The sequence below is a fragment of the Sporolactobacillus caesalpiniae genome, assembly GCF_040513385.1.
In the GTDB taxonomy this organism is placed as follows: domain Bacteria; phylum Bacillota; class Bacilli; order Bacillales; family Sporolactobacillaceae; genus Sporolactobacillus.
Genome location: NZ_JBEVCB010000007.1, coordinates 1 through 56,729, shown reverse-complemented (window position 1 = coordinate 56,729; position 56,729 = coordinate 1). Strand labels below are relative to the sequence as shown.

Sequence of the window (56,729 nt, the reverse complement as noted above, 5' to 3'; positions counted from 1 at the left end):
AAAATGGGTCACAAGTATCCTTATAAGATAAGATTGAAAACCGCCTTCCCAAGCAGGAGGCGGTTTGATTTTGCACAAAAATCGGGAGGGGTGATTCTCCTTAAAAATTGTTATTGACAAATCACCTACTTAGTGTAACTATATAGTGGTAGTAAGTAATACTACATACTAGTCGCAATGAATAGCGGGGAAGGGATTATGCTGGAAAACTTAACTGAAATGCTGAAGGGCGTGCTTGAAGGCTGTGTCCTCGAAATAATAAGTCGCGGAGAAACCTATGGCTATGAAATTACGCGGCGCCTGAATGCTCTCGGTTTCACCGATGTTGTGGAGGGCACTGTGTACACCATTTTGGTACGACTTGAGAAAAATGGACTCGTGGATATGGAGAAAAAGCCATCCGATATGGGCCCTCCGCGCAAGTTTTTCGTACTCAACGATGCAGGTCACGAGAAACTGCGGAAGTTCTGGGAAAAATGGGCATTTGTATCATCAAAAATGAATGAGTTAAAGGAGCGAAACCAATGAACTTTTGGGAAAAGGTCACCGGCAGTGACATGACTAAAGAAATGAAAGCTTTTGAATTGCGAGCCAAAAAGCTTCCGACTGATTATCAAGCGGCATGGGACGAAATTAAGACTAATCTTTGGTCACATTCAAATTTCACTGGTCGCAACCTCATGCCCATTCTTGATGGTGCGCTGGGTCTTCTCGAAGAATCGGCAGTGGATGGACAGAGTATCCAAGCGGTTTTGGGTGACGATATCAAAGGCTTCTGTTCAGCGCTTGCCGGCGAAGAAGGAGCAAGATCTTTTCGCGACAAATGGCGTGAACAACTCAATAATACTATCGCCAAAAAATTAAGAAAGTAGGAGGATAAAATGAGCATACAGGACATTATCGAAGGTAAAAAAGAGTGGCTGGCGCACATGGCACGTGTCAAAGCACTCCCGAAGGATTATCAGATTGTTTATAAAGAAGTTCAAAAGTATCTCTTTAAGGTCGGCCCGGTTGAACTAACCGATGGTACGGGTTTGCTCTCGGGAATCGTCGATCTTTTTGAGGAAGGTGCGTCCGTGGGAAAAGGAGTGCTCGAAGTGACTGGAAGAGATGTAGCGACTTTTTGCGATGATTTAATCAAAGATTCAAAAACGTACGCTGATATCTATCAAGAATCTGTTAATCAAGCGATTAACAAGGCGATGAAAAAGGTTACGAATAAAACAAAATAAAAAGAAGGATATCGGAATGGGAACAGCGATTCAAGTGCAAGGGCTGCAAAAGTCTTTCAAGCAGCATCAGGTTCTGAAAGGTGTAGATTTTGACGCGGAAAAAATCTGCCGCGTATAGCGAGGATGCCCGGACTGGGTCGATTAAATTGGACAAAAGTCTTGCCATCCCTCTTTATAGGCGGCGATCACACCGTTGAGTCCAGAATGGGAATAGAGATCAGCCCAGAGGAACATGCCGGCAACGCAAGCAAATTTATTCCAATAGGGACCGGAGCAGGCATTAATGAGTAATGAATGTTGTCGATCTGGGTCTTGTTCGTGTAACGCTTGTCGATACGAATGGAGTGCGTCTTCTTTACGGTCAAGCAACTCAGGATTGCTCAACTGTCTAGTTGTAGCCAGAGTGTGGGCGAGTCCTTCATCGAAAAGCATGTAGCTCAATTTTTCTATGGAGGTCTTTGCATAGGTTGTTGGATAGTCCTGATGCAATAAAAGATGGGCACACTCATGTGTCATCATCGCTTGAATGATCTCTTAGGCGCGATCAATGCCGTAGTGGCTCAGCCAAATTAACCTCCTGGTGTTCGGAGTTTTCTCGAACCATGGCTTCATATGGTGCAGGACAACCAACTACCAACTGAATGGTACAATCGATCAGACGTTCTCGATACTGAGGAAACAGCGCATTTCACAATTGCTTATGGCAGGGAACAAAATGTTGTACCGTATCTCGCATATCATGATAAAGCTCGAGAACTTGTGGTTTCATTGCCTCAACCGGTTTTTCGAACAAATAGTCATTTTCTTCGATGTGGTGAAAAATCCATGCGTCATCATAGTCTTTTGAAGGAGAACCGTTTAAGTATTTTTGGACGATCGCATCGTCAATGTTCACTGCCCATCCCTTCAACTTATTATCTAATAAAAGTGTAACGCATATTTTTTGCCTAAACCTCAATCTCTAGACGGAATTTCAGTCCATAGGAACATAAAATTGCTATAATAAACAAAAAAGTTTTAATAATTGGAAGTGATGCTTAATGTGGACGGTACGACATGTCGTAACAAAAAGTGATGAGGTCAATTATAAAGTCAGGGAATCCGGTGATCCAACTGCATCGGAAACCGTAGTGCTTATTCATGGGCAGGCATGGACCGGTGAAGTTTGGCAAATGGTTGCCAAACGATTGCAAAACCTACATATTGTTGCTCCGGATATGGCGGGGTGCGGAGACAACGGGTTAAGTAAAAGCTATGATTTCGATACATTGTCAAAACAGCTCATAGATGTACTTGATCAAATGCATGTGCAAAAATTTTGGCTAGTCGGTCATTCATGGGGCGCTTCTCTAGCTCTTCATTTCGCCACTCACTATTCTGAACGAGTAAAGGGACTTATGCTTGTTGATGCGGGCTATCTCAAGTATCAAGAGTGGCCGGGCATCAGCTGGGAGGCATTCACTGATTTTTCGTATCCTGAAGACTTTTTAAGCAGCATAGATCATTATCTTCATCTTCAAAAACAAGACACGCCATTTTGGAATGAGGATGTTCAGAGGTCGGTCATGGATCAGGTCAACGAGATGGAAGATGGAACGCTTCGCTTTAAATGTTTGCCGGCAACTGAACTGGCCTACTCCCATGCATTATGGGACTTTGATCCGGATGAACATGCTGTACATTTAAAGATGCCCGTTTTCCTTACTATCGCAGAATCTCAATCACAAAAAAATGATCCAATCATCGCATACAAGAAAAGATCTCGAGAACATTTCTGTTCAATCGCTAAACAGTCACACTGTGTCATTATGAAGGATACGACTCACATGGTGATGCTCGAACGGCCTAAAGAATTGGCACAGGAAATTCGAGAGATGATTAAAGCATCATGAGGCATTATCAGTGACAATAAAGCTCTTTACTCAAAAGAGAACAAAACCGTGCCTTACGATGAAATGTGAAGTCATCAAAGATAACAAAAAAGTTCTTACCGTTTTATTAGAGAAGTATACTGTTACGCAGTTCGCGAATATTGCGTAGGAACTAGTTAACACCTGTAATCCTATAATTGAAAGGAAGGGAATCAAATGACAATACTATTGACTCTGTTTATTCTGATCTTATTATTGTTGAACTACCTACAGTCAAGAGAGATAAATAAGCTTAAAGCGGTCGTCACGTTTGATGAAGACGTATTAAGACAGGAAGCAAAGGATCTATTAAAAACCAAAGATAAAGTGTCAGCAATAAGAAAACTTCGTGAAAATAACTATCCGCTTGGTCTGGTTCGAGCGAAAAAGATAGTTGATCAAGCAGAGCCTGAGTGAAAATTATCTGTGCACTATGTCTTTATATGCACTAGAAAAAGCCACGATTTATTCCAATTCCTGCATAAAAACTGTTTTTCTGAGATGCCTCTATGCCCGGTTTTTTTCTATCTTCACTATATAGGCTGCAGCTGGGAAGATAAGAAAAAAGGATTAATCAACGTACATAATAAGATTGACTATACAGAAACGTATTCGGAAGAAGTATGTGTTCGGCTCATTCACAATAATCGCCGCTTTACCTGCACTGGTCTGGAATGACGCGGGTGCCCGGAAATAAACCAAAAGATTTTAGAAAATCGTGACTATCAGATTTTTATAAGGAGTACAATGAAATCAGATATTGGAATGGGGGCATAACAATGAAAAAATGGAAAATAACATTGCTAATTATTGAAGCAGTTATCTTGGTTGTCCAAGTGAATTATTTCTGACGGAGAGGTAAGCAACTGCAAAATAGGTGAGGTGGAGTGAAAGCGATGAACCTTCTTGAGACCGAACGGCTAATGATACGTGAATTAGAAATAAATGATGCTTCGTTGATCTACAAATATAGTATAGAAAAATCCATGCAGGAAGAATTACCTGATCAAGTTTATGAGAATTTAAATGAAGCTAGGGAAGTCATCAAATTCCTAACAACCAACTATAAATCGACTCCACAGTCTTATCCACTTGTTTACGGAGTTGCCTTGAAAGAAACTAACACCTTGATTGGTCATGTTGGGTTAAGTGAAACATCGAGTGGCATCGAGATTGGCTATGCCATTGCCATGGACGATCAGGGAAAAGGGTATGCAACTGAAGCGGTAGGCGCTTTTTCAAAATGGGCAAAATGTAACCTTAATTTAAATGCTATTTACGGAATATTGAAAGCGAGTAATAAGCGCTCACAAAAAGTTTTAAGTAATAGTCATTTCGTCTTTTGTGAAGAAGTAGTGATGAAAAGTTTTGGCGGAAAGTATTTGAACAAAATTTATGTTTATAAGTATTCAAAGATTCAAAGCAGGTGAAAATTTAAACAATAAAGATATCAAACAAATGGCCATGACGCAGTCAGCTTTTTCTAGATAATATCAAAGACAGCCAGGTTTGTTCTGAAACAAAGAAGTAACATCTAATTTGTTTTAGTGTTTCAATCTCAATGATTTCATCGATTGCTTCAACTGTAATAAGTTCACATATCAATAAAAGCTTGGGATTATAAACAACAGTTATCTTTTTAAGCAAAATAAAAGCACTCTATAATTAGAATGCTTCCCACTTTTTTTTCAATTTCTCATTTTTTTCTTTTAATTTTTGTTCGTTTTTTTTCTCACGTTCTAAAAATTTTTTACAACTAGAACCACTTAATTTAGATTTTTTATTCCCTCCAAATGCCATATAATTCACCTCAAAATTACTTATGAGGTATCAAACATTTGTAGAACAATTAATTATTCATCGTAATGTTTCTCAATCATATCTTGGTCATATAAATCCATCAACATATATATTGTAGTCTCATTATTTGTTACTTGATCCTCAGATGCTACTTCAAATCCTCGCTTATGATACCATTTCCAGTATTCATAAATTGCGTCTAAAGTGATATACCTTTTATTTACCGTCTTTGCAAGAGTGACAATATATTTCATAATTGAACTGCCAATACCACTGTTTTTAAATTTATTATCGACAGCAAGTCTATAAATATCTAGAGAGTGTCTTTCTAAATTCTCTGATGCTGAATCTTCTTCATCTTCAGTATCAGTTGTATCTAATTCAATTTTAGATTCTTTCAGTGTAAAATAAGCTAATAAATTTGAATCTCTATATACTAACTGGGTTCTTGATTTAAAATCGATATGTTCAAAAAAAGCTTGTCTCTTAAGGAAACTATTTAAAGAAGTATTATCACAATCAAATTGGTTAAAATCTTCTCGTGATTTAATACTAATCTCTCTTATTCGGAAATCTTGATCAATCTTTGAAATGCTTTCCGTCACGATCACGTAGCAGTCTGTCCTTTTCAATCATTCTCTTAACAAATTCTCGTCTTTTTAAATTATTTTCTCTTTCTCTTCTTAAAAATCTTTCTTTGTCTTTTCCAGAAATTACAGGTCTCGGTCTAGTAGTGATAGCCATTACAATCTCTCCTCTCACTAGTAGAATAATAGTTTAGTTTCTAAAAATATTATACCATTGAGAATGTCAAGGGTAAACGACAAGTACAATCTTTGCGGTTAAGTCATTTTCCTTAACGCATTCGGAAAAAATATTTGTTCAGCTCACTCGCAACAATCCTCGTATTACTTGCCCCGATCCGGAACTACGCAAGGTCCGGATCGAAACCAAATGATTGAATGGGTTGTGTTAGATTGACTTCTATTTTCTGCGCCGTGAAAAGGTGATACAATAAAACAACGTTAAGATCAAAATCCTAAAGAAAAGTGATAACTCATGAACATAGCAGTATTTGATTCCGGTGTTGGCGGTATGACGGTTCTTCATCATATTAGAAAATTGTTGCCCAATGAGAATTTTCTTTTTTATGCGGATACCGCGCATCTTCCCTATGGAGAAAAACCGAAAGATGAATTGAAAAAATATATTTTTGAAGCGGTGGACTTCCTTGTTGCCCACGATATCAAAGCACTGGTCGTCGCTTGCAATACGGCAACGAGTGCAGCAATTGAGGATCTGCGCCAAAGTTATTCGATTCCGATTATCGGTATTGAACCCGCAGTGAAACCGGCGGTGATCGAAACCGAGCCGGAAAAAAAGAAAGTGCTCGTCATGGCGACACGGACGACGCTGAAGGAAGAAAAGTATCATCGACTCGTTGAACAGATCGACAAACACGATATCGTTGATCCGCTTCCAATGCCGAAACTGGTGGAGCTTGCCGAAGCGTTTGACTTTGATCCCGATCATGTCATTCCTTATTTAAAAGAGCAGCTGGAACCGTTCGATTTGGCTCAATATGGAACGGTTGTTTTAGGGTGTACCCATTTTCCAATTTTTAAAGACATTATTGAGCAGATCTTCCCAAAAGGGACCCACGTTATCGATGGGGGGTTCGGTACGGCGATGAATCTGAAACGGACGCTGGAACGACTGCATCAAACCGGCGGCGGAAGCGGAATGATTACCTTCTATAAATCCGGTGTGGAAGTCACGGATCAGGAAACGCTTAAGCATTATGACGAGCTGTTGAAAAGATTGGATCGCATCCTTTAAGCAGTGGATTGGGTAAGTGGAGAAGATAAAACACAGGTGATCCTCTTGGATCACCTGTGTTTTATCTTCTTTTATTAATAGGTGTGTCCGATAAGCACGGGATGGTTCGGGGCTTGCATTCTGATTGGGACGACATGGGTCATGGTATCCCCAGGTCCGGCGTTCGGTATGCTTGTTTGATAAACGGGTGCCGGCAGTTCCAATTGTGCCTTTGTTGGTATTTTTCCGCTTTTTGCCTGTACGATTGAAATACCGTCATCGCTTCCCTTTGCTGCAATCGTGATCTGCGGCTGATTTGCAAGACCTGTACTGGTGCCTGTATTGGTCACCAGCGTAATCTTGTTAGGAGCATACGTCATCGAAGCAGCGTAACCATTTTGGATCTGATTGTGCATCACATAGGCATAAATGGGATTCGTTGTGTGAAAAAGTTTGCTCCCGTTGGTGTTTGGTTTAATGCGTACCAGAGCAACGTTGGTGATGATGATCTTTGAACGGCCAAACTCTATCGGTTCGATGGGGATATGCTTTTTACCGGTGATGCCCAGCTGATCGGAGAAACCATAGGCGATCGGCGTGATCGTCCCTAATCTCTGAATGGACGGGCGTTTGATAAACACTTCATTCGGCGCGTCCCCATAGGATTTATTTGTTGTGTCGATGAGTCGGTTATCGAGTGCTGAGTTATGCGTTGTTGTTTGCGCATGATTAAGGACGGACGGTTTGTAAATGCTCTGGCGCATGACCATAAACAGTTGTTTCTCTTCATTTGATTCGGCTGCGGAAGAGTAAACAAGAAGGACCTTGCGTTTCTTAACGACAACGACATTTTCTTGCGTCCCTTTGCTGTTTCTTAAACGAAAAAGGGCGTAGGTTATGTTTTTATTTGTTCTTGTTCCATGCTGCGCTTTCGTGAACTGAATGTCTGAAATTTTTTGATTGAAAAAGCTTCGGCTGACAAACGGCGAAAATTTGCCTTGCGTTGTGTCTTTTGAAATAACGTGATTTTTCTTAACGCTATTCCCACTGTACATGCCCTTTAGAAAATTATAGGCCACCTGTTCATTCTGTGTTAAATGGCGACGCGTGCTTTTGCTTGATCCGCAGCCGGTGAGCAGGAAAAGTACCATCAAAATGATGAAGGTTCTTTTCATTAATGCCATCTCCAAACGTTTGTTTTTTTCATTATACAAGATCTTGAGCAATCCAGTTGTCGTCAAAACTTACTTCTGTTGAAAGAATCGCTGGCATAACTTTAATCATTGTCGACTTGCCATTTAAGAAATAGAATGAACTGAGAACAAGCAAGAATAAGGGGATGCGGAGCATGCTAAGCTAGTTTGTGCTTTTCAAAGACCGGCCTAAGATCATGCTTCAATGGAAAAATAAAGACAGGTAATACGAGGAGAAATGAGATGGATGAAGAACTAGAGAAGAAAATTGTATCTGCTTTCGTTTCCAGAAGGATTAGAAAAAGAATGCTGTTTGAACTTTTTTCTAAGAGAAGAAGACATGCAATCAGCAGACTAGATGACCGTTATCTTGAGACGCTCTGTAGTGAATTCATGATCGAAATCCCAAGACCCAATTCAGATCCCGAAGAAATAGAAAAGATCTTAAGAAATCATGGGGCGGGCGATTGGTGCTATTCAATTTCGTGGGATGAGGATATCGATGGAAAAGTGCTGCCCTTGGGCACTGCGCTGTCCATTGCTGTAGGGTGCGGTTTTTCGTCAATTGTCTCCTGCATTCCGGGGAAACTCGCTTATTTTGAATCCGAACAATGCTTCGGGCCGCCGCCGAGATATCTATTAAAAAGAGCGTAATCGTTTTCGGTAAAAGTTTAGCAAGTCTTTCTTATACAACCAATTATTTGATTTTTATGAAAACCAGACGAGGGGGAAGTGAAATGTCCATGTTTCAATTTGCACCATTAATTTCGATTTTTGTTATCTGGGGTATCGTTATTGCGGTCGCCTATAAATTAATCAAGAACCTCATCCGTTTCACGATTCAAGAAATTAAGCGGGAATTGAAAGATAAATGACGGGATGAGGAGGCGTATTCTTTGCTTCGTTTCAAGTAAGCTTTGGAACGGATGATGCTTTTCATGTTGACGAATATCTAAGCTGGCTGAACAACAGGGCTAGTCATTTTCCCGATGGATTTGTCCTAGATTTTTAAAAGGATCAAGTGATTGGTCAGTCGGAACTAAGCATTCGCGAATACGAAGGCAAAGGGATCGGCTATGTGCATCTTTTCTATCTTATTGCAGAGAAAAGAGGCAATGGGTTAGGACATGAAATTCAGCAGTATGCGATGCGTTTTTTCAAAAAAACGGTGTGTCCGAATACCACCTCCGTGTTTCTCCAACGAATTCATGAGCCAGGGCATTCTACAAGAAAAACGGAATGAAGCTATTAAAAAATGAATGTGACGGCAAAGTTTTGAGGATGAAAGGCATCGTTGGATAAACGTCGAACATGGTCATTTTAAAAATGGTTAACAATCAAAAGCTGTTCAAAGATTTGAGCCACACCATCCTCATCATTTGTGGCGGTTGTCATGGAGGTAAATGGTTTCAGTTCAGGCTCCGCATTACCCATAGCAACGGAATAGCCGCACGCTATGAACAAATCTAAATCATTCCAGTCATCACCAAATGACATGACGCTGTCCATTGAAATGTTCATTTTCTTACAGAGTGCGGAAACGGCGCGACTTTTTGAAATATCTTTGGCCATGATCTGCATTAACTCCTTTGAATCGGTCTCGACGATGGTCAATTGATCGGTGTACTGCATCACAAAGCTCTTTACATTCGATGAACAATGAAACAGTAAAACTTTATTTGCTGGCAGCTCCTTAAGTTTAGACGGGGTGACAATTGTTGGCGGGAGAACCATGTGCTTTGCGTTCTTTGCAAAAGTCTCGTCAGAAAGCGCGTAGAGTCTATCCTCGGATTCAATGGAAATGGCATCTGGTTCATTATGACTGCACATAAAATCGATGAGTTTACCCGAATCTGCACTCGGAATCGTGTAGCTCATTGTTTTTCCATGAATATCCTTTACATACGCGCCATTGTAATAAATGCCTGATGCGCAATCGAGTAATTCTTTTGGAACCATTTTATTTACGGAGCGCGGGGGACGGGCAGTCGCAATGAAAAGCTTAACCCCGGACTGATAACTGCACATCAGTGCTTCCTGATTTCGTTTGGAAATAATTTTTTGCGAGTTGAGTAACGTTCCATCTAAGTCAAAGACCAGCGCTTTAATGAGTGATGATCGATTCATGTGCCTCCACCTTTTTTGTATTTCACTATAACACTAGTACACTGAAAGAAACAAGGGATGTTGATGGTAAAAATAGCTGCTATGAATGCTGATTTTCTGGATGACTGTACGCAATTATATGTCAATGTTTTTAGAACTCAGCCATGGAAAGAATCATGGTCCTATGATTCGGGCTGTCAGAGATTGCTTGACTTAATTCATACACCTAATTTCTTAGGGTATATGCTCTTAGATCATAATCAATTAATCGGATGCATTGCCGGATACAGTAAAATGAATTACAGAGGGAAGACCTTTTACTTAGCTGAATTTTGCGTCACGACTCAGATACAAGGAAAGGGTTATGGCTCTCAGCTGCTTCATCATCTAGAGCAGAAATTAATAGAGAAAGGGATTACTTCACTGTTTCTAATCACTGAGAAAATGGGTTCAATCAGCAGCTTTTATCGTAAAAAAGGTTATTCAATTAACGAAAATCGAATGGTGATGAGGAAACTATTGAGGCAATGAGATGAAGTCGGCCGCAACAAGTTTCAGTGTGCGTACTTGATCAGATTTTATGTAATTCGAGGGATTGTTATCCAATTGATTCAAGAGTCACCGCTATTATAGGATTACCTGAAAGAGACCGACATCATTAATTTTTCGCATCAAGCCATTCGTAAAACGACGAGGCGTTTATTTGCAAGCAAACAATCCGATGTCGAAAAAATAAAAACAGCTTTTGAATTTGTCCGTGACGGCATTGATCACTCTTGGAATGTGAAGTGCAGCCGTGTCACGTGCAAGGCATCAGAAGTCCTGAAATGGAAAGAAGGCATCTGCTATGCCAAGTCCCATCTGCTTGCCGCATTATTGCGATCGCAAAAGATACCGACCGGATTTTTTAATCAAAGACTAATGCTTTTTGATGTTCCTGAAAAAGGCTACTGTATCCATGCTCTAAATACTGTGCTTATTAAGAAATCTCAAAAATGGATTCGATTGGATGCTCGTGGAAATAAGCCGGGAATCAATGCGCAATTCTCAATAGACAAGGAGGCACTTGCGTTTTCAGTTAAGGAATCATTAGGTGAAAAAGATTATCCGATCATTTTTGCCAATCCGCATCCTAAAATAGTAGAGACATTGATGGGGAGCAGCAATCCGCTGACGATGTATCTTAATCACTTACCAAGCGAGTTATAAACTCGATAAATCAAAGATCCACAATTAACTTCGTAAATATATTTATGACCAGTTGAAATTGATCACTCAAATGTCTTTAGAAACCTCTAAATAGCCGCTTGCAGTCAAATTTATATAATGAAGTTTAATCGTTTGCCGAATTTTATTTGAAGAAATTGCCGTATAAAGAGGTGACGGCATTTTTCAGAGTGGCACCATAAGATCAATATTCTCCTCATGGAAGAATAGCTGCTGACTCTATTGAGAGATAACGAAGCAGAAAATCATCATTGATGCTTGTTATCAAGATGTTAACAAATGCCGTTATTAATTACGTCAATCACTGTCATTTCTCAACAATTCCAATAATGAATTGAGACATAATTAATTTGTATAATAAAATACTTGTTAATGCAAAGTATAAAGACTAATATATATTTAAAAATATATTATAAAAATCGAGGTGAATTATTTGATTACTTATCTTTTTTAATCAGAATAGTGTATTTATGTAGCGTTAAAATACCTGGCACTGCAATGTAATTTGCAGCACAGATAGACTTCCAAGCGATTTAGAAGGTGAAGTTATGAAGGAATTAGATCAACAACTTAAAAAAGGGATTATTGAAATAATTATTTTAAAGTTAATTGCAGAAAAGGATAGCTATGGTTATCAGATTGTAAAAGACTTAAGTGGCTTCAATAGCTTGGCAATTAAAGAGGGATCTTTATATCCTATACTTTATAGACTTGAAGACAACTTGTTTATAGAAAGTAGTTGGGTGAATAAAATCAAAGGGAAACCCAAGAAATATTATTCTATTACACCAGAAGGAAGAGCCGTATTAACAAAGAACCTTGTAAAATGGAATGAGTTTGTAGCAGATGTAAATAATATTCTTATGAGGTGAATGGCGTGGTCGAAAGAGAAAAATATATAAACGATTTTGAGGCAAATCTGTTGGTGCCCGAAACAATCAAGAATAAAATACTTATAGATATTAAATTACAGATTGATGAAGAAGTGGAACTCGGAAGGGACATTAATGATGTGTTATCCAATTTTGGTTCTCCAAAGGCTTTCGCAGATGAATTTAACGAAAACTATTTTGAATACAATGAGGTCGATTACTTCGAATATAAAAGCAAAAAAAACAAAAAGTATCCACTAATTCATATTGTGCTTGTGAATAAGAAAAAAAAGGCTAGTAATTGGACAGGACTACATGAGCAGAAAGTGCCAGCTGCAAGAGGTTTTTTGGCAATAGGGAAAAAAGCAATTGGAATCATCGCTATAGGAAAGTATACGTGTGGACTTATAAGCGTTGGATTTATAAGTCTTGGATTATTTTCTATAGGGCTCGTCTCTATCGGATTTTTTGCCGTTAGTTGTATTTCTTTAGGCGGGTTCAGTGCGGGAAACATTGCTTTAGGTGTGCTTACACTAGGTAACATCGCTTATGGACATACAGCTTTTGGTAACATTGCTTATGGAAAGTATGCCGTTGGTAATATTGGATCGGGGAGTGGTTATCTTTCATTAGGCAATAATCCCTCAGCACAAGAAATTGTTGACGGATTAACATCATTCATTAGCACCGGCAGCATTTCTAATATTTCAAAGGTGTATTTTGAGGCTTTGATCGAAATGTTAACCCATCCTTTAATATTTATCATTGCTATTATAACCCTGGTACTATTCTTTGCGTTTGTGATTTTAGTTTATTCAAGGCTAGTAAAAAAAGTTTATCCAAAATAAATAAGTTATGAGAAAACGATATGGTATAAGGGGCGCATAGAAAGTCATCGAATGATAAAATGAATGTAAAGCGCAAAAGGACTGGGCAAACAAGTGACCTAATTTAAAAATAAATATGGACTGAGTGAAAAAATAAACCAAGGAGATTAGTAATTATGTTTGCAACAACACTGGCATTTGGATGGGTCGGGGTCATGCTGTTTTTATTACTGTCCATTTTTCTTCAATCGTTGTTGCGAAAAAATGAATTTGCACTCATTCATGTGCTGCTTATTTTCATTTTTACATGCTGGCTGCCGATTGCATTTTCGTTAGCATTTTTCATCAACGGCTGGGCAGCGAAAATCGGTACATTGTTTTGTGTACTTGCTCTGATCATGTTTATTATTGCGATGGCGCTTCAAACCGGGTATATTGTCTATTCAAACAAGCATTCGAAGGAAAATAAGGACCTATGGGAAGCAAATGATGAGTGGATGATGAATCTCCTATCAGATCCGATTGAAATGATCGCAGGGATCTTTAACTGGATCGGTGCAATTTTTATTGGAACTGCTTTGTTGCAAAATAATTATCCGTTCTTTGCGGCGATTATATTCCTTTTAAGTCTCCAACTGATTTATTGTTTGGCTTTGCTTTTTCGCACATGTGTGAACGCTCCACCAAAGTGGATTCAATCAATCAAACCAAACTCAGTGGTATTGAACTTAGGATTGTTTCTTTATTATTTAATCCTGCTTCTGTTTCTGGTGATCCATCATTTAACGTGAAGTGCAATGCAGATATAGAGGGTGTTCATTATGAAGGTTATTGAAAAAAGTGTGAAAGCGGTAGATCATATGATCGCTTATACACATATAGCGGTAGGTGCGAAGACCGTCTGCTTTATGTTTTCAGGTATTGGCTATAATTACGATAAGCCGCTGCTCTATTATGCGACAATGGAGATGCTTCAGAACACGATCGACGTTGTTCATGTCCATTACAGGTACGATAAAAAGATGTTTAAGAAACCGTTTGATGAGAAAAGCGAGATGATGATGCGCGACATTCAGCCGGTTATTGATGATGTATTGGTTGGACACACATATGAGCATTGCATGTTCTTAGGAAAATCGATCGGCACTATTCCGATCGCGGCAGATCTAATCAAAAAAGAAGCGTTTCGAAATTCGAAGATTATTCTGCTGACACCATTGATAACCTATAATAATCTATTTACCAATCTATTAGAGAGTAAGCATCAAGGTCTATTCGCTATTGGCGACCATGATCGTTTTTTCGATTCTGAGCGGGTGGAGCAATTGAGACGAACAAATCTACACATCGAAGTGATCCATGATGCCGATCATTCACTGGATGTCGGCGTCGATACGTTTGATACCGCGAGCTCCATTACAGCGTTGGCAAAAGTCATGGAACTTATTCGCAGCACAATAAAAAATGGACAGGAATGAGAGAATAGATGCTTCAGCTTAGTGGAAAGCAAATCGTTATCCGTGATTGGAAGTTAGCGGACAAGGATGACTGTATTTTTTGGAGATCGCCGGGACAATATTGGCAGAAGTTCGACGGCCCCTATTATCCTCGAAAAACAAAGGAAGAAATCATTGAATTAGTAGATGAGCAATGTGAGAAAATCAAAAATGATTCATTTGAAACACCACGGAAGAATCTTGCTATTGCTGATAAGAGCTCGGATGAACTGATCGGCCAAGTCGGCTGGTACTGGGAAAGCAAGGAAACGAATTGGCTCAGTGCCGGGATCGCAATTTACAACCCGGAATACTGGGGTAACGGGCGAGGCCATGAGGCATTTGGTTTATGGACAGATTACCTTTTTCAGGCAATGCCGGAGATTGTGCGTGTTGACTTGCGCACCTGGTCCGGTAACTTCGGTATGATGAAGCTTGCCGAAAAGCTCGGCTATACGAAAGAGGCATGCTTCCGCAAAGCACGTATTGTAGACGGCAACTATTATGATTCAATCGGCTACGGTGTGCTGCGCGAAGAATGGGAGACTTGGCATCCACAGGGGTTTCAGAAAGATTTGCTCGCCAACAGTTAACTTGCAGCAGCGATGATTCAGCAGCCGTTACGTGATTCGTGATGAGCGTCATGGTGCAGAAAAGAAGGATAATACAAACCATGAATAACGTATACTAAGAGAGAACTGCTCCCAGAAGAGAAGTATCTCAATATCTATCTTTTCAATCATGTAGTAAGCAGAAACGAAACTAATTTTTCATTCACATATTGAGCTTGCTGAATCGGAAAGCCATGTTTACCATGCACAGTCTCAGCCTTTATGTTGGGCTGAATCGAGTTAAATTTATCAGCCAATTCTCTCGGGCTTATCTTTTTGTAAATAGGATCCTGTTCTCCAATCAACAATAAACAAGGTGCTTTAATCTTTTTGAAATCGAATTCAGAATAAACAATGAGCTTTGTTCCCATTGCCCAGCCTTGAAAACTTTTCATACCAGATGTAAATACAGCAAAAGCAGGATTTGGAAAGTCTATATTATCACTGCCACTAATCCACTTTAAAAATTGGTTTATTTTTTTATCACTCGCAGTAAATAAAGCAGGAAACAATTTCAAATAAAAAATGAGTGTAAGCGGGGCAATCGTTGCAGCGGGTGACATAATAACTAGCCTTTTTACTCGTTCAGGAAAATTCATTGCAAAAGTTGTTGCAAGAAATCCTCCAAAAGACCACCCTGCCAAATTAGGCCTTTCCAATTTTAAAGCTTCCAACACTTCTATCAACCATTGAAGATAATCTTCGTTTTTTATTTTCTTTCTATTGCTCTCTGTTTTCCCGGGTTCTCCAATGGAATCGATACAAAATACTTCGAAATGTTTTGATAATAATTCCAAGTTTTTATACCATGAGATGGAACTAAACCCCATGCAATGTAGTAATACGAGTTTAGGATTTTCTTTTTCACCACATCTTATTATATGAGTATTTCCATACGCTGTTTTTATATATTCCGTTTCATAGGAGATTGGTAACTGTGCCAGTGCTTTGTCATATACCTTGAAGTACTCTTTCCGCTTTTTATCATTTCGGAAGAGTTTAATTGTTTTTTTCATTTTTTTGATTCTCCATTTGTTAAGAAATGATTGTTTAAGGGTGGTCGGCGCATAGTCCCTCATGGAAGGAGATGCTGCCGATGACAATTGCGGATGCTTTAATGCTGAAGAAGTTATTGAGTGACGGACAATCCATCATAAACGCAGCCATATGTTTGAAAAATTAGTTGAGCGTTTCTGAAATCAGTCCGACAATCATCTGAAATTCAAAATCGTTTGTGCAATGCAGAATAGATTTAATTTTATTCAAACGATAGCGTATGGTATTGGGGTGCTGGGTCAGCTTTTTTGCTGTTTTGTCAATATGAAACAGACATCCCGCATAGGCATAAAGGGTTTCCATGAGTCGAGTGTTCTGCTGACGGTCATAAGAGCTGATCTCTTTGCATAGATCGGTCAAATAGGCGTTGGCATATCGGTTTTCAGACAACGAAAGCATCAAGGTACGCAAGTGCATCGAACTATATACTGCCTTTGGGTGTCCTTGTTGCCCGCAACAACGGTTCGTATAGATACTGCGACGAATGGCAATATCAATTTGACGGATAGGAAGCATTTCGTCATCCACACCGATTTGGTAATTGCCGGAACTTAGATTTGATACACTGAGGATGTGTCTCCATTTCTTCATAATTTCGGAGGATGTCTGCACGTCTTGTGAAAAATAAAGCATCAGGACGCCCTTTTTATACATAAGGAAGAAGAAGTCCACCGCCGAGTCAATGAACTGTTTTCCGAGGAGACCCTTGCGATTGAGCGTTTGTTGAATGGACAGTTTATCCTTCGATGAGGGATCGGTCAGGTAAAGCGAAGAAACATAGTGCCGATTATCCGGACAGCAGTGCGACAGGAGCTGCTTTAGAGCTGTTTCGGGAGTTTCGGTATAAATAACAGTATCTACTAGATTTTCGAGGTAACTGTTTTTTTCAGAGGAACGCAGATAATCAACGATGTTCAGAATGATATCTTCAATATAGACAGAATCAAAGAAAAAGATGGGAAGGCTGTTCGCTTCTGCCAGTTCAACAACCTCCATAGGCAGTTCATGGTAATAAATCGACTTGATTGCAATGGCAGAGACTTTGATAGAAATCAGTTTAGAAAAAGATGGGAGAATACGCTCCGGATTGTCCTTTGCATAGAGCAAGTTTGTGATGACAAAATCACCTTCATGAAAGTCCGTATAGTTGCCGTCGAAGCCTTCATGATCAAGAATCACCACGTTCGAAATCGTGCGATGAATGCCTTTTGCACCTGCATATAAAGTGAAATTAGAAAAAAATTCAAACTGCTGCAAAGAAGCAACGTCCGGCATCCCCATCTCTCCCATAATAATTTTCTGCAAATTGTAACAAAAATATAAGTCAGTGTCAAAAAGGCAATGTCGCAACTAGGACTTCGTCTTTGGCAAGAACTTGGTGAAGCTAAATTTTATTATAAAAATGAAAAATATCAAAAATTTAGTTTCTGTTTTGAAAATTAATAATCCTTAGAGCTGCGTGCATCTGCAAAAATGATTTGTAAAAATTACAAAACAAAGGGAAAGTTCTTGTATGAACGGATATAGACAGCACAATTGGGGTTTGATATAAGTGAGATAAACAGGGGAGCTTTTATAACATGTTCTTTACAGAACGTTGCAGAACAACCATCGTAAAAACTTCTTTTGTTTTGGATTCTTAACTAACTCCGCGAATTTTGAGGCAACGGAAGCTGTCTTAAACGCTTGATCAGGGTGCCGCCTGAAAACGTGCGTGAAAATTACTGCTTGTGTGCGTGCAGTTGCTGCAATACAGGTGGCTGAGCCTTAAATGACTGAAATTTCAACCATTTAAAAACTGCAAACGTCAATTCTGCTTTAATGCATGACCGTTGTTAACTTACATAACAAATGAGGGGGATACGTATGAGTTATTTTTTATGTGATGAGTTTCAGAAAATGGAGCCGTATATTCCTGGTGAACAGCCGAAGGATCAGGCGTATATCAAACTAAATGCTAATGAATCCTCACTTCCACCATCTCCGCGTGTTTTTGATGCTGTTTCGCAAAGCCGAATTCGTGGCATGGGTCACTATGCCGACCCTCACTGCAAGCAGCTGCGCAAGGCGATCGGAGATGTGTACGGAGTCAATGCGGATCGGGTATTCGTCGGAAATGGTGCGGACGAGGTGCTCGGCTTCTGCTTCATGAGCTTTTTTTCTCCGCGTATGAAGCTTTGTTTTCCTGATATTACCTACGACTTTTACCGAACCTATGCCAAGACCAATCGTATTGATTTTGAGCAAATTCCACTGGACGCTGACTTCCACGTGAATGTGGAGGATTATATCGCAACCGATCGCGATATTGTACTGGCGAATCCCAACAACCCGACCGGTTTGGCGCTCAGTGTTTCTGATATCGAGCGTATTGTCGCAGTCAGGCCGAAACGATTGGTGATCATTGACGAGGCGTATATCGATTATGGCAATGAATCGTGCATTCCGCTAACAGAAAAATATGCCAACCTTATCGTGGTGCAGACCTTCTCCAAGTCGCGAAATCTGGCCGGTGCACGAATCGGCTTTGCTATTGCGTCAAAAGAGATTATTGAAGATATGAATAAAATCAAATTTACATTTAATCCGTTTAACATGAGCGCACTTGCTCTTGCGGCAGGATCGGCGGCCGTGCAGGATACCGCATATTTAGAAAAGTGCGTCCATTCTGTTCTTGCTACTCGCGTTCGTGTACAGAATGCATTGGAAAAAATGAACTTTTTCGTTGCAGAGCCGCATGCAAACTTTCTTTTTGTCTCTCATCCTTATATTTCCGGCGGAAAACTATGCAAAATGTTGAAAGAGCGGGGCATTCTGGTACGGCATTATAACGAGGCGAGAATTCGAGATTATGTTCGCATAACTATTGGTACGGATAGAGAAATGGATAAGGTTCTGCAGCAGCTTCATGAAATTCTGCAGGAGGTGAAGGCGTGCGAATCCTGATCAGTGATTTCTCAAATGTCATGCTATCGGATTATCGGCTAACAACGGACGCGATTATCTCGATTCTTCCGGAGGCTCAGGTACAGGTGCTGCCCTATGCAGATAATGATGCATACTATGCTGAACTGGCAAAGGCAGACGGATTGATTACCGCATTTCTGCCGTTGGACGCGGCTTTTTTCAGTCGAGCGAAGCGATTACGCTGTGTTTCCATCAATGCGGTCGGCTATGACTCGGTCGATTTGCAGGCTGCGAAACAGCATGGGGTGATCATTTGTCACATCAAAGACTATTGCACTGATGAGGTCGCGGAGCATACGATGGCGTTGCTTTTGGCTCTGAATCGCAACCTCAAGTACTACACCGAACAGATCGATCGTGAATTTCGGTGGCAGTATCGCACCATTCCAGGCGGCAGACCACTAGGAAAACAGACATTGGCGGTGTTCGGATTCGGCAGTATCGGGCGCAAGGTCTCGGTGTTTGCCCGCGGCTTTGGAATGAAGGTGCTCGCGGTCAGTCCGAATTTGACAGCGGAAGATGCGGCATGCTGCGACGTACGTGCGGTAACAGCGCAGGAAGCCTTTGCACAAGCAGACGTCATTTCCAACCACATGAACTTGACGGCGGACAATGTCCACTTTTTTAATTCTGCTGCCTTCGCGCAGATGAAACGCGCGCCTTTATTTCTCAATGTCGGGCGTGGCGCCTGTGTGGACGAAGCGGCTCTGGCGGAGGCATTGGACAGCGGCAAGATTCGCGGCGCGGGTCTGGATGTTCTTGCAGAGGAAGAACCGCATCTGGCTGGACATCCACTTGTTGGACGTGATCATGTTCTGATCACGCCGCACAGCGCTTTTTACTCGCAGGATTCGTTGGAAAAACTGCAGACTGTCAGCGGCAGAAATCTGGCGTATTGTCTCAATGAACTACCGGAAAAGGCACAAAAAGTCGTAGCGGGAATGTAGTGAAAGATCCAGACTCAGCGCAAAGTTTGTCTCGTGGTTCAAAAGCCCAATGATGTTTCATAATAATAAAAAATAACCACCCTTGAGCGAACGGCTCACTAATGGGTAGGTTATTTTTTTTACGAAACATATTTTCTTGTGGACCGTCTGGTGTAGGCACACCATCGGTCATTTTTCATTATATGAGCTTGCAAATGCCAGTCAACACTAAACGATTTCCAGTTACCCCGAAGGTCTAAATGGGCCAAGGTTGATCAAACCGTGTTGTGTGAGTGACAAAATGAATGTGCTGATTTGGGAGTTGAGATGTGATCAAATAAAAGAAATACGATTGCTGTTCTGAACCGGAATTACATGCGCTCGTGTCAAGATGGGCATCAATGCTTGCAAAAGTAAGGTAAGCATGATGGTTTCGATCGGCAGCATCAATGAATTTTTGATCAGACTGTTGATCAAAAAGAACCAGTAGCCCTTTCCGAACAGCATTTGGCTCCAGAGGCATCCGAGCCCGACATTAACGACAAAATTAACAATCAGTTTGGCGAGAAAGATACGCATCACTGAAATTCGGCGGTGATACAGGAACAGACCGTAGATAAAACAGCCAAGCATGGAAGATAGTGTGTACCCTGGAAAAAATGCGCCGAACGGATGGGCGATATAACCGACAATGTCAAGGGCTGCTCCGGCAAAAATGCCAAGTAGCGGACCATAGACCATCGATCCAAAAGCGACGATCAGAAATTTGAAAGAAATATGCAGATTTTCGGCGACGGGAATAGAAAATGAACCGATCACCACGGTTAAGGCGATAATCAGTGCGGCAAGTGTCAGCCTGTTTAATTTACGAAGCTCCGCAGCGGCCGTTTTCCAATAGGCAGCAGAAAAAATAGACAAACGATTAGTCATAGAAAGATCCTCCTTATGTTTTGGCAATGTTGCCACATAAGGGAGGATCACACTCCGATATGCGGCAGCGGGATGCGATCATTGCACGGCAAATGGCACTAAACGCCATTTTTCGTCCCGGGGACAACTCCCCGTCCCCCGGGCACGTAACCCGCAACAATCTACTCTGCCTTAGATCAATCTTATTGTAGTTAATCTTCACGATTTCTGCAACTGATTAAGAGACTCATAGATCCGGTTTGATCTAAGTGTAATATATATATTGCGTTAATGTAATGTATATATTACACTTGGAGTATGGAGGTGATTCTGTTCATTGATGAATCATGTGAAAAACGCCCGGATCGAGGCGGGATTGACGCAATTACAGCTTGCAGAAAATACCGGCGTAACACGGCAAACAATCAGTTTGATTGAAAAAGGAAAATATAATCCAACTCTGAAATTGTGCTTGGCCATTTGTTACGCAGTCGGAAAATCACTGGATGAACTTTTTTGGATCGACGAGGAGGAAAGGCCATGAAGAGAATTACAGATGAGCGATTAATTCTAGTTAACTTGAAAAATTTTCGAATTGCCTATGTATGTCAAACGGTTGGAATTCTTGCTGTTTTAATTTATATAGCTTTTACTCGGGGATCAAGAATCGCTATTGAATCACCGTTTTTTCTTGTCTTGATGTTGACCAACGTTTTACTTATTTTTCTGCAAATGAGAGTAACTGCTGATGTTGAGGCAACCGAAAAAAAACGCAAAAAAACACTTCCTTATTATGCATGTGTTCTTATCTCCTTGGCGGTTGGTGTACTGATGGGAATGATCAGCTGGTTCACCGACCGTCAACATCCTTCTTTTGCATGGATCAGCGGAACGATCTTTTTTATTTGCTTTCTCGGTTCCTTCTCATTCATGTATTATCTTAAGAAAAAACGAATGGATAATGACGAAGCGGAAGAGTAAAAATTTAATATAGGAGGCACAGATATGAGCTTTCTCTCGAAATTAAAAAGCAATTACATTTTCACATGTACGGAATGTGGCAAAACAATTAATCCTGGCGAATTCATGTGTATTATGGCTCAATCACCGAAGAAATCATGGTATGGTGTAACGGAAATGATCATTCATCGATTTGTGAAAGACACTCATGGCAAAGTCTATTGTCGGACCTGTTTTGAATGCCACTATGGAAAAAATAAATAAGAGGGTTGCCTCCAAAAAAGGGAGTGATTCAAACGTGAACATCATGCCAATGAATCGTGTTCAAGCAGCAGAATATGTCCATTGGACCTACGAGGCGCCGTATACTTTTTACACGATTCCGGAAGAAGGAATTGAAGAAACCTATAAAGACATATTTTTCGATTCTGCGAACCATTATTTTTCGGTACTGAACAAGGGACACTTGTTTGGTATATTTGAATACGCCATGTCGGCGAACGGTTTTGAAATTGGACTGGGTATTTGCCCGCAAGAAATGGGGAAGGGCAACGGCAGGGCGTTTGTATCCAACTGCCTTGCTTTTGGCAGAAAGCACTTTAATTACCAAGGAGTCATAAAGCTGGATGTTGCTGACTTTAATCAACGCGCCATTCATTTATATGAGCAGCTTGGATTCTCTGAAACAGGCAGAGAGGCCCGACTCAGTTTTGGAAAACCCGTGACGTTTATCAAAATGGAAACGGAACAAACAGATTTTGTCCTATCCTATGAGGAGAGCTGAGAGCGTGTAGTTATGCTCTCTTTTTCAATACATAGAATGTAAGAGCGAGAGGGGGAATTGGTACATGGGAGAAAACACCGATTCGATCATTCAAAAGGCTAGCTCCTTAATAGAACATGGGCATCATGAACGAGGTTTGAATGTGTTTCAAACATTGACTAATCAATACCCTCAGGAGAGCCAAGTTTGGTTAAAGTACGCACTAACACTGGATCAATTGTCCATGGAGGAAGAGGCGATACCGAAATATAAAAATGCGCTTGAGCTTGGCTTATCCAAAGCAGATGAACGGATTGCTTTAATCTGCCTAGCGTCATCCTATCGAAATGTAGGTCAAATTCATTCAGCGTTAGAAACGATTAAGAAAGCACTTGAAAAATATCAACAAGATGCTGCAGTTCGTTGCTTTTACAGCCTTATTCTCATGGATGATAATAAACCAGCCCAAGCTGTAAAAACGTTAGGCGAACTTTTATTAAAAGAAGTGGATGCGCAAAGGTTTGGCGGTTTTGGTCAAGCATTGCGCGACAAGTTTGAAAATCTTTAATCGAGAATCCTAGTGATTAAAAGCGAGAGGGATTATATGATAGATAAAGAGATCATTCAATTAACACCGGAATGCTTTAAGCAATGCTCAACTATATGGGATATGGAGAAGCAAATGCGTCTCGCTGATCAATTTTATAGAGAATTAGTGAATGGGAACAGACGGACTTTTGTTTATGTCAAAGATGGTGGTTAGACTGCATGCTCGAAAAGTTAGACCGAACCCTTTGGAAGTTCAACCCAAGAGAGGAAAAGTTCAACCGAAGAACAGAAGTTCAACCTAACGAGTGAAAAGTTAAACCCAACCCCTTGAAAATTCAACCTAAGAAAGAAAAAGTTGTAACGAAGGCATTAAAAATCGTAACGAACTCATCGAAATTAGTAACGAACTCCCAGACGCGTAACGAACCGCGAGAAAGCAGACATTCCCTAGTAGGGCAAACCGTTTTCAAAATAAAAATCTTCTACTTTAATCTATTCGTTAACGTTTCATCATAATTATAAGGATGTTGAACGACTTCGATAAAAAACGAATGATGCGGGAGGAGTAATGAATCATGGACATCCACGTCGTGCAAAGCGGTGAATCATTATGGGAAATTGCTCAACATTATCAAGTGCCGCTTGTCAGCATTGCTGCGTTAAATGGATTGGCTTATCCGGAGCGGCTCGTCCCGGGACAGGCGCTGGTCATTCCGTCCATGCCGCCGGTGTTCGCACCTGAACAGCCGGTCATCGAAGTAAACGCTTATACGTATCAGCCGGTAAAAGAAGCTGCTGCCGAAATTGTTCAGCGGAACGGTCTTCTTTCGACTGTGCTGCCGTTTGCTTATCATGTAACGGAGGCTGGCAACTTGGATAATTTGGACGATCAGGAATCCATAGCTGCTGCCTATGCGCACAGCATCGTGCCGCTTATGCCAATTGTTAATTTCTCGCTAAATGAATCAGGCGCTGATGTCGCTCATGCAATTTTCACGTCATCGTCAGCACGCGAAAATTTGGTATCATCGGTTATTCGTGTGATGCAGCAAAAGGGTTACCGCGGATTGAACATTGATTTTGAGAGTGTGCGACCTGAGGATCGGCAAGGGTTCAATGATTTTTTACAATTTGTTGTCGACCGACTGCATCCGCTTGGGTTCAGCGTATCTACAGCGGTTATGCCGAAAACAGCCATCGATCAACCGCGTGCGGAATACACTGCGTATGATTATGAAGCGCATGGCCGAATTGTCGATTTTGTTGTCTTAATGACCTACGAGTGGGGATATCGTTTTGGTCCGCCTCAAGCCATATCGCCGGTTAATGAAATGAAACGCGTGGTTGAGTACGCTTTATCAGTAATGCCAGCAAGTAAAATTTCGCTTGGGTTTGAAACGTACGCTCGCGATTGGCTGCTCCCGCACAAAGAGGGACAGGAAGCAGAAACCTTCAGTCCAAAAGAAGCACTTGAACGCGCCATTTTTAACGGTGTAAGTATTCAGTTCAATGAAACCGCGCAATCACCTTTTTACATGTATGTGGATGCCAGCGGTCGTACACATGAGGTATGGTTTGAAGATGCACGCAGTGCACAAGCGAAATTTGATCTTGTCCGATTATATAATCTGCGCGGGATCAGCTATTGGGCTTTAGGCTTTCCCTATCCGGAGAATTGGGCGTTGCTGGAACGTAATTTTCATGTTGGTAAGTGGCTTTGATTATCAAAGATTTGGTTTTCACAACGAATGCAAATAGTATTGGGATTCTGCGTTAATCCGATTATTATAAAGTATAGGAACTAAAGACATACTTCGATTTTTTAGATGCGACAGGTGAACAGAATGGTTTCTATTTCACTCATAATCTTTTGAGAGGAGAGATAGTATTGGCTGAACAATTAACTTTTGATTGTTATGGAACATTGATTGATACGACGCCTTTTTGGAAAGAACTTGAGAAAATTGCGGAAGAGTATGGAATCGATAAATCCGCATTGGTCACTGCCTATGTCAATTATGAGGATCGATTGATGTATGGCGAAGGACTATTTACTGTTTACAGTGCTATTATTTTTAAGGCTCTGCAGTATTGTGAAATGGAATTGAATGTTGACAAGTTAACTGATCAATACGAGCGACTAATAAAGGTACATAAAGAACTATCTCCATTTCCTGAAGTGATTGATACATTGAAAAATTTGAAATCCCAAGGTTATCAAACATCGATTATGTCCAATTCTGATTGGAATATTATGAATTCTAACTTAGAGTCGCTTAAAAATGATTTTGATTCTGTTTACCTGGCAGAGGACCTGCATGCATACAAGCCGCAATTAAGTTTTTTTGAGCAGGTTCAAAATGAGTTGCGAACGAATCATCATGTCCATATAGCAGCGGGATTCTGGTGGGATATGGTTCCCGCACAAAGAATGAACTGGAGAAGAATATGGGTGAATCGCCAATCGAAAAGGGGACTTCAAAATTGCATGCCTTACTCCGAGGTAAAAACTTTGGATGAGATCGTGAATTATTTATGAATATGGTTCATTTTGAAGTAGGGCAAAAAAGGACTCATGCAAAGTACGTCGCTATTGATCAGATAATTACAAATGAATCAAGAGTTTAAAAAAATTTGTGTTGGCCAAGGTCGAATAAATTTTGCCCTCTGGCAAGTGACATAGCATAAATCTTGTTAACAAAACAACAAATGAAGAAGCAAGAACTGAAGCGAGGTGGGGTGTATATGGCTGATTTAGCTGGGAAAACAGCTATCGTTACAGGAGCAAGCAGGAAAAAAGGAATAGGTGCTGCTATTTGTAGAGAACTCGCGAAATCAGGTTGCGATCTGTTTTTCACTTATTGGACGGCTTACGATAAAGAAATGCCTTGGGGCGCTGAATCCAATGAACCCGAGCAATTAAAAAATGAATTAGTGCAAGAAGGAGTAACGGTTGATTGCATGGAGCTTGACTTAGCCAATCTTGAAGCGCCCGAAACACTTTTTAATCGTGTGATTGAAAAAGTAGGGTACCCAGATATCTTGATCAACAATGCGGCTTACTCAACAAATACCGACTTTTCTAATTTAACTCTGTCGGAACTGGATAAACATTATCTGATTAATGTTCGAGCGACGACGTTATTAAGCGTTCAATTTGCCCGAGTTTTTAAGAAAAAAAGAGGTGGAAGGATTGTCAACCTCACTTCAGGTCAATTTCAGGGGCCAATGCCGGGTGAATTAGCCTATGCGACAACAAAGGGGGCAGTTGATGCGATGACGATCACATTGTCTGCCGAACTTGCGTCTCTTGGGATAACAGTAAATGCGATAAACCCGGGTCCTACCGATACAGGATGGATGACAAATGAAATAAAAAATGAACTATTATCCAAATTTCCATTGGGGCGGATAGGGCAACCGACAGACGCAGCAAAAGTAGTGAAATTTCTTGTGAGTGATGAAGCGGATTGGATTACTGGTCAAACGATCCATTCTGAAGGTGGATTTATGAGATAAATAGCAGCTACATTGTTTTGCTTCATTAGACCCCCATCAATTAATCACATGATGTAACAAATTAAATGAAAATTTCGTTCCTATAATTGAGTATGTAAGAGGGGGAACGTGATGATGAAAATTGCTGCGCTCTATGATATTCATGGAAATTATCCTGCACTGAAAGCGGTGCTCCATGAACTTGAGCACGTGAAACCGGATCGCATTGTGATTGGCGGAGACTTGATTTCCGGGCCGATGCCGGTTCAAACATTAAACTGTCTTTTGAACTTGCGGGATAAAATAAACGTCACATTCATCAGAGGAAACGGTGACCGTGAAGTTGTTGAGGCATCACAGGGATCACAATTGCTTCATATTTCAGAAGAGGGGCGGGAAGCGACAAAATGGGTCGCAAAAAATTTAACCCATCAGGATCTCTATTTTCTTTCGAATTTGGACGACGTTGCAAGTATTCATGTGGACGCATTTGGCAACGTGCTCTTTTGCCATGCGACGCCTAAAAACGACCACGATATTTTTACTCCGTTAACACCTAAAAAAAGAATCAAAGAACTGTTTGCTGAGGTGGACCAGTCTGTTATTGTGTGCGGACATACGCATATTCAGTTTGAAATGGAACTTGAAGAAGTAAGTATTTTTAACGCAGGCAGTATCGGGATGCCGTTTGCAAAACAGCCTGGAGCATACTGGCTGCTCATAGATTCAGATCAAATTGAATTTAAACGGACCACGTATGACTTTGAAAAGGCAGCCTTAGAGATAAGTGCGGTGCATAGTCCGGGAGCGGAAGAGTTTATTAATACGAATGTCCTTCATGTTCCAAATGAAGAAGAATCCATGATCTTCTTAGAGAAGCTAGCAAATAAAGCTAAGTGATGTGGTATGATGTAAGGAAAATTTGGAGGACTCGCATGAAAACTTTTCTTGATCAAGTACCAGAATCAACAAATTTTTTTGAACTGTTTCAAACAACCGGTTGGAATGATCATCTCGGTTTAAGTAAAGAACAGCTTCATCAAGCAATCAGCAATAGTTGGTATACGCTGAGTGTTTGTGAGGACAAGCAGCTTATTGGATTTGGCCGCATCATTTCCGATGGTGTGCATCAATCATTCCTTTGCGACCTGATCGTTTCACCGGATTACCGAAAACAAGGTATTGGAACGAAAATTGTTAAACGCCTAGTGAATTACTGCAAAACGAGTGGATTGACATGGATCCAGCTTTCATGTGCGAAAGGAAAGCAGTCTTTCTATGAGCGATTCGGATTTAAAGCGCGTCCAACCAATGCTCCGGGCATGCAGATATTCTTGAGTGAGGAATGACCCGCACCAGGTTATTATTATTGCAAAATAAATCGTTAACTACTAAGGGGAAACTAATGATTTCGATTATTGTTGCTGTTTCAAAAAATAACGTTATAGGAGATCATGGCGTCATTCCTTGGAGAATAAAGGGTGAACAAACCAGATTTAGAGAATTAACGATAAACCACACAATCATCATGGGAAGAAAATCGTTTGAGGAAATCGGTCATCCATTGCCCAAAAGGAGAACAATTGTTATTTCCAAAATAAAAAAGACTTCTTGCCCCAATTGTAAAACGGTAAAATCATTAAAGGAAGCGCTCGAACTAACTGAGAAAGAAGATGAGGTCTTTATTGCGGGCGGCGGACAAATTTACATGCTGGCCTTGCCTTATGCTGATCGAATTTACTTAACAATTATTGACAAAATAGTTGAAGGAAATGTGTTTTTCCCAGAAGTAAATCTACAGGAATTTAAAAAAGTATATGAAGAAAGAGTTCAGGCTGAAATTTCCTATACGTATTATACCTATGATAGAATGAAAAATTCTAAATGAACCAATCAAATAAAGATTCGCGAGTGACACGATGACCGATACTGAATTGAAAGACAAGCTTATTGCGATTAAAAATAATGATTTTCATGTGCCTGAAGGATTCTCTGATTTTGAAGCGGCTGAGTTTGTGATGCGTGCTCTTTACTCCACTGACAGTGATCTAAGAGATGATCTCGGCTACACCATTCTTTCAAAGTGGCTGATTGAGTTTAAGCTGCTCGATGGGTCGCAACTCATGACTCTGTTGAAGCAGACGGTTTCCGAGAAGATGCTCTTTTATAAAATCGGTGAAGGCATGTCGGATCATGTTTTTCTGAGAGCCTTCTCGGCATTAATTGTCGCTTTGATCTTGTATCGTGACAACCAAGAGCATTTTATCAGTAGACAGGAATATATGGAATTGCTCCGGCAGTTGAATCATTATTGCGAACTAGAGAACGATTATCGGAGTTTTGTTGAAGGCAAAGGGTGGGCGCATGCACCGGCGCATATCAGCGACGCGCTTGATGAATGTGCGCAAAACCGATTTGTAGGAGAATTCGAATGCATCACCATTTGGAACAGCTTAATGATCATGCTCCGGAATGCACAGACCGTGTTTGATGCGGAGGAGGATGAACGGATGGCGACAGCGGTTGTTAGTATGGTGACTTCGAAAAAAATAACGATACCCATACTCATTCAATGGCTTCACGAGGTGAAATTGCAGAAACCAAATCAATCGGTTCATGCCTCGGCATTCCGCAAGTACCTGATTCAAAGAGTGAATATGAAGCATTTTGTGCGTTGCGTTTATTTCAGATTGAAAAATGCTTCGTTGCTCGATCAAGGGGCAGATGATGCGCTTATGCATTTGGAGCATATATTTAATCCTTCTGTTTGACAGATTCGTCTTGTGCCTTGGCTCGTTTAAGAAGATAAATCTGGAAGAGTATGCCGCATGCGCCAATCAGTCCGCTTAGAATATAGACGGGATTTTTTGAACTCAGCCACAGAATCAGATAAGTGAGACACCAAGCAACTAATAAAAACCAGGAGATACACATAATGGCCCTACCAATGGTTGTGTTTAATGATTTCTTTTTATGTGGCATGTTTTCACACATCCTTTTATGTAAAGGGTTACATAGCTTTAGTATAGCGCAAACAGGTACCTTTCGAAAGGATCGTTCAAATTAAAATGCCCGAACGAAAAGTTGAGTTCCTGCATGAGATTGCGTACACTTTAACAAGATGCAAGATTACGAGACTTTGAGTTTTTGCTGCTGAGGGGAGGTAACCTGATGACACGCTGGATGCAACAATTAACCATTATTCTCACGGTAATTTTACTGTTTATTCCGGCTAGCACGGTATTCGCAGCCGACGGGCCGGTACTAATCAGCAACGAATCCGCAAATGGATACAAAACGGAAAACGCGGGGAATTTCAGTATTAATAATAATAGCTATGCGAAAAGTGAAAAACTAAAACGAGCCTCATATCGCCTTGATTATGTGCAGCGGTTGAAAGTTCGGGCGAAATACAGCCCGTTGAGGCACGCAACACAAAAGATAAAAAGTATCAAAATTGGTTCCGGCAAAAAATTTTGGGTATCCAATTTGTCGACTGACAAACGCTATCAGATCACAGCAAAATTAAGTTACGTAGGTCAGCACACCAAGGTATGGGTGAACGGAGACCAACTGTCAAAAAAAGCTGCGGCAACGCTTGGCAAGACGTTTGATCAAACTATTTTTCCGCTGGACAATCGTTATTTTGGTGCACCATCTGACGTAGATCACGATGGAAAAATTAATTTGCTTTGTTTTGATATAAAGGACGGCTCGGCAGAACAACATGGCGGCTTTGCCTCGGGTTATTTTGATCCAAATGATTTGTATAAAGGAAAGAAATCAAATCATAGTGAAATTGTGTATATCGATACGTATCCATCGCTTGGTTCAAGCAAACATAAAAAAGTGTCGCTCGCCTATTCAACGCTGGTACATGAATTTCAGCACCTCATCAATTATAACCAAAATGTGCTTGTTGAGAAAAAGAATGAGATGGATACGTGGATAGATGAGGGGTTGTCGCTCGCGGCGGAACAACTGCTGTCTGGGAAGCCGCTTGATGATCGGATTGATTATTATAATGAATCTTCGTCGATCGCGAATGGAAAATCACTGCTTTACTGGGATGATTATGGTGATAATCTTGCCAACTATTCGTTCTCGTACTTATTTATGCAATACCTGTATATTCAATGTGGGCAGCCGGACGATTTGTTTAAGCGGATCATTACGGATTCAAATAGCGATTATCGAGCGGTGCAGGATGTCATTCATCAGTACATTAGTCCCCAAATGACATTTGGCCGTTTCATGAGTAATTTTCGCAAAGCGCTTTATCTGAATCAAACTGCCGGGCCCTATGGTTTTCATGGCATATCGGGATTTCAACAGTTGAAACAGAAAGTTTACAGTGGCAAATCAAATGCGCCGAACCTCAGGGGCGGGGGAGCAATTGTGGTAAAAAGTATCTCGTCCATTCCGAATCAAAAAGGCGCGCGGATAACCTACACGAATCTTTCCGATCAACATGAGGACAAGGAAGCGCCGAAACAGCCGCGGGTAAACGCGTTCGGGGAAAATGACTCAACTCTTCAAGGTCAAACAGAAGCTGATGCGACGCTCGCAATAGTTGGAACATCAGGCTTTTTAACGAAAGGAATGGCAGATGATTCGGGTCATTTCCAATTTAATATAGGTAAGCAAAAAGCAGGAACTGTACTTTCGGTGTTTGCTGCCGATACCAGCGGAAACGCGGGCCAATCAAAGACAATAACAGTAAAAGATCAGACACCTCCGGCAAAGCCGACTGTAAACCGCTTTTACCATTCGCAGCTGAAAATTCAAGGAACGACCGAACCGGATGCGCGCGTTGTGGTATATTCCAAGAAAAAGGTACTTGGCAGCGCGCTGGCGAATCGTCGCGGATTTTTCAGTATTAAACTGATCAAGCAACAAAAAGCAGGAAAAAAATTAACTGCCGTTGCTCAAGATCAAGCGGGGAATCGCAGCCTAACACGCATTTTTAAGGTGTTTTAACACTACCATTTAGTATTACTAAATTTTTACATTTTATTACCTTGTCGATCATAATAACTGTATCCTTTCTATATAATCCAATAATATGTAAAAAAACCATCAAAAAAATTAGCCGATTTGGTTGTGAGACAAGAAAAAAGGGTAAAGATAAGTGAATGAATGAGTGAGTGATTTGTGCTGACATAAGGATGGTGTAGCGAATTGAATTGGTTTTCCATGGACACTGAACACGTATTAAGTGAACTTGCATCTGACCCGAAGCAAGGCTTATCAAATGCGGAGGTTCAGTCAAGGCTTGAGAAGTATGGAGAAAATAAATTAAAGGGTAAACCGAAAAAAAGCTTGGTTGCGCTGTTTTTCTCGCAGTTGAGAGATATGTTGATCTATGTTTTGCTTGGTGCGGCAGTTATTACACTGCTCATTGGTGAATATACCGATTCCGTCATTATTTTACTTGTTGTTATTCTGAACGCGATTATTGGCGTGTTTCAAGAGTTTAAGGCGGAGAAAGCAATTGAAGCATTGCAGAAAATGACAACACCGCGAGCGCTTGTCCGCCGCAACGGTGACGTGGTTGAGATTGATTCAAAAGAACTTGTTCCCGGCGATATTGTCGTGTTGGATGCGGGACGCTACATTCCTGCTGACCTTCGCTTGATCGAGAGTGTTAATCTGCAGATTGAAGAATCAGCATTGACCGGTGAATCCGTTCCGTCGGAAAAGGATGCGGCGCATGTTTTTGCAGACCCGAAAACGCCACTCGGCGATTTAGCCAATATGGCATTCATGTCTACACTGGTGACTTATGGCCGTGCGGAAGGCGTCGTTGTCGGCACGGGTATGAGTACTGAAATAGGCAAAATTGCCAAAGGACTCGATGAAACGCAGACGGATATGACCCCGTTGCAAAAACGATTAGCGGAGCTAGGAAGAACATTGGGCTATATCGCAATCGGGATTTGTGCGCTTATTTTTGTTATTGCATTGATTCAGAAGCGTGATCTTTTTGAAATGTTCCTGACAGCGATTAGTCTCGCGGTTGCTGCGATTCCGGAAGGCCTACCTGCGATTGTCGCAATCGTACTCGCACTTGGTGTAACGAGGATGTCGCGAATTAATGCGATCGTGAAACGGTTGCCGGCAGTTGAAACCTTGGGTTCGGTTAATATCATCTGTTCGGATAAAACCGGTACATTGACGCAAAACAAAATGACCGTGCTTCATTTGTACACACACCGCAAATTTTTTGATGTGCCTAATGAGGGAACGGTTACAGCAAGTCAATTGACGCAAGAAAAGTTGATTCAAACCTTTGTTCTATGTACGGACGCCACTTTGGTTGATGGTGAAAGTACCGGAGATCCAACGGAGATTGCTTTGCTTGTGCTTGGTGAAAAATATCATATGCCGAAACGAGAGCTAGAGGCAGGTCACGAACGTGTTGCTGAACGGCCGTTTGATTCGGATCGCAAGCTGATGTCGACACTAAACAAAGAAGGTAGCCGTTACCGAGTGCATACGAAAGGCGCTTTTGACAACATTTTGAAAATCGCGACCTATGCATTGGTTGACGGAGAAAAAGTTCCACTTACCGAGCAGTTAAAAGCGGATTATCATCGAGCAGCGGAAGAAATGTCAGACCAAGCCTTGCGCGTTCTTGGCGCTGCATACAAGGATACGGATGAAATCATCGATCCTGAGGATATGGAAAAGGATCTTATCTTGCTTGGATTGGTTGGCATGATTGATCCGCCACGTCTGGAAGTCAAGGACGCCATTCGTCAAGCGAAGCTGGCTGGGATTACTCCGGTTATGATTACCGGTGATCACCAGCATACGGCGGCAGCAATTGCCATGCAGCTTGGTATGGCGACATCACTCGGACAAACGATTTCAGGAAGCGACATTGATACGATGCCTGAAGAAGAATTCAAACAAAAGATCGGAAATTATCGCGTGTTTTCTCGTGTTTCGCCGGAGCATAAGGTGAAAATCGTCAAAGCATTCCAATCGCATGGAAATATTGTGTCTATGACGGGCGATGGTGTTAATGATGCACCGTCACTAAAGAATGCTGATATTGGTGTAGCGATGGGTATTACCGGTACGGATGTATCCAAGGGTGCGAGCGATATGATCTTGACCGACGATAATTTTACAACAATTGTATCGGCGATCAAGGAAGGGCGAAACATCTATAACAACATCAAAAAGTCGGTTGTTTTCTTGCTCTCCTGTAACCTTGGGGAAATCGTCGCAATTCTTGCTTCGGTACTCTTTTTCTGGCCGATGCCGCTTCTTCCAACCCAAATCTTATGGATCAACTTGATTACGGATACCTTCCCGGCGATCGCGCTCGGTGTCGATCCTGGAGATAGAGATGTAATGAAGAAAAAGCCGCGTGATCCAAAAGAAAGCTTTTTCGCGGGCGGAGCCGCCATGCGAGCAGTTATCGGCGGATCCTTAATCGGTATTCTGACTTTGGTCGCTTTCTACTTCGGTCTAAACGAGCATGGCTACCAGTTATGGTCCGGCTCGATTCCGGAAGATGTGCTGACCTATGCCGAAACAATGGCGTTTGTTGTGCTTGCCGTCTCACAGTTGTTCTACTCGCTGTCGATGCGGAGCGCGTCTAATTCCATTTTCCAAGTGGGACTGTTCTCAAACAAATATTTGATCGGCGCAATCCTGCTTGGAATTGTTCTGCAATTCGCCGTGATTTCCATTCCGTTCCTGGCTGCTGCTTTCCATGTTCAGATGCTGTCACTTCAGGACTGGATCATTGTCATCTTGTTTGCTTTAATTCCACTTGCAGTTAACGAACTGATCAAGCTGGGGATGCGAGCAAAGAATTAAATAATAGACAAATAAAAAATGGCAGGAGGTTCCTCGCGGAGCATCCTGCCGTTTTTTCACCCTGGTAAGAACGTATATGATTTTTGTCAAAGCAAGAGGTTGTGAACCAAAAGCGCAGGTGCGAGACTCCTGCGGAGCGTCTCTGTTGATCGCAGGCCAGGGGAGACCCCGCAGGTATCGGTTTGTTTGAGGAGGCTCCCGGACTGCCCGCGAGCGCACCAGTTGATCGCGAGCAATCGAAGCTAATCAAAATTCGGCATGACTTAAGAGCCGGGCGCTTTTTGCACGGCTTTTCTTAATAAGTTACACGATGTGGATGGACGGTCAGGCAAGTGCCCAATCCGAGAAATAAGGGGAGAAATTACCCTTATTCCTGGAATGAATGAAAAAATGCGTTAAATAGAGGGAGAAATTCCCCTTATTGAATCGAAAATCGTGAAAATGGAGGCTTATTCTGTGAATAAGCGGAAAAAGTACCCTTATTTACCTGTGAAACAGGTGTCATAAGGGAAATAAGCGGAAAATCTCCGCTTATTTTTTCCTTTGATGGGTAATGTCTGTTCAAGCTCAAAGTTGATGATTCAAAACGGCATTTCGAGCAAGGAACCTTTAATAGCCAAGGATCTTTCGCTAAGTACGCATAGATCCTGCAAGCAAAGCGAAAGCCAACGTATCCTGCGGAAGTAAGGACCGGGCGCTTTTTGCCCGGCTTTTCTTACACTTATAAAAAGTATAGGTCGCGCCTTAACGGTATGATGATAGGCGCCATAAAGATTCGGTTGGGTGATTAAGCAAGTGCCTAATCGGATAAATAAGCGGAAAAATCCCGCTTATTTTGCTCATTATTTAAATGAAACAATAGTGTCTGTTCGAGCACAAGGTTGATGATGCAAAACGGCATTTTTGCTGAGTGCGCATATGTCCTAATGCAACATCGACGTCACCGCATCCTGCGGCTCACCGGACCTCCGTGACCGCCGCAACGCAGCTTTGGCTTTGCCAAGCCTCTGGCAAAGCCAAATTTTCTAAGATCAACTTACTTTAATCTCGTGCCCATTCAGCGATTTGCCGAATGTCTTCTGGAGATGTGCGGCAGCAACCGCCAATGAGTGATGCGCCGGCTTTAGCCCATTCTGCAGATTCTGTACTGAAGCTCAGCTGCTTGTCACTAGATGTCCACTTTTTTGTGATCGGATTGTAGCACTCGCCTGAGTTTGGATAAACCACAATTGGCTTGTCCGTGACTTCACGCATTACTTTGACTGCCGGTTCCACGCGTTCTAAGGCAACGCAATTTATGCCAATCGCCGCAATTTGGTCAAACACGTTAAAATACGCTGCGGCTTCGTCAAGCGGCGTTCCGTCACACAGATGCGAATGATCAGCAAGGCTGAACGAAAGCCAGGCCTCATCCTCAGGAAATTCACGTGTCAAAAGCTCGGCCAGCGCTTTTGTTTCATCAAAATTTGGCATGGTCTCAAACGCGAATAAGTCTGTTCCAGCCTCTTTCAATACGCGCATTCTTGAACGATGAAACAGTTGATAACCGGCGTCATCTAACGTGTAGTCGCCTGTATATTCCGAGCCATCGGCAAGGTAGGCGCCATAAGAACCGACACTCCCTGCAATAAGCGGATAGGGACGCGTTTGTTTTTGCTCAGCGCTAAGTTCGGCCCAGAATTCAGAGCGAGCTTGAATCGCAATGTCTACAGCTTCCTTAATGAATTGCTCCGCTTCGTGTTCCGTATAACCGCTTTTCTGAAACCCGGCAAATGTTGCCTGATAGGTGTTCGTCGTTGCAACATCGGCTCCTGCTCGAAAAAAATCCAAATGCACTTTTTTTATGCTTTCAGGATGGTCGTGAATAACCGCTGCCGACCATAGCTCGCTGTCGATGACAAAACCTTGTTTTTCGATTTCAGTTGCCATCGCGCCATCTAAAATAATTGGTTTGTATTTTTTCATTAGGTCGCGGACTCTGTTTTTTTGCATGAGATGTCTTCCTTTTGCTTGGTTTCATTTTCCGGTTACTAATCATTATAGTGGAGTTAAGCCTTATTCGAAAATAGCGTGATAAAGGCGATCCACACCTTCTTCGATTTTCTCAACAGATAAGTTGGCAAATCCTAGAATGAATGCCGGCTTTGAATAGAGGTAATGATCCTCCAGACAGTAGGGCTTGAGATTATAAAGCTCAAGTTTTGCTTCTTGAGCACGGTCCGCAATTTCCTCAACGGACCGAGTTGCTTCGAATTCAGCCGTAAAATGGAGACCAGCATTTGCCCCATGCATCGTAATGGTTGAACCGAACCGTTTTTTTAATTCCTCAATAAGCTTCTTTTGTCGTTCAATATACACCTGTCTCATGTGTCTGATATGTTTGCGATATTCACCTGAATCAATAAATTGCTGCAAGGTCAGTTGTCCTAAAGCATTGCTCGTTGACATGACGAAATTGCATTTCTCTCTGTATTTTTTCAATAAATTTTGCGGGAGAATCATATAGCTGATACGCAATCCGGGCAATAAGGATTTTGAAAAGGTGCCAAAGTAAATGACACGCTCATTGCTGTCAAGGCCTTGGAGTGACGGGATTGTATCTGTTTCATACTTAAATTCACTATCATAATCGTCTTCAATGATGTACCGATCTTCTTTTTCGGCTGCCCAATTCAACAGTTGAATGCGTCTTGAAATCGGCATCACAACCCCTGAAGGGAATTGGTGCGACGGAGTCACATACACAACATTGGGATTCATTTGTTTAAGCAGATCAATGGAGATTCCTTTATCATCAAGCGGAATTGTTTTTAAGCACAGACGTTCCATCTTAAGAGATTCGAACATGCGCCGATAACCCGGATTTTCCATTGCATAAAGGCTGTTTTCTTTAAAAAGGTGGCGGAGCAAGTAGAAAAGGAACTGGGTACCGCCGCCTAAAACAATTTGCTCCGGAAAACAGTTAACACCACGAGCGACCGATAAAAAACGTGCGATCGTTTTTCTTACTGAATAAATACCTTGCGGGAATCGAGATGAATCATCATTTAATTCTAGTCTGCTTAGTTTTAACGCTCGATGTTCACAGGAAACCCAACTGTCAAAAGGGAAAATTGATCGATCAACGGACATATGCGAGAAAGAAATCCAACCTTTTTTTGATTCACTTTCTTCAGTAAGCTCGGGATCAAGTGATTGTGGCTTGTTCTCAGAAAGCGGGAGCGTATCCAACTTTTCAACGAAAAAGCCGCTCCGTTCCACAGCATAAATATATCCTTCTTCAAGCAACTGTTGATAAGCTCCGTTAACTGAATTGACGCTGACGTGTAAGGTTTGTGCCAACTCGCGTTTAGAAGGAAGCTTCTCATGAGGTAAAAAATGGTGGAGAAGGATCTCTTTTTTTAGTTGTTTATAGATTTGCCGATAAATATATTCCTTTTTGGAATCAGAATCGATGTTTAATGAGATCATTGGCACCCCTGACACCATAATTATTTGAATTTTGATACTATACATAATACCAAAAAATTAGCAAAATATCTATTAAAGGAGTGAGTCAATTGGAAAATAAATTATTGGAAGGAAACCTAACAAAGATTTGGCAGGATAAACGCGATCGCTATGTTGCGTCTGCAGTTGGAAATGGAAACCGCCATATTGCGTCAAAGGCAGAAGGTGCTTTGGTTACTGACATTGAAGGCAACAAGTTTATTGATTTCGCCGGAGCAATCGGCGTACAGAATGTCGGTCACTGTCACCCAAAAGTGATCAGTGCCGTAAAAGAAGAATTAGAGCATTTTATTCACCCGGGCTTTAATGTCATCATGTATCCCGGATACATTGAACTCTGTCAACGTTTGTGCGAGATTGCTCCGGGCGACTTTGCAAAAAAGGCACTCTTGCTCAATTCCGGTGCGGAAGCTGTTGAAAACGCGGTGAAGATTGCTCGTGCTTATACGGGCAGACAAGCGGTCGTGACGTTTGATCGCGCTTTTCATGGCCGAACCAACCTGACTATGGGCATGACGAGCAAGGTAAAGCCTTACAAATTGGGCTTCGGTCCGTTCGCACCCGAAACCTATCAAGCGCCATATCCATATCCATATCGGAAACCAGAAGGAATGTCTGAAGAAGCGTATGATGAATATACCATTGATCAATTTAACTACTTCTTTTTGAGCAGTGTTGCTCCTGAAATGGTTGCTTGCATTGTCATGGAACCTGTTCAAGGTGAAGGCGGGTTCATTATTCCATCGAAACGTTTTGTTACGTATGTCCGTGATTTTTGTACAGAGCATGGAATTGTTTTTATCGCTGATGAAATTCAAGCTGGTTTTGCCCGAACAGGGAAGATGTTTGCCATTGAAAATTTTGATGTAGCTCCTGATCTGATGACGGTATCTAAATCCATTGCAGCAGGATTCCCACTCAGCGGTGTCGTAGGAAAAGCGGAACTTTTCGATGCGTGTGAACTCAAGGGATCACTCGGCGGGACCTATTGCGGCAGCCCAATCGCATGCGCCGCTGCTCTAGCTGTTCTTGATATTATTGAAGAAGAAAACCTTCTGGAACGAGCGGAAAAAATCGGCGCCATTATCGAAGCACGAGCTGAGGAGTGGGCGCAATCTTATTCGTTTATCGGTGATATTCGCAGACTTGGCGCTATGGCAGCCATTGAATTTGTAAAAGACAAGGGTACAAAAGAACCGGATAAAGATCGCGTAAAGAAGCTTGTCACGTACTGTAATCAACACGGACTGCTGCTTCTTGATGCTGGGCTGAAAGGTAATTGCATTCGCTTCTTGTCTCCTTTGACTATAACTGAACTACAGCTGAATCAAGGATTAGACATCATTGAAGAAGCACTGGGATTTGTAAAATAATAACAGTTATATAGATTTTTTTAGCGGATACTAGTAAAATTCAAATCATGAATTACTGATAAATGGTGTTGTCAGCAGTTTTCACAAAGCAGATTTTCAAGATTTTCCGATCTGTTTTGATCATGGAAAAGGCGCTCATCTTTATGATGTTGACGGCAATGAATACATTGACTTTGTGGCGGGCATGGGTCCTTTAATTCTTGGCTGCAGTCCGGATGCGGTGAATCAGGCAGTGGCCGAGCAGATGGTAAAAGGCACGCAATTTTGCTCACCTTCTGCCGATCTGATCCGACTTGCGGAAAAGCTGACCGAGATTATCCCCTGTGCTGAACGTGTTGTTTTTCAAAACACAGGCACGGAAGCGAATATGTTCGCGTTCCGATTGGCAAGGGCATTCACCGGAAAATCAAAAATCATTAAGTTTGAAGGACAATACCATGGGTGGTCTGATGAGGAAATGATCAGTACGGATGCCCATTCCATTGCTGATTTGGGACCAAGAGAGCAGCCGAAGAAAAGTCGGGAAGTGTTGGGCCAGCTAGCCAATGCATCTGATCAAATCATCATCCTGCCATGGAATGATTTGTCTGCAATCAAGCATGTGATTGAAGAACAGCGTGATGAAATTGCCGCAATCATTACCGAGCCCTATATGTGCGATTCCGGTCCGATTTTTCCAAATGAAGGCTATATTGAAGAATTACGAACACTTGCGACGGAAAACAAAATTCTACTCATCTTTGATGAAGTGATCACCGGATTCAGACTCGCATTGGGCGGCGCACAAGAATATTTTGGCGTTATTCCAGATGTTGCTGTATTTGCTAAAGCGATCTCAGGCGGACTGCCATTATCTGTTGTCACGGGAAAACATTCGATTATGGATTGCGGGATTCGTACTTTTGGCACCTTTAACGGTAATGCACTCTCTGTTGCTGCGGCTTTGGCGACCATTGACGAATTGCAGCGTGACGGTGTCTACGCGCGATTCGATGCGCTAGGGCAACAGTTAACGGACGGGCTTAGAAAACTGGGCGATCGCTACCAAGTTCCTCTTTATTGCCGTCATGACGGAGCTATATGCATGCTTTTGCTTGGGGTTGATCAGCCTGTGGATGATTTCAGAGATTATTTGAAGTTCGCCGATAGTGAACTCTATAACCGTCTGGTTGCTCGTTCACTTGAGCTTGGCATTCGACTTACACCGAACCGTGGAAGAATTTATCTGTCAACCGAGCATTCAGAAGCAGATATTCATAAGACACTGCAAATTATTGAAACCATTTTTTCCGAGTTTTAATGGGATAGACAAGGGATGCAAAAGTAGCGGAGTGATGGGCTCCGCTTTTGTAATGCGAAAAAACAGGTTACGAACAGAAAATGGATCACTTCTACTTTCTCAAGAATTCAGCAATGAAGAACGAACGGCATCATCACGCGTTCAATTGATATTCGGATATTTTCCGGAACAGGGTGGCGCGTCCAATGCCAAGCAGGGTGGCGGCATCTTCTTTTTTCTTGCCCTCGTTTTTCATTTTAATCAGCGCCTTTTTTATTGTTTCTCTTTCGATAACATGCAGATTGAAAATCTCATTCGATTGCTTTGCGCGGTGCCGATATTTTTCGAGCAAATAATCAGGAAAATGGTCCACGCGAATAACTGGTTCATCAGAAACATTAAATGCGTATTCGACAGCATTGGAGAGTTCTTGAATATTTCCCGGCCAATCATAGCTGGCGACGACATTTTGGATCTCGCGGGCAAAGGTTTTACGAAAGGATTCCGTTTTTAAATTCAATAGACTTAGGAAGTAGTCAGCGAGCATCATAATGTCATCCTTGCGTTGACGGAGCGGCGGCATATAGAGCGGCACGACACCGATTTTATAATATAAATCTTGACGGAATCGCCCGCTTCGCACAAGTTCCATCAGATTTTTGTTTGTTGCGCTGATGAGACGGACATTGACCTTAAACGGCTGATCCTCACGATCAATCAGCTTGTCACTAAGAAATTTAGTTAAAAGAAGCTGGGTGGATTGCCCGATGCGGTCGATTTCATCCAGAACGAGTGTGCCGCCGTCCAATTTTTCCAGATAACCCGGCTGTGACGCATTTGCTTGATCACCGAATAATAGATGGTTCAAGTCGCTTTCCGAATAGTAGGATGCATTAACCTTTCGAAAGAGTTCATCCGGTTTGTTTGCCGAAACATGTACAAAATGTGCAGCAAAGGTTTTTCCTGTGCCATCCTCACCATTAAACAGGATCGGGATTGTTTCGTCTTTTATCTTGGAGAGCACGTGTTTTATATTTTGGATAGCCGGTGAAGAACCGATTAATCCACTCGTTTGATTTTGCTTATCAATAGTTATATGAGTGGCCATCTGAGTGATGTGCTCGGGATCTTCGATTAGAATAACTTCCGCCTCATCCTTTTCCTGAACATCAATTTGATGTACAGAGATGAAAAATTTCTTTCGATAGGATCCAAGGTTAATCCAGAGAATTGCTCCATTTGTTCCAATTTTTTGATGACCTGAAAATTGGGAAATCAACTCCTGGCTCGGTTCTTCCTCATCGCGCAGCTGCAGCATTTTACGTGCGGTGCCGCTGATGAATTCACAAGCGCCTTTATTGAGCATTAAAAGCCCCATATCAATGCAGTTAACCAGTGTGGAAATCTTTTTTTCCGCGATCAGCTGCTGTCTGAAGATGATGTTTTCATTCACTTTGGTCGCGATCACATCGGACATCTTTTTGAGAAAATAGACATTAGCATCTTGATCGCCAAATAATTTTTCGCGTTGTTCGGGGCTGAAAGCGATCAGTCCGATTACGCCGATGACCTGTTCATTAATTTTAATTGGGGTGCAAATTTCCCCATACTCTGCGCAATTGCCAACATGGGGACAAAGCGCGCAGATCTCGTTAAAGCCCGGGCGATCAATGATTATCGTCTGGCCGCTCTCGACACACTGCCGGTAAACCGCATCTTCTCCGCTCATTTCCTGCCATATTTTCTGTTTGATCAACCCGGTTCCCGCGATACGAAATAAATCCGCGTCAGCGACCTCGACTTCAATTTTCAAGACAGCTGAGATCGCCATGACAATTTGCTGAATGGTGGATTGAACATCGCGTAATTCGACATACATGAAGATCACCCCGATAAAGTATCAAATTGATATTTGAGTATCAATTTGATACTGCTTTCCTCTTTAATCCTGAAAATGATAGACCGTAAAGTAGTCAATCTTGTTACTTTTCGTATATTCCTGCCGTTATTACCATATCAAAGTCTTGGTTTTAAAACAATTATCATGTCATATATTGTGACATCATCTGCTGTAAAATCAAAATAATAAGTATCATTTCAATACTTGAATAGACAGACAATTGAATTTATAGTCAAATTAAGCTTAATAAAGCGCTCATGAGCAGATAATAGAGATTTGATTTACAGCATATTGGTGGTCAAATGTAGTGATTGGTGATTTGTTCCGGAGTGTTCAGTGGAGGAGGAATTTAGTTCCTTGAGTAATGTGTTAAAGACAGAAAAAAACAAAGGGTTATGGAATCATGTGGATAAGGCAGATGTACAGGATTTCTCCGAGGCTGTGGTTGATAAAGTGCTTGCTTTTCAAAACACACACAAAAGCTACAGAGAAACGCCGCTTCGGAGTCTTAACAAGCTTGCCGGTGAATTCGGAGTCTCTAAGATCTATGTGAAAGATGAATCATATCGTTTTGGACTGAATGCTTTTAAAGTCATGGGGGGGATCTATGCGATCGCCAACTGTCTGGCTGAGAGGCTGAAACTGCCCATTGAGGCTTTGTCTTTTGAAATGCTGAAATCAACTAAAGTGAGAGAGAAAATTGGGGACCTGACGTTCATTTCGGCAACTGATGGAAACCATGGGCGAGGCATCGCCTGGGTTGCGCGCGAACTTGGATTAAAGTCAGTAATTCGAATGCCGAAAGGTTCTTCGCAAAGAAGGTTGGAAGCAATTCAATCCGAAGGTGCGGATGTGGCAATAAGTGATGTGAATTACGATGACACCGTAAGAATATGTGAACAAATGGCTTGTGAAAACGGCTATTTGATGATCCAGGATACTTCATGGCCGGGTTATGAGAAGATACCGCTTTGGATCATGCAGGGCTATGCTGCTATTGCCAAAGAGATATCGGCTCAATTGCTCGAGCCGCCAACGCATATTTTTCTGCAGGCCGGTGTCGGATCGTATGCGGGAGGAATTGCAGGATACTTTCTTCACAAATATCCTGACGCGCCGCCAAAAATTATTCTTGTCGAACCGAATCAAGCGGATTGCTATTTTAAATCCTTTGAACGAGAGGATGGTGCGATGCAGTCGGTAGGCGGAGACATGGCAACCATCATGGCCGGACTTGCCTGCGGAGAGCCTAACCGTGCAGCGTATGAGTTTTTGAGTAAATATTCGTATGGCGCATTATCATGCTCCGACGATGTGACCGCACTCGGGATGAGGGTTTACGGAAATCCGCTGCGAGGGGACGATCAAGTGATTTCAGGCGAATCAGGTGCAGTGACCATGGGCGCGCTCTATCTGCTCTGCACGGAAGTGCAGTTTGCAACTGATCGAAAAAAATTGGCAATCAATGAGTCTTCCCGCATTCTGCTGATCAGTACGGAAGGAGATACGGATAAGCAATCTTATCATGATATTGTGTGGAAGGGCAGATATCCGAATCTTATTGGGAAGTCGAGGGACGAGCTAAATGTTTAATACGAAAGACCAAGCGATTCATTTATGCAAGGCACTGATCACAGCGCAAAGTTATTCGGGCTCTGAGGAACAGGCGGCTAAAGTCATTACTGATTTTGCGGAACAAGATGCATTTGATGAAGTTTCTGTTGATGCTCTTGGCAATGTTGCTCTTGTGATCAATGGAACCATTGACGGTCCGACCCTGCTGCTTGACGGTCACATTGATACAGTACCGGTAAATAACGAGCATTGGGCAACCGATCCGTTTCAACCAGTGGAAAAGGACGGCAGACTGTATGGGCGTGGAAGCTCGGATATGAAGGGGTCGGTCAGCGCAATGATTGTCGCTGCCAAACAATTTGCTTGCGAGACCGAAAAACGTTTTCCAGGGCGGATTGTCATTTCATGCAGTGTCCATGAGGAGACTTTCGAAGGCGTTGCAACGCGAGCGGTAAGCAAAAAATTCAATCCTGATGTGGTTGTGATTGGTGAAGCAACCGGGTTGAATCTGAATCGCGGCCAACGCGGACGTGCAGAGGTTGTTGTGGAAACAACGGGTGTGTCGGTGCATTCCGCCAATCCTGAAAAAGGAGTGAATGCTGCTCTGCAAATGATGAAGCTGCTTGCAGAAATTGAAAAATTGTCTGCTCCTGAAGACCCGGTCATGGGCAAAGGCATTTTAGTGTTAACTGATCTTGTTTCATCACCATATCCGGGAAAATCGGTGCTGCCATCTTCCTGCAGAGCAACTTTCGACCGACGCACACTGGTCAATGAGACTAAGGAATCCGTGCTGCAGCCGATTCAGCAAGTGATCGAGCAATTAAAAGAAGACGATTTGACCTTTGAAGCTAAAGTCTACTATTCCAAAGGAACCGACAGGTGTTATACAGGAGCAGCCATCGAGGCAGAACGCTTTTTCCCGGCATGGCTCTATGAGGATACAGCTGATTTTGTGCAAAAGTCGCTCCAAGCATTACACGAAAGCGGTATTCCCGCGGAATTGTCTCATTATTCGTTTTGCACGAACGGCAGCCACTTTGCTGGGGAGGCGGACATTCCGACAATCGGCTTCGGTCCATCGCAAGAGAACTTGGCACATATAGATAACGAATACATTGAGATCGATCAATTGTTAAAAGCAGTGGATGGGTTTGCAGCAATTATGCGCGCACTGCTGATTGAAAAATAATGAAAACAAGCGCAATAGATTAGTGGCTTGGAAGATTTTGAACAGTGTCTATTCTATATAGAAACAAAGCCTGAACGCAGAATAATTCGCGTTCAGGCTTGTTTGATTTTTATCCTTTATATGCGACACAGGAGACTTCCAGTTTTGCTTGCTTGGGCAGGGCAGCTACTTGGAATGCACAGCGTGCCGGGAGGATTTCACCTGTGAAATAGTTTGAGTAAATGCCATTGACGGTCGCAAAATCATTAATATCCGCAAGATAGACTGTAGCACTCACGACATTTGAAAAGTTGAGGTCTGCCTCATTCAATACGGCTTGAAGATTAAGAAAGACACGTTCAGCCTGTTTCTCAATGCCGCCTTTGACGATTTCTCCTGTTGCGGGATCGAGAGGAATTTGTCCGGAAGCGAACAGGTAGTCTCCGGCAAGAACAGCTTGTGAATATGGGCCGACCGCTTTAGGTGCGGCATTTGTTGCGATTTGCTTTTTCATGAGTCCATTAAACCTCCAAGGTATGTCATGACAACGGTAAATGTGTTCTGCGAAAGTATTGTTGTCATCAACTGATATTTCTAATAGTGTACCATAGCATGTCCTGAAGCGGTGGATTGATTTTTCTTGATCTAAGAACGATTTGTTGTCAATTGAAAGCGTGCTGCGCTACTTTTTTTACGAACAAGGATACGCGAGTCTTGTTAGACACAAATCATCTGTCTTTTGTTTTTTTTATCAACCCTTTTTTCGTTAAATATCTAAAAAATGTTCCTGATCCAAAAATAAGCAAGCCAATAAGGATTGGAATAATACGATCGTTATGAACAAAGAGATTAATCAGAATGATAAGCGGAATTACGACGGCCAACACAATGAGCAGCCAAGTGTTTCTTTTCATGAGTGATCTTCCAATCTTGGTTCGCATAGGGACGACTTTTTCTTTTAGTTTACTGCAAAAAAGTTCCGCACGCCCCGCATTTGTGGTGCGCATGTCCGCACTTTTCATGCGGAGTCGCGCATAAACCCGCACAAACAGATTAGGAGCGGGTGCGAATGGCGTAGGCATCCAGAATGATGCGCGCCATGACCTGCAGCGGGAGCCGCGAGCGCACTTCATAATCTGGAAAATAGGATACATTCGATTTGTAGCCGACGAGCGCCAGTTCGGACAGGGCATAAAGCGGACTTTCACGATTGGCAGTAAGAGTAATTGTGCTAACCCCATTTGCTTTGCAATTTTCCGCTGCCTCGACCAATTCTTCGGTATGACCGTTAAGCGAGATAAAGATGACGAGATCTTGCTTTTCAATGCGCTTGCTGATTGTCTTGATGATGTTCGGATCGTCATGCATTTCGCAATATTTGCCGGTGAGTTGAAATTTAACGGTCATTTCTTTGGCGATCAATTCAGAAAAACCGCGGGCGAACAGTACAATTTTTCGTGAATAAATGATCTTTTGCAGCACATCTTCAATTGTACCGCTATCCAACATTTGAATCGTTTTTGTGACCTCTTGTTCATTCTTCAGCATGGCTTCTTTGATCTTTTTATCAACTTTTTCAACAACAGAGAACTCAGGAGCAAGCTGATGCTCGTCCTTCAGACGAATCTTAAAGGAAGTAAAACCCTCGTAACCGAGCTTCTTCATTGTACGGACAATGGTTGCAGTAGATACGTTCGCGTTCTCGCTTAAACGAACGATTGAAATTTTCGGCATTTCGTTCAAATGATCTTGAATATAGTGGAGCAGAAATTTTTCACTGTCACTGAGTGTGTCAAAATATTGATTAACGCGTTCGAAAAAAGTAAAATCCATCGTAGCCTCCAACTTGAAAACCTTTACATTAATTATATCCCTTTCCGAAAACATTTTCATGGGCAATCATGGCATAATGAAAAAGTAGAGAAGATGCAAGTGAAGGCGAGGGAAAATCATGATCTACACATGTACGATGAATCCGGCAATTGATCTATTTACTGAATTTAACCGCTTCGAGCCTCATTTAGTCAATCGAAGTATCTTTGAAGATTATCAGGCAAATGGAAAAACAATTAATATATCATTTATGCTTAAGAAAATGGGGATTGACAGTGTAGCAACCGGTTTCTTAGGTGGATTTACAGGAACGTATATTGATGATGAATTGAATCGAACCGGCATCACGACCGACTTTGTCTTAATCGATGGAATTACGCGCATTAATACATTTATAAAAGCAGGCGATATGGAATATAAAGCCGTGAATCGTGGACCGGAAATCAGTTTGGACGCTCAAAAACAATTGATTGATAAACTGAGTAAGCTTACCTCAGAGGACATGCTGTTCGTGTCCGGCAGCCTGCCGAGAGGCGTCGATGATTCGATTTTGAAAAAGATTTCCGAATTGTCAGCGCAAAAGGGGTTTCAATTGATCCTGGATGTCAGCTCAAATGCATTACTGAGTTGCCTTGAAGATCGGCCCTATTTGATTAAACCGAGTGATGAGGAGCTGGCGGCATGGCTATCAGTCAGCCCTGAGTCTTTTAATGATGAAGCGAACCTGATTAAAGCAGCGGAAAAGTTACTGAACATGGGGGCACAGCGTATCCTTGTTTCCCGCGGAGAGAGGGGCACGATGTATGTGGATAAGGGCCATGTCCTTTTCACTACAGCTCCTAAGGGTGAAGTCGTCAATACAGCATGCGCCGGCGACACGCTGCTTGGTACTTTTGTTGGTTCCCAGATCAAGAACAAGAACTTGGAAGATGCACTGGTTTATGCGACAGCAGCGGGATCATCAACGGCATTTACCGCAGGGCTCAGCGATTTAAACGATGTTCAGGAATTAATGAAACAAATTAAAATAACGACTCATTTGAAAGGGGCAAGAGAATCATGACAAAAATTATTGCGGCAACAGGTTGTCCGACAGGAATTGCGCATACGTTCATGGCTAAAAAAGCGCTTGAAGAGGCGGCAAAGGCAAAAGGTATTGAGATAAAGGTGGAAACGCATGGACAAGCCGGTATTGAAAATGGCTTGACACTAAAGGAGATTGCCGAAGCAGACGGAGTGATTATCGCCGCTGACAAGGATGTTGACGAGGACCGCTTTGCCGGTAAACGTGTGATCAAGGTCTCGGTAACGAAAGGAATAAAAGAGCCGGAAAAATTGATTGATGAAATTGTAAACGGTTCCGTTCCTTTATTTAAAAGCGGAAATGCTCCAAGTAGTAGTGGCAGTGCGAGCATAAGTATTGAAAAAGAATCATTTGCGCATAAGCTCTATGTTTATTTAATGAACGGTGTTTCACACATGCTTCCTGTAGTTGTAGCCGGTGGTGTGCTGCTTGCCATCTCATTCATGTTCGGAATTAATTCAGCAGACCCGAAAAGCAACGAATACAATGTGTTCGCAGCCAATCTGAACGCAATTGGTAAGGTGGGTCTGGGATTGATGGTACCGATTCTATCGGCATACATTGCCCAAGCGATTGGCAAACGATCAGGACTTGTGATTGGGTTTATCACCGGTATGATTGCATCTACGAGTGGAACCGGGTTCCTTGGCGGTATTGTCAGCGGATTCTTGTCCGGTTATCTGATCTTGCTGCTTGAACAAGGATTTAAGGGTTTACCAAAACAACTGGATGGTCTGAAATCAATTTTTCTTCTTCCGGTGCTGGGCGGTCTCATTGGCGGGTACGCAATGGTTTTACTGTCTTCGCCAATGACAGCAGTTAATGAAGGTATGATGCACTTCTTAAGCAATATGCAGAATCAAAGTCCTCTTGTTCTTGGATTGATTGTCGGCATCATGTGTGCGTTTGATATGGGCGGCCCAGTAAACAAGGCGGCTTATGTGACGGGTGTCGCATTGCTTGGTCAAGGCAACTTCTATTTCATGGCCGGTGTCTCTGCCGCTTGCATTGCACCGCCGATTGCGACTGGTTTCGCCGTTCTGTTCGCCGGTAAGTATTTTCAAAAGGAAGAACGCAATGCCGGTTATGTCAACTTTCTACTTGGTTCCACCCACATAACTGAAGGTGCGATTCCATTTGCGGCGAAGAGTCCGTTTACAGTCATTCCGTCACTGATGGTCGGTTCATCGATCGCTGCGATCCTAACCTATTATATGAAGGTTCAGGTACCGGCACCTCATGGCGGATTCATCGTGCTGCCGATTGTGACCCATCCGCTGCTCTGGGTTGTGGCGATTCTTGCGGGTGCATTAGTGTCCGGGTACTTAATTGCTATGGATCAGAAACATCGCTTTAACAAAAATTTGAAGGCAACAGAAATGAATACAGCTGATCAAGCAGTTACAGCAAGCAATGAATCTGCTCCGACGCGAGCTCAAGAGACCCTTTTGGATAGAGAGAACATCTATTTTGAAAAAGGCATTCAAACAAAAGATGAATTGTTCCGATTTATTGCCCGGAAAATGCAGGCTAGAGGTATTGTGAGCGATCAAGAACGATTAGTCGAAGCATTCCAGAAACGCGAAGAACAAAGTTCAACGGGTATGGAAAATGGTTTTGCTATTCCCCATGCACAGTCTGAAACCATAAAAAAAGCAGCAATGCTGGCGGTGAAACTCGAAGAACCAATCACAGACTGGCAAACCTTTGATCAAAAACCGGTAACCTTTGTCATTGCCTTTTTAATCCCGCCAAAGGGCAGTGAAGCACATCTGCACTACCTGTCGGAAACGGCACAGAAATTGGTGGACAAACGCGTAGTGAACGCACTGAATGCAGCGTCAAATCAAGATCAAGTATATGCATTGCTTCATTAAATAGATTCTTTAAAAGCCATCCGGGTTACCTACCGGGTGGCTTTTTTTGACACTGGGCAGAATATCGTTTTGGCTTGCTGGTACGATGATAAACTCATAAGAGTCGGTTGGGTGATCAGGGTAAGCACCCAATCGGAGAAATAAGCGGAAAAACTCCGCTTATTTTATTCCAGCCACGCTACTTCATTAAGGATCAAAGTGATTTATTAGAAAACTTGCCGATTTGCAAGCCTTGGCGCAGACAGAGGCTTTGGCAAAGCTAAAGATGTGGGTTCTGAGCACCAATTGAAATCCCAATTCATAAATCATCACGTTCATTCAGATTAATTCGTGCGGACTTCACCATATTTTTCAGCACCTTCCTACGTATTACATGTAGGAGGTGATCAAGATGGCAACCAGCACAATCACAGCATCGGTGTTCGTAATGAATTTGAACGGTGGACTGGATGAGAAAGGCGAGCAAATTCTGCTTACCAAGTCGTTCAGAAATATCAAGCCGGAAGCTTCGCAGGATGGCTTGCTGGCAATCGCGCAGAAACTCGCGCCATTGCAGCAGCACGCGCTCTCTTCCGTTGAGCGCAACGACACAGCCGAAATTATCGGCTGATCTTGAAGGAGAGCAGTAAAGGAGAAAGGAGGGATTAGGGGATGAAGAAACTGAATCTTGTTTTCTTAAATGCTGAGGGCAAAAGTGTGACACTGTCGCTGAATGATCCAATTGAACCCGCGGATCCTGTTGCGATTAAAGACGCGATGACGACCATTATCGCGGAAAATGTTTTCCACTCATTGGGCGGCGATTTAACAGCTGTTAAGTCCGCACGTATTTCTGAAAACAACACGACACCAATCGAACTGGGCGAATAAACGGATCAAACGAGGTCGGAGAGAATCAGCAATGCTTCTCTTCGACCTTGATTTTATACCAAGATAAGGAAGGAGGTTTCGTTCATGGAGGTGTGGTTATCCATGGTTAAGGACGTTGGTTTTCCGGCTGTTGTCACCTTTTTCCTCTTGCATCGCATCGAAGGCAAGCTTGATGAACTGATTCAGTCGGTACGTTTGCTTCCGGCAGATCAGGAAACCGGCCGAACTGGGGAAACGATTAAGAAACAATCCTAAATGGACCTATGCTGGAATTCAAAGTCTATGGCAATCTATTGAGCCAGTTTTGTCACGCATGAGGTGGCAAAACTGGCTTTAGTTTGTATTGTTTTTGTAAACGCTTACTCATTATAATAGAAGAATAAGAGATAGAGAACAGAAGCTTTAAGAAAAAAATGTAAGCGTTTTATTTGATAGTTTACTTACCTAAAACGATCTGTCATGTCAAAAGCAACGTGACATAATCAATTGAAGGAGGAAGAGATCATGTCCGGAGGCTCAAGTATTAAAGTAAAAGTTCAAAAGTTTGGTAATTTCCTAAGCTCAATGATCTTGCCGAATATGCCTGCATTTATTGCGTGGGGTTTGATTACAGCACTTTTTATCCCGACAGGCTGGTGGCCAAATAAAGATCTTGCCACAATGGTTGATCCACTTGTAAAGTATCTGCTTCCAATGAGATTGCAATTGTTACCGGAGGAGCGCAAGGGATTGGCAAGGAAGTTGTTAAAGGAATTATTGGTGGAGGCGGCAAGGCAATAATTGTTGATATCAATGAAGCGGTCGCAAAGCAAACGGTTGCCGAGTTGGGCGATCAAGTGTCTTTCTACAAAATGGACTTAAGCAACCCTGAAAATATTCGAGAAGTCATTAGTGCCATTCTAAAAAATCACAAGAAAATTGACATCCTCGTTAACTGTGCGGGTATCGTCAGTACGAAAAAATTTGAAGATTTAGGCGATGCGGAGTGGCAAAAAGTAATTCAAATTAATTTAACAGGAACTTTTACTACGATTCATGCACTTTTCCCTCATTTTAAAGAAAATCAAGGCGGAAAAATTGTTAATGTTTCGTCTGTTGCCGGCAAAATCGGCGGTGGATTGTTAGGAACCGCGGCCTACGCATCGAGTAAGGCAGGTGTTAATGGCTTAACTAAGGCGGTAGCCAAGGAAGGCGGAAAATACAACATCCACTGCAATGCGGTATGCCCTTCTTATACCAATACGACAATGACAACTGCCTTGTCGGAAGACGCTGACAAGAAGAAGAAAGTAATTTCGATGATCCCACTCGGAAGAAGAGCAGAACCGGTTGAGATCGCGCAAATGATCCTATTCTTTGCATCAAATCTAGCAAGCTTTGTTAACGGTGAAATTGGAGATGTGGATGGAGGAATCGTGCTAGACGGTTAATCCATTTTGACAGCGGGGAGGGGACAGAAATGCAGATACTTGAATCAATTAAAAAGATTAAAATTCCTGGTGATACTATTGTAATTCCAATGTTTATTGGCTGTACCATTAATTCTATTGTTCCTCAGGTATTAAATATTGGAGGATTCACCACTGCTATTATTAATGGAACAGCACCGCTTGTCGGAGTATTTATGTTTTTCATTGGCGCAACGTTATCCTTTGGCAAGGCTCCTAGGGCGTTATATCGTGGTGGAGTTATTATCTCTGTGAAAATTGCTATTTCCGTATTACTGGGCCTTGCGGTTGCTTCATTTTTTGATAATAATTTTCTAGGGTTATCGTCCATTGCGATTATCGGCGCCATGTCCGTGGCCAATAATGCGCTCTACTCTGGAATCACTGCTACATTTGGCGATGAAGTTGACCGTGGCGCGGTGGCTATGACTACCATATCAGTAGGACCGACCGTCACAATGATTGCATTGAATGCAAATGGGCAAGCCTCCATTCCTTTTTGGGCAATCGTAGGATCAATTCTTCCGCTATTCTTGGGAATGATTCTGGCGAACTCAAGTACTTTTTTGAAAAAGCACTTATCAGCCGGAGTGACACCCATTATTATCATTTTAGGATTTGTGCTTGGCGCCAATATGAATTTCTCACAGTTGGTTGAAGGCGGACTATCTGGTATCCTTTTAGGTCTCATTGTTGTATTCATCGGCGGGATCTTTGGAATATTCTCAGACAAACTGACTGGAGGGAGCGGGGTTGCGGGTGCTGCGATTAACAGCACAGCGGCGAGCGCAGTAGCTACTCCCGCTGCGATGGTCAATGTAGATCCAAACTTAGCGAGTATAGCTGCGATCGCGACACCGCAGATTGCAGCATCCGTGATCATCAGTGCCATATTAACACCCGTGGTCACCAATTGGGTATACAAGAGAAATAAAGCTAAGGTCAAAAGATTAAAAAGAGTTATCGTAGAGTAATGTTGGATTATCCAATTGTTGCCGTTTTTGAAAGCGATTACACCAATGGGAAAAATCCTCTTTACGATCACGAATGAAGAAATGCATAAATGCAAAAAAGAAATAATTTAATCAGATACGAAAATTGATGCGCATCATTTAAGAGTAAAGGAACGTCCAGCTCAAGAAAAAGACGACTCAAGAATTCACAAAAATGAATTCGAGTCGTCTTTTTTATCACGTTATTCTGTTCTTCCAAAAAATTTTTGGGGGTCATACTAATGATTTCACATTCACCTGTTTCTTCCCATCAGGAAGATTTCGAAAGAGTGAACGGGTCGTTAACTTAATCAGCAGACAGCGCGTCAATTGGATTCAGTCGTGAAGCGCGTCTTGCCGGCAACAGAGCAGCGATAAACGAGATCACCAGAGCGATGATGACTGTTGAAATAATGTTCGCTACTGTAATCTGAACCATGTTGAATTTAACGATACCGTAGAGCAGGTGATTAAGCAGTGCACTGAATCCGTAAGCAAAGATTAGGGCGAGAGCTGCTGAGAACAAGCCGATCAGGATTGATTCGGCGGTAAACAGTCGGCGAATGTCTTTCTTGCGTTGACCGAGTGCGCGCAGGATGCCGATTTCTTTCGTTCGCTCAGATACCGACATGTACATAGTCACGATGATCATAAGGGCGGAAACCACAAGTGAAATGCCGGCAATCGCAGCGAGAACAATTGAGGCGATCTGGACGTACTGATTGACCGTGTCTAATATATCGCCGACGGTAATGGCTCCATAAACGTATTTATCGTTATCCTTTAACCCTTGGATCTTCTTGGCAACTTGTTTTACATAGGTTGGTTCGGTAACGTTAACGGAAATAAAGTTTGCCTTTGTCTCACCGTTCTTCTTCTCAATCAGTTCACGCATGGTGTGGTAGTTTGTTACCGCCGGAATGCTGGCCTGTCCACCGTTTGTGAACCCGACAACCTTTAGTTTGCCCGTGATCTGAATCGGCTGGTTTTTCGTATTGATCCATTGCAAAGTAAGTTTGATTGTTTTCCCCTGAAGCTGTTTGTAAGTTTTGGCACTGGTAAGGGAAATCGCCTGGTTCTTACTGATCACGATCTCGTTGTTCCCAGGTGCATGCCCCGTTTTAACCGTATCGTCGGCGAATGCCTTCGTCCACGTCTGAATCCCTGAGCTGCTCGAGTTCTTTTTGTTGTAGGATAAAGTGTACGTGCTGAGCTGATAGCCCGGTTCAACCTTGTCCACATGCTTTAAATCGCGCAGACGCTCAACCTGAGTGTCTTTAAACAGCAGTTTAGAAGGGTCATTCGCAAATTGCTGCATCGACTGCTGCAGTTCAGCGCTGCTCATTTTCTTTCCGGTCGGGTTTTTCATCACAGTAATCGAATTGGGATTGATCATTGAATTAATTTGATCCTGGATGAAAGCGTTGACCCCGTTTCCTAGACCGCTAAAGAGCAGAACGGCGAACAGACCGATCGCTGTACCCAGCATGATGAGTGAATTACGCCAAAAATTAAAGGTGAGGTGTTTAAACGCATTCTTATAACTTGCTCCTGAGGAGAGCGGCTTTGCCTGAAAATCGTTATGAGCATCCGTTGGCATTTCATAGGCTGGTTTGAGTCGCGTGTCGCCATCAATTTTTCCATCGGTAAGATGGACGATCCGTGTTCCGTGATTGGCCACCTCTTGGGAATGCGTGACGGCGATAACCAGTTTCCCTTCCTCCGCAATCTGCTCCAAAAGCTTGAGAACCTCTGCGGTGTTCTTGGAGTCCAAAGCGCCTGTCGGTTCGTCCGCAATGATAATTTCAGGATCGCTTGCCAACGCACGCGCAATAGCCACACGCTGTTTCTGACCGCCGGAAAGTTGACTTGGGCGTTTCTTTAAATGTTGACCTAGACCAACCTTTTTAAGTAACGCGATAGCCCGTTCTCTTCTCTGACTGCTGTTCAGCGTCGTCATATCTAAAGAAACCAAAACATTTTCAACGATGTTGAGATGACTAATGAGATTGTACGATTGGTAAATGTAACCAATCGTGCGGCGGCGATAGTTGTCCAGTTGTTTCTCCTTGGTATGATCCAATTCTTTTCCGTCAACAGTTACTTGACCGGTGAATTTACGATCCAATCCGCCAATAATATTCATCAGGGTTGATTTACCGCCCCCGGATTCTCCTAAAATCGAAACGAATTCGCCTCGTTCCAGTTGGAGGTTAATGCCCTTCAATACGGGAAATTTCTCTTTACCTAAAAAATATGCTTTGTGAATATCATGTAATTCGAGAAAGGCCATTTGTTTCCTCCTTTATTCTTTAATACACATTTAAATATAAAAAAACTAAAACGAAAAGTCAACATCGTTTTAGTTTTTTGACAAAAATAACATTTTTTCTTAAAATGAATAATGAAAAAACGAGCATGAAAGCGTGGATATGCAATGAAACGAAGTGAGCGAAAGGACATGATGCGCGAGCGTATTCTCGAGGCAGCCGCTAAAATGCATTTGAAGGCGGATCCGGAAGAGATAAAAATGCGTGATTTAGCGCAAATGATTGGCATTTCATCAGCAACCCTTTACAGCTATTTTTCAAGCAAGGATGAACTGTCGCAGGCAGTCGTTATGCGGATCCTGACTAAGTTTCACGATACATTCATGGGTTATTTGAACGATCCGACGCTGTCATTTCCGGAGATCCTGCAACAGATGCAGCTGCTTTCTCAGCATGCGCACCGTAGTGTAAATGCGGAGATGGCAGAACTCATTTTCCAAATCTTTCAAGACAGTAATGAGTTTGAGCTATTTTTTGACAGCCAGAGCGATTTTTGGCAGCAATTCGTTGCACGTGGGCGTAAGGACGGTTACATTGCCGATGATTTGAGCGATACAGCAGTTTTTATCTACATCGATATGTTCTTTCAGTACTTCCGCAATCGGCAGCATATGGAAAAATTCAATATGACCCCGCAGTCGTTGCAAAAAATTGACCATGAACTTGACATCATGTTTTACCGAGGCCTGTTTGGTAGTAAAGGTGCCTGCCCTGATCCTAACATGAAGCCTAATAAATACGTCTAATTTTATTGAAGCAGGAAGGGCAGCAGCTTGTCTGCCTTTCTTTACAAGTTAAGAAAGTTTATCGTTTTGCCTTGCCGGTACGACGATATGGTCATAAGATTCGATTGGGGTGATCAGGTTAGCGCCCAATCTGAGAAATAAACGGAAAAATTCCGCTTAATTAGAAAATTAATGAAAAAATAGCC

Annotated in this window: 65 protein-coding genes, 1 pseudogene and 1 riboswitch (1 of these 67 running past the window's edge); of the genes and pseudogenes, 48 read left to right on the top strand and 18 right to left on the bottom strand. The window is 42.2% G+C overall.

Annotation, left to right across the window (positions count from 1 at the left end; all coding sequences use genetic code 11):
• From ABWW58_RS14495 to ABWW58_RS14480, 4 genes are all read left to right on the top strand, one after another.
• Positions 1-26, top strand: the 3' portion of a protein-coding gene (locus ABWW58_RS14495; protein ID WP_353869791.1) for a toxic anion resistance protein. Its footprint begins 1,123 nt before the window's first position; 26 of the gene's 1,149 nt are visible here — the last part of the coding sequence; its start codon lies off the left edge, out of view; it ends in the stop codon at positions 24-26.
• Between the two features lie 172 nt (positions 27-198).
• Positions 199-528: a PadR family transcriptional regulator gene (locus tag ABWW58_RS14490; protein WP_353869790.1), complete on the top strand. Its 330-nt coding sequence runs from the start codon at positions 199-201 to the stop codon at positions 526-528.
• Positions 525-872, top strand: coding sequence for a DUF1048 domain-containing protein (locus tag ABWW58_RS14485; protein ID WP_353869789.1), 348 nt, complete (start codon positions 525-527; stop codon positions 870-872). The genes ABWW58_RS14490 and ABWW58_RS14485 overlap by 4 nt, the downstream gene beginning before the upstream one ends.
• Positions 873-881: 9 nt before the next feature.
• Entirely contained in the window at positions 882-1,232 is a 351-nt protein-coding gene (locus ABWW58_RS14480) for a DUF1048 domain-containing protein (RefSeq protein ID WP_353869788.1), read from the top strand.
• Between the two features lie 141 nt (positions 1,233-1,373).
• Here the strand turns inward: ABWW58_RS14480 and ABWW58_RS14475 are convergent, their stop codons facing one another.
• Complete coding sequence (locus ABWW58_RS14475) at positions 1,374-1,751, bottom strand: hypothetical protein (protein ID WP_353869787.1); 378 nt, start codon at positions 1,749-1,751, stop codon at positions 1,374-1,376.
• A 169-nt stretch (positions 1,752-1,920) separates the two neighbouring features.
• Positions 1,921-2,127, bottom strand: a complete 207-nt coding sequence (locus ABWW58_RS14470) for a hypothetical protein (protein ID WP_353869786.1) — start codon at positions 2,125-2,127, stop codon at positions 1,921-1,923.
• 145 nt (positions 2,128-2,272) lie between these two features.
• Between ABWW58_RS14470 and ABWW58_RS14465 the strand changes: the two genes are divergently transcribed.
• The 3 genes from ABWW58_RS14465 to ABWW58_RS14455 all read left to right on the top strand — a co-directional run bounded on the left by ABWW58_RS14465 (position 2,273) and on the right by ABWW58_RS14455 (position 4,572).
• Entirely contained in the window at positions 2,273-3,124 is an 852-nt protein-coding gene (locus ABWW58_RS14465; protein ID WP_353869785.1) for an alpha/beta fold hydrolase, read from the top strand.
• Between the two features lie 195 nt (positions 3,125-3,319).
• Complete coding sequence (locus ABWW58_RS14460) at positions 3,320-3,559, top strand: hypothetical protein (protein ID WP_353869784.1); 240 nt, start codon at positions 3,320-3,322, stop codon at positions 3,557-3,559.
• 479 nt (positions 3,560-4,038) lie between these two features.
• A complete protein-coding gene (locus ABWW58_RS14455) occupies positions 4,039-4,572 on the top strand; it encodes a GNAT family N-acetyltransferase (protein ID WP_353870013.1) in 534 nt (177 codons plus the stop codon).
• Positions 4,573-4,807: 235 nt separating this feature from the next.
• On the opposite strand, the gene ABWW58_RS14450 is transcribed toward ABWW58_RS14455, so the two are convergent.
• From ABWW58_RS14450 to ABWW58_RS14440, 3 genes are read right to left on the bottom strand one after another with little or no spacing between them, the layout of a single operon-like run.
• On the bottom strand, positions 4,808-4,942 hold the full coding sequence (locus ABWW58_RS14450; protein ID WP_353869783.1) for a hypothetical protein: 135 nt from the start codon (positions 4,940-4,942) through the stop codon (positions 4,808-4,810).
• 53 nt (positions 4,943-4,995) lie between these two features.
• Positions 4,996-5,553 (bottom strand): GNAT family N-acetyltransferase, encoded by a 558-nt coding sequence (locus ABWW58_RS14445; RefSeq protein WP_353869782.1) that lies wholly within the window; start codon positions 5,551-5,553, stop codon positions 4,996-4,998.
• Entirely contained in the window at positions 5,522-5,686 is a 165-nt protein-coding gene (locus tag ABWW58_RS14440; RefSeq protein ID WP_353869781.1) for a hypothetical protein, read from the bottom strand. Before ABWW58_RS14440 ends, ABWW58_RS14445 begins: the two co-directional genes overlap by 32 nt.
• 315 nt (positions 5,687-6,001) lie before the next feature.
• Here ABWW58_RS14440 and murI point away from each other — a divergent pair, with 315 nt between their 5' ends.
• On the top strand, positions 6,002-6,781 hold the full coding sequence (gene murI, locus ABWW58_RS14435) for a glutamate racemase (protein WP_353869780.1): 780 nt from the start codon (positions 6,002-6,004) through the stop codon (positions 6,779-6,781).
• Between the two features lie 74 nt (positions 6,782-6,855).
• Here murI and ABWW58_RS14430 read toward each other — a convergent pair whose 3' ends face one another.
• Positions 6,856-7,935 (bottom strand): hypothetical protein, encoded by a 1,080-nt coding sequence (locus ABWW58_RS14430; protein WP_353869779.1) that lies wholly within the window; start codon positions 7,933-7,935, stop codon positions 6,856-6,858.
• Between the two features lie 261 nt (positions 7,936-8,196).
• Between ABWW58_RS14430 and ABWW58_RS14425 the strand changes: the two genes are divergently transcribed.
• From ABWW58_RS14425 to ABWW58_RS14415, 3 genes are all read left to right on the top strand, one after another.
• Positions 8,197-8,607 (top strand): hypothetical protein, encoded by a 411-nt coding sequence (locus ABWW58_RS14425; protein WP_353869778.1) that lies wholly within the window; start codon positions 8,197-8,199, stop codon positions 8,605-8,607.
• A gap of 83 nt (positions 8,608-8,690) precedes the next feature.
• The gene (locus tag ABWW58_RS14420; RefSeq protein WP_353869777.1) at positions 8,691-8,828 is read left to right on the top strand and encodes a hypothetical protein; all 138 of its coding nucleotides are present in this window, start codon (positions 8,691-8,693) and stop codon (positions 8,826-8,828) included.
• A gap of 146 nt (positions 8,829-8,974) precedes the next feature.
• Entirely contained in the window at positions 8,975-9,196 is a 222-nt protein-coding gene (locus ABWW58_RS14415) for a hypothetical protein (RefSeq protein WP_353869776.1), read from the top strand.
• A 77-nt stretch (positions 9,197-9,273) separates the two neighbouring features.
• Here ABWW58_RS14415 and ABWW58_RS14410 read toward each other — a convergent pair whose 3' ends face one another.
• A complete protein-coding gene (locus ABWW58_RS14410; protein WP_353869775.1) occupies positions 9,274-10,080 on the bottom strand; it encodes an HAD family hydrolase in 807 nt (268 codons plus the stop codon).
• A gap of 63 nt (positions 10,081-10,143) precedes the next feature.
• Here ABWW58_RS14410 and ABWW58_RS14405 point away from each other — a divergent pair, with 63 nt between their 5' ends.
• The 7 genes from ABWW58_RS14405 (at position 10,144) to ABWW58_RS14375 (ending at position 15,074) form a co-directional block, all read left to right on the top strand.
• Positions 10,144-10,590, top strand: coding sequence for a GNAT family N-acetyltransferase (locus ABWW58_RS14405; protein WP_353869774.1), 447 nt, complete (start codon positions 10,144-10,146; stop codon positions 10,588-10,590).
• 108 nt (positions 10,591-10,698) lie between these two features.
• A complete protein-coding gene (locus ABWW58_RS14400) occupies positions 10,699-11,268 on the top strand; it encodes a transglutaminase-like domain-containing protein (RefSeq protein WP_353870012.1) in 570 nt (189 codons plus the stop codon).
• A 566-nt stretch (positions 11,269-11,834) separates the two neighbouring features.
• On the top strand, positions 11,835-12,158 hold the full coding sequence (locus tag ABWW58_RS14395; RefSeq protein ID WP_353869773.1) for a PadR family transcriptional regulator: 324 nt from the start codon (positions 11,835-11,837) through the stop codon (positions 12,156-12,158).
• A 5-nt stretch (positions 12,159-12,163) separates the two neighbouring features.
• Entirely contained in the window at positions 12,164-13,006 is an 843-nt protein-coding gene (locus ABWW58_RS14390; protein ID WP_353869772.1) for a hypothetical protein, read from the top strand.
• Between the two features lie 155 nt (positions 13,007-13,161).
• Positions 13,162-13,776, top strand: coding sequence for a hypothetical protein (locus tag ABWW58_RS14385; protein ID WP_353869771.1), 615 nt, complete (start codon positions 13,162-13,164; stop codon positions 13,774-13,776).
• 30 nt (positions 13,777-13,806) lie between these two features.
• Positions 13,807-14,463 carry an alpha/beta family hydrolase gene (locus tag ABWW58_RS14380; protein ID WP_353869770.1) on the top strand — a complete coding sequence of 219 codons (657 nt, stop codon included), beginning with the start codon at positions 13,807-13,809 and terminating at the stop codon, positions 14,461-14,463.
• Between the two features lie 8 nt (positions 14,464-14,471).
• Positions 14,472-15,074 carry a GNAT family N-acetyltransferase gene (locus tag ABWW58_RS14375; protein WP_353869769.1) on the top strand — a complete coding sequence of 201 codons (603 nt, stop codon included), beginning with the start codon at positions 14,472-14,474 and terminating at the stop codon, positions 15,072-15,074.
• Positions 15,075-15,220: 146 nt separating this feature from the next.
• Here ABWW58_RS14375 and ABWW58_RS14370 read toward each other — a convergent pair whose 3' ends face one another.
• Both ABWW58_RS14370 and ABWW58_RS14365 read right to left on the bottom strand, forming a co-directional pair.
• Positions 15,221-16,108, bottom strand: coding sequence for an alpha/beta fold hydrolase (locus ABWW58_RS14370; RefSeq protein ID WP_353869768.1), 888 nt, complete (start codon positions 16,106-16,108; stop codon positions 15,221-15,223).
• A gap of 163 nt (positions 16,109-16,271) precedes the next feature.
• Positions 16,272-17,423: a PucR family transcriptional regulator gene (locus tag ABWW58_RS14365; protein ID WP_353869767.1), complete on the bottom strand. Its 1,152-nt coding sequence runs from the start codon at positions 17,421-17,423 to the stop codon at positions 16,272-16,274.
• Between the two features lie 591 nt (positions 17,424-18,014).
• Between ABWW58_RS14365 and hisC the strand changes: the two genes are divergently transcribed.
• Both hisC and ABWW58_RS14355 read left to right on the top strand, forming a co-directional pair.
• Positions 18,015-19,094: a histidinol-phosphate transaminase gene (gene hisC, locus ABWW58_RS14360; protein ID WP_353869766.1), complete on the top strand. Its 1,080-nt coding sequence runs from the start codon at positions 18,015-18,017 to the stop codon at positions 19,092-19,094.
• Positions 19,082-20,062: an NAD(P)-dependent oxidoreductase gene (locus ABWW58_RS14355; RefSeq protein WP_353869765.1), complete on the top strand. Its 981-nt coding sequence runs from the start codon at positions 19,082-19,084 to the stop codon at positions 20,060-20,062. Before hisC ends, ABWW58_RS14355 begins: the two co-directional genes overlap by 13 nt.
• A gap of 312 nt (positions 20,063-20,374) precedes the next feature.
• Here ABWW58_RS14355 and ABWW58_RS14350 read toward each other — a convergent pair whose 3' ends face one another.
• Positions 20,375-20,971, bottom strand: coding sequence for a folate family ECF transporter S component (locus ABWW58_RS14350; protein ID WP_353869764.1), 597 nt, complete (start codon positions 20,969-20,971; stop codon positions 20,375-20,377).
• A gap of 63 nt (positions 20,972-21,034) precedes the next feature.
• Positions 21,035-21,142: riboswitch (THF riboswitch) on the bottom strand.
• A 145-nt stretch (positions 21,143-21,287) separates the two neighbouring features.
• Between ABWW58_RS14350 and ABWW58_RS14345 the strand changes: the two genes are divergently transcribed.
• The 13 genes from ABWW58_RS14345 (at position 21,288) to ABWW58_RS14285 (ending at position 29,491) form a co-directional block, all read left to right on the top strand.
• Positions 21,288-21,494: a helix-turn-helix transcriptional regulator gene (locus ABWW58_RS14345; protein ID WP_353869763.1), complete on the top strand. Its 207-nt coding sequence runs from the start codon at positions 21,288-21,290 to the stop codon at positions 21,492-21,494.
• Complete coding sequence (locus ABWW58_RS14340) at positions 21,491-21,931, top strand: branched-chain amino acid ABC transporter substrate-binding protein (protein WP_353869762.1); 441 nt, start codon at positions 21,491-21,493, stop codon at positions 21,929-21,931. Before ABWW58_RS14345 ends, ABWW58_RS14340 begins: the two co-directional genes overlap by 4 nt.
• A gap of 24 nt (positions 21,932-21,955) precedes the next feature.
• A complete protein-coding gene (locus tag ABWW58_RS14335) occupies positions 21,956-22,174 on the top strand; it encodes a hypothetical protein (RefSeq protein ID WP_353869761.1) in 219 nt (72 codons plus the stop codon).
• Positions 22,175-22,217: 43 nt separating this feature from the next.
• On the top strand, positions 22,218-22,694 hold the full coding sequence (locus ABWW58_RS14330; RefSeq protein WP_353870011.1) for a GNAT family N-acetyltransferase: 477 nt from the start codon (positions 22,218-22,220) through the stop codon (positions 22,692-22,694).
• Between the two features lie 142 nt (positions 22,695-22,836).
• Positions 22,837-23,241: a tetratricopeptide repeat protein gene (locus ABWW58_RS14325; RefSeq protein WP_353869760.1), complete on the top strand. Its 405-nt coding sequence runs from the start codon at positions 22,837-22,839 to the stop codon at positions 23,239-23,241.
• Positions 23,242-23,277: 36 nt separating this feature from the next.
• A complete protein-coding gene (locus ABWW58_RS14320) occupies positions 23,278-23,436 on the top strand; it encodes a hypothetical protein (RefSeq protein ID WP_353869759.1) in 159 nt (52 codons plus the stop codon).
• A 361-nt stretch (positions 23,437-23,797) separates the two neighbouring features.
• Positions 23,798-24,943: a glycosyl hydrolase family 18 protein gene (locus tag ABWW58_RS14315; RefSeq protein ID WP_353869758.1), complete on the top strand. Its 1,146-nt coding sequence runs from the start codon at positions 23,798-23,800 to the stop codon at positions 24,941-24,943.
• Between the two features lie 167 nt (positions 24,944-25,110).
• Positions 25,111-25,761, top strand: a complete 651-nt coding sequence (locus tag ABWW58_RS14310) for an HAD hydrolase-like protein (protein WP_353869757.1) — start codon at positions 25,111-25,113, stop codon at positions 25,759-25,761.
• 206 nt (positions 25,762-25,967) lie between these two features.
• Positions 25,968-26,741, top strand: coding sequence for an SDR family oxidoreductase (locus ABWW58_RS14305; protein ID WP_353869756.1), 774 nt, complete (start codon positions 25,968-25,970; stop codon positions 26,739-26,741).
• 111 nt (positions 26,742-26,852) lie between these two features.
• Positions 26,853-27,620 (top strand): metallophosphoesterase family protein, encoded by a 768-nt coding sequence (locus ABWW58_RS14300; RefSeq protein WP_353869755.1) that lies wholly within the window; start codon positions 26,853-26,855, stop codon positions 27,618-27,620.
• Positions 27,621-27,655: 35 nt separating this feature from the next.
• Complete coding sequence (locus ABWW58_RS14295; RefSeq protein WP_353869754.1) at positions 27,656-28,069, top strand: GNAT family N-acetyltransferase; 414 nt, start codon at positions 27,656-27,658, stop codon at positions 28,067-28,069.
• 56 nt (positions 28,070-28,125) lie between these two features.
• Complete coding sequence (locus tag ABWW58_RS14290; RefSeq protein WP_353869753.1) at positions 28,126-28,608, top strand: dihydrofolate reductase; 483 nt, start codon at positions 28,126-28,128, stop codon at positions 28,606-28,608.
• Positions 28,609-28,639: 31 nt separating this feature from the next.
• Positions 28,640-29,491, top strand: a complete 852-nt coding sequence (locus ABWW58_RS14285) for a DUF2785 domain-containing protein (RefSeq protein WP_353869752.1) — start codon at positions 28,640-28,642, stop codon at positions 29,489-29,491.
• Here ABWW58_RS14285 and ABWW58_RS14280 read toward each other — a convergent pair.
• The gene (locus tag ABWW58_RS14280; RefSeq protein WP_353869751.1) at positions 29,475-29,702 is read right to left on the bottom strand and encodes a hypothetical protein; all 228 of its coding nucleotides are present in this window, start codon (positions 29,700-29,702) and stop codon (positions 29,475-29,477) included. The two genes, ABWW58_RS14285 and ABWW58_RS14280, sit on opposite strands and share 17 nt — an antisense overlap.
• A gap of 189 nt (positions 29,703-29,891) precedes the next feature.
• Here ABWW58_RS14280 and ABWW58_RS14275 point away from each other — a divergent pair, with 189 nt between their 5' ends.
• The gene (locus ABWW58_RS14275) at positions 29,892-31,700 is read left to right on the top strand and encodes an Ig-like domain-containing protein (RefSeq protein ID WP_353869750.1); all 1,809 of its coding nucleotides are present in this window, start codon (positions 29,892-29,894) and stop codon (positions 31,698-31,700) included.
• 216 nt (positions 31,701-31,916) lie between these two features.
• Positions 31,917-34,556, top strand: a complete 2,640-nt coding sequence (locus ABWW58_RS14270; protein WP_353870010.1) for a calcium-translocating P-type ATPase, PMCA-type — start codon at positions 31,917-31,919, stop codon at positions 34,554-34,556.
• Positions 34,557-35,597: 1,041 nt separating this feature from the next.
• Here ABWW58_RS14270 and mmuM read toward each other — a convergent pair.
• Positions 35,598-36,548: a homocysteine S-methyltransferase gene (mmuM, locus tag ABWW58_RS14265; protein ID WP_353869749.1), complete on the bottom strand. Its 951-nt coding sequence runs from the start codon at positions 36,546-36,548 to the stop codon at positions 35,598-35,600.
• A gap of 63 nt (positions 36,549-36,611) precedes the next feature.
• A complete protein-coding gene (gene gabR / locus ABWW58_RS14260) occupies positions 36,612-38,027 on the bottom strand; it encodes a MocR-like transcriptional regulator GabR (RefSeq protein ID WP_353869748.1) in 1,416 nt (471 codons plus the stop codon).
• Positions 38,028-38,116: 89 nt separating this feature from the next.
• Here gabR and gabT point away from each other — a divergent pair, with 89 nt between their 5' ends.
• Positions 38,117-39,439 (top strand): 4-aminobutyrate--2-oxoglutarate transaminase, encoded by a 1,323-nt coding sequence (gene gabT / locus ABWW58_RS14255; protein ID WP_353869747.1) that lies wholly within the window; start codon positions 38,117-38,119, stop codon positions 39,437-39,439.
• A gap of 55 nt (positions 39,440-39,494) precedes the next feature.
• Entirely contained in the window at positions 39,495-40,739 is a 1,245-nt protein-coding gene (locus ABWW58_RS14250) for an aspartate aminotransferase family protein (RefSeq protein ID WP_353870009.1), read from the top strand.
• A gap of 133 nt (positions 40,740-40,872) precedes the next feature.
• Here ABWW58_RS14250 and ABWW58_RS14245 read toward each other — a convergent pair whose 3' ends face one another.
• Positions 40,873-42,597, bottom strand: a complete 1,725-nt coding sequence (locus tag ABWW58_RS14245; protein WP_353869746.1) for a sigma 54-interacting transcriptional regulator — start codon at positions 42,595-42,597, stop codon at positions 40,873-40,875.
• 387 nt (positions 42,598-42,984) lie between these two features.
• Between ABWW58_RS14245 and dpaL the strand changes: the two genes are divergently transcribed.
• Together dpaL and ABWW58_RS14235 are read left to right on the top strand one after the other, a co-directional pair.
• Positions 42,985-44,211 carry a diaminopropionate ammonia-lyase gene (dpaL, locus tag ABWW58_RS14240; RefSeq protein ID WP_353870008.1) on the top strand — a complete coding sequence of 409 codons (1,227 nt, stop codon included), beginning with the start codon at positions 42,985-42,987 and terminating at the stop codon, positions 44,209-44,211.
• Positions 44,204-45,385, top strand: a complete 1,182-nt coding sequence (locus ABWW58_RS14235; protein WP_353869745.1) for a YgeY family selenium metabolism-linked hydrolase — start codon at positions 44,204-44,206, stop codon at positions 45,383-45,385. Before dpaL ends, ABWW58_RS14235 begins: the two co-directional genes overlap by 8 nt.
• A 109-nt stretch (positions 45,386-45,494) precedes the next feature.
• Here ABWW58_RS14235 and ABWW58_RS14230 read toward each other — a convergent pair whose 3' ends face one another.
• From ABWW58_RS14230 to ABWW58_RS14220, 3 genes are all read right to left on the bottom strand, one after another.
• Positions 45,495-45,878: a RidA family protein gene (locus tag ABWW58_RS14230; RefSeq protein ID WP_353869744.1), complete on the bottom strand. Its 384-nt coding sequence runs from the start codon at positions 45,876-45,878 to the stop codon at positions 45,495-45,497.
• A 214-nt stretch (positions 45,879-46,092) separates the two neighbouring features.
• Positions 46,093-46,278 (bottom strand): hypothetical protein, encoded by a 186-nt coding sequence (locus ABWW58_RS14225; RefSeq protein ID WP_353869743.1) that lies wholly within the window; start codon positions 46,276-46,278, stop codon positions 46,093-46,095.
• A gap of 139 nt (positions 46,279-46,417) precedes the next feature.
• The gene (locus ABWW58_RS14220; RefSeq protein ID WP_353869742.1) at positions 46,418-47,197 is read right to left on the bottom strand and encodes a MurR/RpiR family transcriptional regulator; all 780 of its coding nucleotides are present in this window, start codon (positions 47,195-47,197) and stop codon (positions 46,418-46,420) included.
• Between the two features lie 118 nt (positions 47,198-47,315).
• Here ABWW58_RS14220 and pfkB point away from each other — a divergent pair, with 118 nt between their 5' ends.
• The 8 genes and pseudogenes from pfkB to ABWW58_RS14180 all read left to right on the top strand — a co-directional run bounded on the left by pfkB (position 47,316) and on the right by ABWW58_RS14180 (position 53,450).
• The gene (gene pfkB / locus ABWW58_RS14215) at positions 47,316-48,260 is read left to right on the top strand and encodes a 1-phosphofructokinase (protein WP_353869741.1); all 945 of its coding nucleotides are present in this window, start codon (positions 47,316-47,318) and stop codon (positions 48,258-48,260) included.
• Positions 48,257-50,158 (top strand): fructose-specific PTS transporter subunit EIIC, encoded by a 1,902-nt coding sequence (locus ABWW58_RS14210; protein ID WP_353869740.1) that lies wholly within the window; start codon positions 48,257-48,259, stop codon positions 50,156-50,158. Before pfkB ends, ABWW58_RS14210 begins: the two co-directional genes overlap by 4 nt.
• 391 nt (positions 50,159-50,549) lie before the next feature.
• On the top strand, positions 50,550-50,768 hold the full coding sequence (locus ABWW58_RS14205; protein WP_353869739.1) for a DUF1659 domain-containing protein: 219 nt from the start codon (positions 50,550-50,552) through the stop codon (positions 50,766-50,768).
• A 41-nt stretch (positions 50,769-50,809) separates the two neighbouring features.
• A complete protein-coding gene (locus tag ABWW58_RS14200) occupies positions 50,810-51,028 on the top strand; it encodes a DUF2922 domain-containing protein (protein WP_353869738.1) in 219 nt (72 codons plus the stop codon).
• 84 nt (positions 51,029-51,112) lie between these two features.
• Positions 51,113-51,283, top strand: a complete 171-nt coding sequence (locus tag ABWW58_RS14195) for a YvrJ family protein (protein WP_353869737.1) — start codon at positions 51,113-51,115, stop codon at positions 51,281-51,283.
• Between the two features lie 249 nt (positions 51,284-51,532).
• Positions 51,533-51,724 (top strand): annotated as a pseudogene (locus tag ABWW58_RS14190) (PTS mannitol transporter subunit IICBA); the annotation flags it as partial.
• Between the two features lie 2 nt (positions 51,725-51,726).
• Positions 51,727-52,458 (top strand): SDR family NAD(P)-dependent oxidoreductase, encoded by a 732-nt coding sequence (locus ABWW58_RS14185; RefSeq protein WP_353870007.1) that lies wholly within the window; start codon positions 51,727-51,729, stop codon positions 52,456-52,458.
• Positions 52,459-52,487: 29 nt separating this feature from the next.
• Complete coding sequence (locus tag ABWW58_RS14180) at positions 52,488-53,450, top strand: 2-keto-3-deoxygluconate permease (protein ID WP_353869736.1); 963 nt, start codon at positions 52,488-52,490, stop codon at positions 53,448-53,450.
• A 325-nt stretch (positions 53,451-53,775) separates the two neighbouring features.
• On the opposite strand, the gene ABWW58_RS14175 is transcribed toward ABWW58_RS14180, so the two are convergent.
• Positions 53,776-55,761, bottom strand: coding sequence for an ABC transporter ATP-binding protein/permease (locus ABWW58_RS14175; RefSeq protein WP_353869735.1), 1,986 nt, complete (start codon positions 55,759-55,761; stop codon positions 53,776-53,778).
• A gap of 144 nt (positions 55,762-55,905) precedes the next feature.
• On the opposite strand from ABWW58_RS14175, the gene ABWW58_RS14170 reads away from it, so the two are divergent.
• Positions 55,906-56,544: a TetR/AcrR family transcriptional regulator gene (locus ABWW58_RS14170; protein WP_353869734.1), complete on the top strand. Its 639-nt coding sequence runs from the start codon at positions 55,906-55,908 to the stop codon at positions 56,542-56,544.
• Positions 56,545-56,729: the final 185 nt, after the last annotated feature.

Bases quoted from the DNA above. Each gene is read 5' to 3' on its own strand.
- ABWW58_RS14490 (WP_353869790.1), top strand. From the start codon at position 199: ATGCTGGAAAACTTAACTGAAATGCTGAAGGGCGTGCTTGAAGGCTGT.
- ABWW58_RS14485 (WP_353869789.1), top strand. From the start codon at position 525: ATGAACTTTTGGGAAAAGGTCACCGGCAGTGACATGACTAAAGAAATG.
- ABWW58_RS14480 (WP_353869788.1), top strand. From the start codon at position 882: ATGAGCATACAGGACATTATCGAAGGTAAAAAAGAGTGGCTGGCGCAC.
- ABWW58_RS14475 (WP_353869787.1), bottom strand. From the start codon at position 1,751: ATGATGACACATGAGTGTGCCCATCTTTTATTGCATCAGGACTATCCA.
- ABWW58_RS14465 (WP_353869785.1), top strand. From the start codon at position 2,273: ATGTGGACGGTACGACATGTCGTAACAAAAAGTGATGAGGTCAATTAT.
- ABWW58_RS14460 (WP_353869784.1), top strand. From the start codon at position 3,320: ATGACAATACTATTGACTCTGTTTATTCTGATCTTATTATTGTTGAAC.
- ABWW58_RS14455 (WP_353870013.1), top strand. From the start codon at position 4,039: ATGAACCTTCTTGAGACCGAACGGCTAATGATACGTGAATTAGAAATA.
- ABWW58_RS14450 (WP_353869783.1), bottom strand. From the start codon at position 4,942: ATGGCATTTGGAGGGAATAAAAAATCTAAATTAAGTGGTTCTAGTTGT.
- ABWW58_RS14440 (WP_353869781.1), bottom strand. From the start codon at position 5,686: ATGGCTATCACTACTAGACCGAGACCTGTAATTTCTGGAAAAGACAAA.
- murI (WP_353869780.1), top strand. From the start codon at position 6,002: ATGAACATAGCAGTATTTGATTCCGGTGTTGGCGGTATGACGGTTCTT.
- ABWW58_RS14430 (WP_353869779.1), bottom strand. From the start codon at position 7,935: ATGAAAAGAACCTTCATCATTTTGATGGTACTTTTCCTGCTCACCGGC.
- ABWW58_RS14425 (WP_353869778.1), top strand. From the start codon at position 8,197: ATGGATGAAGAACTAGAGAAGAAAATTGTATCTGCTTTCGTTTCCAGA.
- ABWW58_RS14420 (WP_353869777.1), top strand. From the start codon at position 8,691: ATGTCCATGTTTCAATTTGCACCATTAATTTCGATTTTTGTTATCTGG.
- ABWW58_RS14410 (WP_353869775.1), bottom strand. From the start codon at position 10,080: ATGAATCGATCATCACTCATTAAAGCGCTGGTCTTTGACTTAGATGGA.
- ABWW58_RS14405 (WP_353869774.1), top strand. From the start codon at position 10,144: ATGGTAAAAATAGCTGCTATGAATGCTGATTTTCTGGATGACTGTACG.
- ABWW58_RS14395 (WP_353869773.1), top strand. From the start codon at position 11,835: ATGAAGGAATTAGATCAACAACTTAAAAAAGGGATTATTGAAATAATT.
- ABWW58_RS14385 (WP_353869771.1), top strand. From the start codon at position 13,162: ATGTTTGCAACAACACTGGCATTTGGATGGGTCGGGGTCATGCTGTTT.
- ABWW58_RS14380 (WP_353869770.1), top strand. From the start codon at position 13,807: ATGAAGGTTATTGAAAAAAGTGTGAAAGCGGTAGATCATATGATCGCT.
- ABWW58_RS14375 (WP_353869769.1), top strand. From the start codon at position 14,472: ATGCTTCAGCTTAGTGGAAAGCAAATCGTTATCCGTGATTGGAAGTTA.
- ABWW58_RS14370 (WP_353869768.1), bottom strand. From the start codon at position 16,108: ATGAAAAAAACAATTAAACTCTTCCGAAATGATAAAAAGCGGAAAGAG.
- ABWW58_RS14365 (WP_353869767.1), bottom strand. From the start codon at position 17,423: ATGCCGGACGTTGCTTCTTTGCAGCAGTTTGAATTTTTTTCTAATTTC.
- hisC (WP_353869766.1), top strand. From the start codon at position 18,015: ATGAGTTATTTTTTATGTGATGAGTTTCAGAAAATGGAGCCGTATATT.
- ABWW58_RS14350 (WP_353869764.1), bottom strand. From the start codon at position 20,971: ATGACTAATCGTTTGTCTATTTTTTCTGCTGCCTATTGGAAAACGGCC.
- ABWW58_RS14340 (WP_353869762.1), top strand. From the start codon at position 21,491: ATGAAGAGAATTACAGATGAGCGATTAATTCTAGTTAACTTGAAAAAT.
- ABWW58_RS14335 (WP_353869761.1), top strand. From the start codon at position 21,956: ATGAGCTTTCTCTCGAAATTAAAAAGCAATTACATTTTCACATGTACG.
- ABWW58_RS14330 (WP_353870011.1), top strand. From the start codon at position 22,218: ATGCCAATGAATCGTGTTCAAGCAGCAGAATATGTCCATTGGACCTAC.
- ABWW58_RS14320 (WP_353869759.1), top strand. From the start codon at position 23,278: ATGATAGATAAAGAGATCATTCAATTAACACCGGAATGCTTTAAGCAA.
- ABWW58_RS14315 (WP_353869758.1), top strand. From the start codon at position 23,798: ATGGACATCCACGTCGTGCAAAGCGGTGAATCATTATGGGAAATTGCT.
- ABWW58_RS14305 (WP_353869756.1), top strand. From the start codon at position 25,968: ATGGCTGATTTAGCTGGGAAAACAGCTATCGTTACAGGAGCAAGCAGG.
- ABWW58_RS14300 (WP_353869755.1), top strand. From the start codon at position 26,853: ATGATGAAAATTGCTGCGCTCTATGATATTCATGGAAATTATCCTGCA.
- ABWW58_RS14295 (WP_353869754.1), top strand. From the start codon at position 27,656: ATGAAAACTTTTCTTGATCAAGTACCAGAATCAACAAATTTTTTTGAA.
- ABWW58_RS14290 (WP_353869753.1), top strand. From the start codon at position 28,126: ATGATTTCGATTATTGTTGCTGTTTCAAAAAATAACGTTATAGGAGAT.
- ABWW58_RS14285 (WP_353869752.1), top strand. From the start codon at position 28,640: ATGACCGATACTGAATTGAAAGACAAGCTTATTGCGATTAAAAATAAT.
- ABWW58_RS14280 (WP_353869751.1), bottom strand. From the start codon at position 29,702: ATGCCACATAAAAAGAAATCATTAAACACAACCATTGGTAGGGCCATT.
- ABWW58_RS14275 (WP_353869750.1), top strand. From the start codon at position 29,892: ATGACACGCTGGATGCAACAATTAACCATTATTCTCACGGTAATTTTA.
- ABWW58_RS14270 (WP_353870010.1), top strand. From the start codon at position 31,917: ATGGACACTGAACACGTATTAAGTGAACTTGCATCTGACCCGAAGCAA.
- mmuM (WP_353869749.1), bottom strand. From the start codon at position 36,548: ATGCAAAAAAACAGAGTCCGCGACCTAATGAAAAAATACAAACCAATT.
- gabR (WP_353869748.1), bottom strand. From the start codon at position 38,027: ATGATCTCATTAAACATCGATTCTGATTCCAAAAAGGAATATATTTAT.
- ABWW58_RS14245 (WP_353869746.1), bottom strand. From the start codon at position 42,597: ATGTATGTCGAATTACGCGATGTTCAATCCACCATTCAGCAAATTGTC.
- ABWW58_RS14235 (WP_353869745.1), top strand. From the start codon at position 44,204: ATGTTTAATACGAAAGACCAAGCGATTCATTTATGCAAGGCACTGATC.
- ABWW58_RS14230 (WP_353869744.1), bottom strand. From the start codon at position 45,878: ATGAAAAAGCAAATCGCAACAAATGCCGCACCTAAAGCGGTCGGCCCA.
- ABWW58_RS14225 (WP_353869743.1), bottom strand. From the start codon at position 46,278: ATGAAAAGAAACACTTGGCTGCTCATTGTGTTGGCCGTCGTAATTCCG.
- ABWW58_RS14220 (WP_353869742.1), bottom strand. From the start codon at position 47,197: ATGGATTTTACTTTTTTCGAACGCGTTAATCAATATTTTGACACACTC.
- pfkB (WP_353869741.1), top strand. From the start codon at position 47,316: ATGATCTACACATGTACGATGAATCCGGCAATTGATCTATTTACTGAA.
- ABWW58_RS14210 (WP_353869740.1), top strand. From the start codon at position 48,257: ATGACAAAAATTATTGCGGCAACAGGTTGTCCGACAGGAATTGCGCAT.
- ABWW58_RS14205 (WP_353869739.1), top strand. From the start codon at position 50,550: ATGGCAACCAGCACAATCACAGCATCGGTGTTCGTAATGAATTTGAAC.
- ABWW58_RS14200 (WP_353869738.1), top strand. From the start codon at position 50,810: ATGAAGAAACTGAATCTTGTTTTCTTAAATGCTGAGGGCAAAAGTGTG.
- ABWW58_RS14195 (WP_353869737.1), top strand. From the start codon at position 51,113: ATGGAGGTGTGGTTATCCATGGTTAAGGACGTTGGTTTTCCGGCTGTT.
- ABWW58_RS14180 (WP_353869736.1), top strand. From the start codon at position 52,488: ATGCAGATACTTGAATCAATTAAAAAGATTAAAATTCCTGGTGATACT.
- ABWW58_RS14175 (WP_353869735.1), bottom strand. From the start codon at position 55,761: ATGGCCTTTCTCGAATTACATGATATTCACAAAGCATATTTTTTAGGT.
- ABWW58_RS14170 (WP_353869734.1), top strand. From the start codon at position 55,906: ATGAAACGAAGTGAGCGAAAGGACATGATGCGCGAGCGTATTCTCGAG.